The organism is Streptomyces sp. SA15 (assembly GCF_002291145.1).
GTDB lineage: Bacteria > Actinomycetota > Actinomycetes > Streptomycetales > Streptomycetaceae > Streptomyces.
Genome location: NZ_NTGE01000094.1, coordinates 1 through 57340, shown reverse-complemented (window position 1 = coordinate 57340; position 57340 = coordinate 1). Strand labels below are relative to the sequence as shown.

Annotated in this window: 50 protein-coding genes and 7 pseudogenes (1 of these 57 cut by a window edge); 19 read left to right on the top strand and 38 right to left on the bottom strand. The window is 70.5% G+C overall.

The features are described 5' to 3' along the window. Positions 1-323: the 3' end of an Ig-like domain-containing protein gene (locus tag CLM62_RS18305; RefSeq protein ID WP_095750950.1), read on the top strand. 895 nt of this gene lie to the left of the window's left edge; only the last 323 of its 1218 coding nucleotides appear in the window; its start codon lies off the left edge, out of view; it ends in the stop codon at positions 321-323. Positions 324-509: 186 nt separating this feature from the next. Next, positions 510-1256, top strand: coding sequence for a DUF6227 family protein (locus CLM62_RS18300; RefSeq protein ID WP_095750949.1), 747 nt, complete (start codon positions 510-512; stop codon positions 1254-1256). 94 nt (positions 1257-1350) lie between these two features. On the opposite strand, the gene CLM62_RS18295 is transcribed toward CLM62_RS18300, so the two are convergent. The 5 genes from CLM62_RS18295 to CLM62_RS18275 all read right to left on the bottom strand — a co-directional run bounded on the left by CLM62_RS18295 (position 1351) and on the right by CLM62_RS18275 (position 7499). Beyond that, complete coding sequence (locus CLM62_RS18295) at positions 1351-1605, bottom strand: hypothetical protein (protein ID WP_095750948.1); 255 nt, start codon at positions 1603-1605, stop codon at positions 1351-1353. Positions 1606-1724: 119 nt separating this feature from the next. Further along, positions 1725-3791, bottom strand: coding sequence for a fructose-specific PTS transporter subunit EIIC (locus tag CLM62_RS18290; RefSeq protein WP_095750947.1), 2067 nt, complete (start codon positions 3789-3791; stop codon positions 1725-1727). Positions 3792-4095: 304 nt separating this feature from the next. Further along, positions 4096-5043 carry a 1-phosphofructokinase gene (pfkB, locus tag CLM62_RS18285; protein ID WP_095750946.1) on the bottom strand — a complete coding sequence of 316 codons (948 nt, stop codon included), beginning with the start codon at positions 5041-5043 and terminating at the stop codon, positions 4096-4098. Continuing rightward, complete coding sequence (locus tag CLM62_RS18280; protein ID WP_095750945.1) at positions 5040-5801, bottom strand: DeoR/GlpR family DNA-binding transcription regulator; 762 nt, start codon at positions 5799-5801, stop codon at positions 5040-5042. The genes pfkB and CLM62_RS18280 overlap by 4 nt, the downstream gene beginning before the upstream one ends. A gap of 174 nt (positions 5802-5975) precedes the next feature. Further along, entirely contained in the window at positions 5976-7499 is a 1524-nt protein-coding gene (locus CLM62_RS18275) for an MFS transporter (protein WP_095750944.1), read from the bottom strand. A gap of 63 nt (positions 7500-7562) precedes the next feature. Between CLM62_RS18275 and CLM62_RS18270 the strand changes: the two genes are divergently transcribed. Further along, positions 7563-8528, top strand: coding sequence for a YafY family protein (locus CLM62_RS18270; RefSeq protein WP_095750996.1), 966 nt, complete (start codon positions 7563-7565; stop codon positions 8526-8528). Between the two features lie 438 nt (positions 8529-8966). Here the strand turns inward: CLM62_RS18270 and CLM62_RS18265 are convergent, their stop codons facing one another. Beyond that, positions 8967-9968, bottom strand: a complete 1002-nt coding sequence (locus tag CLM62_RS18265) for an RNA polymerase sigma factor RpoD/SigA (protein WP_095750943.1) — start codon at positions 9966-9968, stop codon at positions 8967-8969. 172 nt (positions 9969-10140) lie between these two features. Here CLM62_RS18265 and CLM62_RS18260 point away from each other — a divergent pair, with 172 nt between their 5' ends. Beyond that, positions 10141-10659 carry a GNAT family N-acetyltransferase gene (locus CLM62_RS18260; RefSeq protein WP_095750942.1) on the top strand — a complete coding sequence of 173 codons (519 nt, stop codon included), beginning with the start codon at positions 10141-10143 and terminating at the stop codon, positions 10657-10659. 32 nt (positions 10660-10691) lie between these two features. Here CLM62_RS18260 and CLM62_RS18255 read toward each other — a convergent pair whose 3' ends face one another. After that, complete coding sequence (locus CLM62_RS18255) at positions 10692-11480, bottom strand: dioxygenase (protein ID WP_095750941.1); 789 nt, start codon at positions 11478-11480, stop codon at positions 10692-10694. A gap of 155 nt (positions 11481-11635) precedes the next feature. On the opposite strand from CLM62_RS18255, the gene CLM62_RS18250 reads away from it, so the two are divergent. After that, a complete protein-coding gene (locus CLM62_RS18250; RefSeq protein ID WP_179382136.1) occupies positions 11636-12160 on the top strand; it encodes a MarR family transcriptional regulator in 525 nt (174 codons plus the stop codon). A gap of 123 nt (positions 12161-12283) precedes the next feature. Here the strand turns inward: CLM62_RS18250 and CLM62_RS18245 are convergent, their stop codons facing one another. Together CLM62_RS18245 and CLM62_RS18240 are read right to left on the bottom strand one after the other, a co-directional pair. Continuing rightward, positions 12284-13825, bottom strand: a complete 1542-nt coding sequence (locus tag CLM62_RS18245; RefSeq protein ID WP_095750994.1) for an MFS transporter — start codon at positions 13823-13825, stop codon at positions 12284-12286. A 172-nt stretch (positions 13826-13997) separates the two neighbouring features. Further along, positions 13998-14651 carry a TetR/AcrR family transcriptional regulator gene (locus CLM62_RS18240; RefSeq protein ID WP_373559157.1) on the bottom strand — a complete coding sequence of 218 codons (654 nt, stop codon included), beginning with the start codon at positions 14649-14651 and terminating at the stop codon, positions 13998-14000. 282 nt (positions 14652-14933) lie between these two features. Between CLM62_RS18240 and CLM62_RS18235 the strand changes: the two genes are divergently transcribed. From CLM62_RS18235 to CLM62_RS51590, 3 genes are all read left to right on the top strand, one after another. Beyond that, positions 14934-16232, top strand: coding sequence for a M6 family metalloprotease domain-containing protein (locus CLM62_RS18235; RefSeq protein WP_095750940.1), 1299 nt, complete (start codon positions 14934-14936; stop codon positions 16230-16232). A 196-nt stretch (positions 16233-16428) separates the two neighbouring features. Then, positions 16429-18045 (top strand): IclR family transcriptional regulator C-terminal domain-containing protein, encoded by a 1617-nt coding sequence (locus CLM62_RS18230; RefSeq protein WP_095750939.1) that lies wholly within the window; start codon positions 16429-16431, stop codon positions 18043-18045. A gap of 47 nt (positions 18046-18092) precedes the next feature. Continuing rightward, positions 18093-18272 (top strand): hypothetical protein, encoded by a 180-nt coding sequence (locus CLM62_RS51590; protein ID WP_095750938.1) that lies wholly within the window; start codon positions 18093-18095, stop codon positions 18270-18272. A 7-nt stretch (positions 18273-18279) separates the two neighbouring features. Here CLM62_RS51590 and CLM62_RS18220 read toward each other — a convergent pair whose 3' ends face one another. Then, positions 18280-19155, bottom strand: coding sequence for an LLM class F420-dependent oxidoreductase (locus tag CLM62_RS18220; RefSeq protein ID WP_095750937.1), 876 nt, complete (start codon positions 19153-19155; stop codon positions 18280-18282). Positions 19156-19213: 58 nt separating this feature from the next. Beyond that, positions 19214-19789 carry a TetR/AcrR family transcriptional regulator gene (locus CLM62_RS18215; protein WP_095750936.1) on the bottom strand — a complete coding sequence of 192 codons (576 nt, stop codon included), beginning with the start codon at positions 19787-19789 and terminating at the stop codon, positions 19214-19216. Between the two features lie 98 nt (positions 19790-19887). Here CLM62_RS18215 and CLM62_RS51585 point away from each other — a divergent pair. Then, a pseudogene (locus CLM62_RS51585) lies at positions 19888-20004 on the top strand (oxidoreductase); the annotation flags it as partial. Here the strand turns inward: CLM62_RS51585 and CLM62_RS18205 are convergent. From CLM62_RS18205 to CLM62_RS18180, 5 genes and pseudogenes are all read right to left on the bottom strand, one after another. Then, positions 20005-20289 carry a hypothetical protein gene (locus CLM62_RS18205; protein WP_218835606.1) on the bottom strand — a complete coding sequence of 95 codons (285 nt, stop codon included), beginning with the start codon at positions 20287-20289 and terminating at the stop codon, positions 20005-20007. 268 nt (positions 20290-20557) lie between these two features. Beyond that, positions 20558-21998: pseudogene (locus CLM62_RS18200) on the bottom strand (DHA2 family efflux MFS transporter permease subunit). Between the two features lie 288 nt (positions 21999-22286). Beyond that, positions 22287-23101 (bottom strand): annotated as a pseudogene (locus CLM62_RS18195) (oxidoreductase). Between the two features lie 271 nt (positions 23102-23372). Beyond that, entirely contained in the window at positions 23373-26375 is a 3003-nt protein-coding gene (locus CLM62_RS18185; protein ID WP_257003907.1) for an amidohydrolase family protein, read from the bottom strand. Between the two features lie 944 nt (positions 26376-27319). Continuing rightward, positions 27320-27481 (bottom strand): annotated as a pseudogene (locus tag CLM62_RS18180) (TetR family transcriptional regulator); the annotation flags it as partial. A 570-nt stretch (positions 27482-28051) separates the two neighbouring features. On the opposite strand from CLM62_RS18180, the gene CLM62_RS18175 reads away from it, so the two are divergent. Both CLM62_RS18175 and CLM62_RS18170 read left to right on the top strand, forming a co-directional pair. Next, on the top strand, positions 28052-28438 hold the full coding sequence (locus CLM62_RS18175) for an ester cyclase (protein ID WP_179382135.1): 387 nt from the start codon (positions 28052-28054) through the stop codon (positions 28436-28438). Between the two features lie 488 nt (positions 28439-28926). Continuing rightward, the gene (locus tag CLM62_RS18170) at positions 28927-29745 is read left to right on the top strand and encodes an oxidoreductase (protein ID WP_095750933.1); all 819 of its coding nucleotides are present in this window, start codon (positions 28927-28929) and stop codon (positions 29743-29745) included. A gap of 51 nt (positions 29746-29796) precedes the next feature. Here CLM62_RS18170 and CLM62_RS53090 read toward each other — a convergent pair. Continuing rightward, positions 29797-29989, bottom strand: a pseudogene (locus tag CLM62_RS53090) (integrase core domain-containing protein); the annotation flags it as partial. Positions 29990-30511: 522 nt separating this feature from the next. Here CLM62_RS53090 and CLM62_RS18165 point away from each other — a divergent pair. The 3 genes from CLM62_RS18165 to CLM62_RS18160 all read left to right on the top strand — a co-directional run bounded on the left by CLM62_RS18165 (position 30512) and on the right by CLM62_RS18160 (position 32273). Beyond that, entirely contained in the window at positions 30512-30697 is a 186-nt protein-coding gene (locus CLM62_RS18165; protein WP_143659113.1) for a hypothetical protein, read from the top strand. A 440-nt stretch (positions 30698-31137) separates the two neighbouring features. Next, a complete protein-coding gene (locus tag CLM62_RS50070) occupies positions 31138-31311 on the top strand; it encodes a hypothetical protein (RefSeq protein ID WP_179382134.1) in 174 nt (57 codons plus the stop codon). 215 nt (positions 31312-31526) lie between these two features. Further along, the gene (locus CLM62_RS18160; protein WP_095750931.1) at positions 31527-32273 is read left to right on the top strand and encodes a response regulator transcription factor; all 747 of its coding nucleotides are present in this window, start codon (positions 31527-31529) and stop codon (positions 32271-32273) included. Between the two features lie 447 nt (positions 32274-32720). Here CLM62_RS18160 and CLM62_RS18155 read toward each other — a convergent pair whose 3' ends face one another. From CLM62_RS18155 to CLM62_RS18145, 3 genes are all read right to left on the bottom strand, one after another. Next, positions 32721-33305: a GtrA family protein gene (locus tag CLM62_RS18155; protein ID WP_257003906.1), complete on the bottom strand. Its 585-nt coding sequence runs from the start codon at positions 33303-33305 to the stop codon at positions 32721-32723. Between the two features lie 518 nt (positions 33306-33823). Then, positions 33824-34015 (bottom strand): hypothetical protein, encoded by a 192-nt coding sequence (locus CLM62_RS18150; protein WP_095750930.1) that lies wholly within the window; start codon positions 34013-34015, stop codon positions 33824-33826. A 45-nt stretch (positions 34016-34060) separates the two neighbouring features. Then, positions 34061-34651: a TetR/AcrR family transcriptional regulator gene (locus CLM62_RS18145; protein ID WP_095750929.1), complete on the bottom strand. Its 591-nt coding sequence runs from the start codon at positions 34649-34651 to the stop codon at positions 34061-34063. A gap of 512 nt (positions 34652-35163) precedes the next feature. Between CLM62_RS18145 and CLM62_RS51580 the strand changes: the two genes are divergently transcribed. Further along, positions 35164-35418, top strand: a complete 255-nt coding sequence (locus CLM62_RS51580; RefSeq protein WP_257003905.1) for a hypothetical protein — start codon at positions 35164-35166, stop codon at positions 35416-35418. A gap of 80 nt (positions 35419-35498) precedes the next feature. On the opposite strand, the pseudogene CLM62_RS53085 reads toward CLM62_RS51580, so the two are convergent. The 11 genes and pseudogenes from CLM62_RS53085 to CLM62_RS18090 form a co-directional block, all read right to left on the bottom strand. Beyond that, positions 35499-35921: pseudogene (locus CLM62_RS53085) on the bottom strand (transposase); the annotation flags it as partial. Next, a complete protein-coding gene (locus CLM62_RS49360) occupies positions 35810-36943 on the bottom strand; it encodes a hypothetical protein (protein WP_143659112.1) in 1134 nt (377 codons plus the stop codon). The pseudogene CLM62_RS53085 and the gene CLM62_RS49360, both read right to left, overlap by 112 nt. A 277-nt stretch (positions 36944-37220) precedes the next feature. Then, a pseudogene (locus CLM62_RS18130) lies at positions 37221-37534 on the bottom strand (ATP-dependent helicase); the annotation flags it as partial. Between the two features lie 237 nt (positions 37535-37771). Beyond that, complete coding sequence (locus CLM62_RS18125; RefSeq protein WP_095750926.1) at positions 37772-38944, bottom strand: exo-alpha-sialidase; 1173 nt, start codon at positions 38942-38944, stop codon at positions 37772-37774. Beyond that, positions 38941-39720, bottom strand: coding sequence for an HpcH/HpaI aldolase/citrate lyase family protein (locus CLM62_RS18120; RefSeq protein WP_095750925.1), 780 nt, complete (start codon positions 39718-39720; stop codon positions 38941-38943). Before CLM62_RS18120 ends, CLM62_RS18125 begins: the two co-directional genes overlap by 4 nt. 83 nt (positions 39721-39803) lie before the next feature. Continuing rightward, positions 39804-40784: an aldo/keto reductase gene (locus tag CLM62_RS18115; protein WP_095750924.1), complete on the bottom strand. Its 981-nt coding sequence runs from the start codon at positions 40782-40784 to the stop codon at positions 39804-39806. After that, complete coding sequence (locus tag CLM62_RS18110) at positions 40781-41716, bottom strand: ABC transporter ATP-binding protein (RefSeq protein WP_095750923.1); 936 nt, start codon at positions 41714-41716, stop codon at positions 40781-40783. Before CLM62_RS18110 ends, CLM62_RS18115 begins: the two co-directional genes overlap by 4 nt. Further along, the gene (locus tag CLM62_RS18105) at positions 41713-42612 is read right to left on the bottom strand and encodes an ABC transporter ATP-binding protein (RefSeq protein ID WP_095750922.1); all 900 of its coding nucleotides are present in this window, start codon (positions 42610-42612) and stop codon (positions 41713-41715) included. Before CLM62_RS18105 ends, CLM62_RS18110 begins: the two co-directional genes overlap by 4 nt. 3 nt (positions 42613-42615) lie before the next feature. After that, complete coding sequence (locus CLM62_RS18100) at positions 42616-43530, bottom strand: ABC transporter permease (protein WP_095750921.1); 915 nt, start codon at positions 43528-43530, stop codon at positions 42616-42618. Between the two features lie 2 nt (positions 43531-43532). Further along, the gene (locus CLM62_RS18095) at positions 43533-44462 is read right to left on the bottom strand and encodes an ABC transporter permease (protein ID WP_095750920.1); all 930 of its coding nucleotides are present in this window, start codon (positions 44460-44462) and stop codon (positions 43533-43535) included. 3 nt (positions 44463-44465) lie between these two features. Continuing rightward, entirely contained in the window at positions 44466-46040 is a 1575-nt protein-coding gene (locus CLM62_RS18090; protein WP_095750919.1) for an ABC transporter substrate-binding protein, read from the bottom strand. Positions 46041-46258: 218 nt separating this feature from the next. On the opposite strand from CLM62_RS18090, the gene pdxA reads away from it, so the two are divergent. The 3 genes from pdxA to CLM62_RS18075 are packed head-to-tail and all read left to right on the top strand — an operon-like array spanning position 46259 to position 50159. Then, positions 46259-48565, top strand: coding sequence for a 4-hydroxythreonine-4-phosphate dehydrogenase PdxA (pdxA, locus tag CLM62_RS51575; protein ID WP_095750918.1), 2307 nt, complete (start codon positions 46259-46261; stop codon positions 48563-48565). A 49-nt stretch (positions 48566-48614) separates the two neighbouring features. Next, on the top strand, positions 48615-49427 hold the full coding sequence (locus CLM62_RS18080) for a DeoR/GlpR family DNA-binding transcription regulator (RefSeq protein ID WP_095750917.1): 813 nt from the start codon (positions 48615-48617) through the stop codon (positions 49425-49427). Between the two features lie 51 nt (positions 49428-49478). Further along, complete coding sequence (locus tag CLM62_RS18075; RefSeq protein ID WP_095750916.1) at positions 49479-50159, top strand: SDR family NAD(P)-dependent oxidoreductase; 681 nt, start codon at positions 49479-49481, stop codon at positions 50157-50159. On the opposite strand, the gene CLM62_RS53080 is transcribed toward CLM62_RS18075, so the two are convergent. The 7 genes from CLM62_RS53080 to CLM62_RS18040 all read right to left on the bottom strand — a co-directional run bounded on the left by CLM62_RS53080 (position 50116) and on the right by CLM62_RS18040 (position 56099). Next, positions 50116-50559, bottom strand: coding sequence for a transposase (locus CLM62_RS53080; protein WP_373559158.1), 444 nt, complete (start codon positions 50557-50559; stop codon positions 50116-50118). The two genes, CLM62_RS18075 and CLM62_RS53080, sit on opposite strands and share 44 nt — an antisense overlap. Positions 50560-50606: 47 nt before the next feature. Continuing rightward, entirely contained in the window at positions 50607-51032 is a 426-nt protein-coding gene (locus tag CLM62_RS18065; protein ID WP_095750915.1) for a DoxX family protein, read from the bottom strand. Positions 51033-51254: 222 nt separating this feature from the next. Beyond that, a complete protein-coding gene (locus CLM62_RS18060; protein ID WP_095750914.1) occupies positions 51255-51728 on the bottom strand; it encodes a carboxylesterase family protein in 474 nt (157 codons plus the stop codon). A 93-nt stretch (positions 51729-51821) separates the two neighbouring features. Beyond that, the gene (locus CLM62_RS18055; RefSeq protein WP_095750991.1) at positions 51822-52412 is read right to left on the bottom strand and encodes a TetR/AcrR family transcriptional regulator; all 591 of its coding nucleotides are present in this window, start codon (positions 52410-52412) and stop codon (positions 51822-51824) included. A gap of 55 nt (positions 52413-52467) precedes the next feature. Next, positions 52468-53559, bottom strand: a complete 1092-nt coding sequence (locus CLM62_RS18050) for an SMP-30/gluconolactonase/LRE family protein (protein ID WP_257003904.1) — start codon at positions 53557-53559, stop codon at positions 52468-52470. Between the two features lie 176 nt (positions 53560-53735). After that, complete coding sequence (locus CLM62_RS18045; protein WP_095750913.1) at positions 53736-54551, bottom strand: oxidoreductase; 816 nt, start codon at positions 54549-54551, stop codon at positions 53736-53738. Between the two features lie 714 nt (positions 54552-55265). Next, positions 55266-56099, bottom strand: a complete 834-nt coding sequence (locus tag CLM62_RS18040; RefSeq protein ID WP_095750912.1) for an enoyl-CoA hydratase/isomerase family protein — start codon at positions 56097-56099, stop codon at positions 55266-55268. A 231-nt stretch (positions 56100-56330) separates the two neighbouring features. Between CLM62_RS18040 and CLM62_RS18035 the strand changes: the two genes are divergently transcribed. After that, positions 56331-57340 (top strand): ATP-binding protein (locus tag CLM62_RS18035; protein WP_179382133.1); only part of this gene is annotated, 1010 nt, incomplete at its 3' end.

The window sequence follows — 57340 nt, the reverse complement described above, 5'->3', positions numbered from 1 at the left end:
TCGGCTTCGGCGGCGAGTACGACATCCCGGACGTGCCGCACGCGATGCGTCTGACCACGTCGGGGACCTTCATCCACGGCAACTACTGGTACAGCAGGGGCAATCCGCCCTTCGGCCGTCAGGGCACCAGCCACGGCTGTGTCGGGCTCGCGGACGTACAGGGTGCGCGGGGTGCCACGCCCGCCAAGTGGTTCTACGACAACTCGCTCATCGGGGACCTCGTGATCGTGAAGAACTCCCCCGACAGGACCGTGGCCCCGGACAACGGGCTGAACGGCTGGAACATGGCGTGGAGCGAGTGGATCGCGGGAAGCGCCGCCTGAGTGCACCCGCACGCCGGAAGGGCGTCTGACCGGCGGTTTTTGACGGATCATCGGGCCGCGTGGGAACTTTCCCCGCGGCCCGGACGTTTTCCGGGCGTACGTTTTCTCGGTTCCCGGACATGATGTCCGACCGAGGGGCTACGGTATGCACCCACAAGGTGACATGCAGCAACGCCGGGAGAAACCTTGAGCGTTCCGTACGAGACAGCAGCGTACGAACCACCCGAGTCGCCCGAGTCTCCGGAGGAGCACCTCGCGCGGCTCCTCGGCCGTGCCCTGAACTCCTTCGAGTTGCCCGACGAGACGATACGGCGTCTGGACTGCGCGCTGGCGCACGACAGTTCGCTGCACTCCGCGCACCACAGCGCGGGGCTGCACCGCGAGACGTACCGGCACACCTGGCTGCTCGCGGACGGCTCGGCGCTCACCCTGTGGGAGCTCGTCCACAACACCGCCCCGGGCAGCGTCCCGCAGCACGAGGTGTACGTGGACGAGGAGGAGCTGCGCACCGCCACCGCGCGGCTGCCGCTGCCGCCGGACGCGCCGGACTTCGAGCTGCCGGTGACGGTGCAGCTGTCGCCGGTTCCGGCGCCGCGCCACGCGTATCTGCCGGGCGACTCGGCGGACCACGCGCGCCGGGTGCTGCGCCGGGCGGAGAACCCGGACCGGCCGGGTGCGGAGACGGCCGCGCTGCTGGCCACGGCGTGCGCGTACCAGATCACGCAGGCTTTCGGGCGCCCCTGCCGGGCGGGCCGTGCCGGGCTGTGCTTCTCGCTCTACGAGCACGCCTTCCTGCTGCGTGACGGCGAGGAGGTCTCCCTCTGGGAGGTCGAGCACACGGTGACGCCCGACGGGCGGCACATGTGCGAGGTGTACGGGAGCGAGGACGCGGCCAGGGACGCGATGGAGCGGCGGGCTGCGCAGCTCTCCTGAGCGGGCGGCGCGTGCAGCGGGCTCGTGGCGCGTGCAGCGGGCTCGTGGCGCGTGCAGCGGGCTCGGTGCGCGTTCGGCGGGCGCGGGGAGCGGCTCAGCGGTCGGCGCTGAGCCGTCGTACCAGACCCTCGAACGCGTCTTCCTCCGCCGGGGTCAGTTCGACGGACTCACGCGGGGGGCCGGTCTGCCGCTGGTGCGCAAGCGTGGGCCGGGTGTGGGCGGCCCGCCACAGGGCCGCCTCGCCGCGGCCGTGGCGCAGCATGAGGGCCAGGCCGAACCCCCAGGCGACGGTCACCAGGACGAGGAAGGTCATCCCCAGCAGCTGGTAGACGGAGACGTGCTCAGGCATGCGCTCCAGTAGACACCACGGTCCGGGACCTGAGTCCCGGACCGTGACGTATCTCGCAGGCCGGCCTCCATGCCTACGCGCGGCTCTCGCCGATGCCTACGCGCGGCCCTCGCAGATGCCTACGCGGCGACCGGCTGCTTCCGATCGGCCGTCGCCGCGGCCGTCTCCGTCGCCTCGGGGGCCGGGCCGCCCGGTGCCGGCTTGCGCATGCTCTTCAGGACGACGACCAGCGCCGTCGTGACGCCCACGCCCGCCGCGATGGCGATCAGGTAGAGGAAGGGGTTGCCGATCAGCGGGACGACGAAAATGCCGCCGTGCGGGGCGCGCAGAGTGGCGTCGAAGGCCATCGACAGGGCGCCGGTGACCGCGCCGCCCACCATCGAGGACGGGATGACGCGCAGCGGGTCGGCCGCGGCGAACGGGATCGCGCCCTCGGAGATGAAGGAGGCGCCCAGGACCCAGGCGGCCTTGCCGTTCTCGCGCTCGGTCTGGGTGAACAGCTTGCCGCGGATCGTCGTGGCCAGGGCCATGGCGAGCGGCGGGACCATGCCGGCCGCCATCACCGCGGCCATGATCTTCATCGCGGAGTCGCTGGGGTTCGCGACCGCGATACCGGCGGTGGCGAAGGTGTACGCGACCTTGTTGACCGGGCCGCCGAGGTCGAAGCACATCATCAGGCCGAGCAGGGCGCCGAGCAGGATGGCGTTGCTGCCGGACAGACCGTTCAGCCAGTCGGTCATGCCCTTCTGCGCCTCGGCGATGGGTTTGCCGATCACGACGAACATCAGGAAGCCGACGATCGCCGAGGAGATCAGCGGGATCACCACCACCGGCATGATGCCGCGCAGCGCCGCCGGGATGTTGACCTTCTGGATCGCCATCACCACGCCACCGGCGATCAGACCGGCCGCGAGGCCGCCGAGGAAGCCCGCGTTGATGTTGAACGCGATCATGCCGCCGACGAACCCGGGGACGATACCGGGCCGGTCCGCCATGCCGTAGGCGATGTAGCCCGCCAGGACCGGGACCAGGAACCCGAAGGCCACGCCGCCGATCTGGAAGAGCAGGGCCGCCCAGCTGTCGGTCTGGGTCCACACGAAGTGCTCCATCACCGACGGCGCCTTGTCGACCTTCCAGCCGCCGATCGCGAAGCCCAGGGCGATGAGCAGACCGCCCGCGGCGACGAAGGGGACCATGTAGCTGACGCCGGACATCAGCCACTTGCGCAGCTTGGTGCCGTAGCCCTCGCCGGAGTCGCCGGAGCGTTCGACGGGCGTCGCGCCCGGGGAACCGGCGGTGACCTCGCCGCGTGCCGCCTTGCCCTGGACCTCGGTGATCAGCTCGGCGGGCCGGTTGATGCCGGCCTTGACGCCGACGTCGACGGTGGGCTTGCCGGCGAAGCGGTCCTTGTCGCGTACGGGCACGTCGTGGGCGAAGATCACGCCGTCGGCGGCCGCGATGACAGCCGGGTCGAGCCGGGTGAAACCGGCCGAGCCCTGCGTCTCGACGACGAGTTCGACGCCCGCCTCACGGCCCGCGTTCTCCAGGGACTCGGCCGCCATGTAGGTGTGGGCGATGCCGGTGGGGCAGGAGGTGACGGCGACGATACGGAAGGGGCGCTCCTCGCGCTCCTCGCGCGCTTCGGAAGCCCCGCCCTCGTCGGTACCCGCTGCGGCGTCGGCGGAGGCCGCCGCCGACGCCGCAGCGGAGTCTTCGGAACCGGCCGTCTTCTCGACCGTCGGCGCCTCGTCCCCGCGGATCAGCGCCGCCGCGGCCGCCGCGTCCCCCGCCGACCGCAGCGCGTCGGTGAACTCGGCGTTCATCAGCTGCCGGGCCAGCGAGGACAGGATCGTCAGGTGGGCGTCGTCGGCGCCGGCGGGCGCGGCGATCAGGAAGATCAGGTCGGCGGGGCCGTCCGCGGCACCGAAGTCGATCCCGGCGGCGCTGCGCCCGAAGGCGAGCGTCGGCTCGGTGACGTGCTCGCTGCGGCAGTGCGGGATGCCGATGCCGCCGTCGAGGCCGGTCGGCATCTGTGCCTCGCGGGCGGCCACGTCGGCGAGGAAGCCCTCCAGGTCGGTCACCCGGCCCAGGGTGACCATGCGCTCGGCGAGGGCACGCGCCGCAGCTTCCTTGGTGTCGGCGGACAGGTCGAGATCGACCAGGTCCGCGGTGATCATGTCGCTCATCGCGGGCTCCTTCGCACGCGTATCGCCCGTGGAGAGGTGTGGGCGGAAAGGGGGACGGGGATGCGGTGGGGGGTTGTGGGGGTGGGGGCGGGGCAGGGGAGGCCCCGCCCCCACTGGGCGGCAGGGCGGCTCAGGTGCCCCTGCCGTCCGTCGGCCGCGGCGAGTAAGGGGGAGCCTCGCCGCTTCCGGGCCGGTCCACTCAGCTCGGTCGGGGCCGACCCGCACGGCACGTTCGGCATGTTCGGGGCCGGTCCACACAGTACGTGCGGCATGTTCAGGGCCGGTCCACACAGTACGTACGACGTCATGACACCGGCTCCTTCAGTACGCGGTCCGCCGGTACCTCGGCCGTGACGGTCACCGCCGCCGGGTCCAGGTCGCCCGGCGTCGGCATCTCGCTGCCTGGCAGTTGTACGGCCGCCGCGCCGTGCGCGACCGCGGAGGCCAGTGCCTCCGGGCCGCTGCCGCCGGCGATCAGGAAGCCGGCGAGCGAGGAGTCGCCGGCGCCCACATTGCTGCGTACGACGTCCACGCGCGCGCTGCCGAACCAGGCGCCCGCGTCGTCCACGAGCAGCTGCCCGTCGGCGCCCAGGCTCGCGAGGACGGCGCGCGCGCCCATCTCGCGCAACTCCTCGGCCGCCTTCACGGCGTCGCCCACGGTGAACAGGGGGCGTCCGACGGCCTCCGCGAGTTCCTCGGCATTGGGTTTCACCACGTCGGGCCGCTCGCGCAGGGCCGCGAGGAGCGCGGGTCCGGAGGTGTCGAGCGCGATGCGCGCGCCGGCGGCGTGCGCCCGCGCGACCAGTTCGGCGTACCACGACGGTGTGAGCCCGCGGGGCAGGCTTCCGCAGCACGCGATCCAGGCGGCGTCGCGCGACTGTACGCGCATCGTCTCCAGGAGGAGTTCCTGCTCGGCGGCGGACAGCTCGGGCCCCGGCGCGTTGATCTTCGTCAGGACCCCGTCCGACTCCGCGAGGGCGATGTTGGAGCGGGTGGCTCCGGCGACCGGCACCGGCGCGACCTCGATTCCCTGCGCGTCGAGCAGATCGGCGACGAGTGCGCCCGGCGCACCACCCAGGGGCAGGACCGCGACCGTGCGCTGTCCGGCGGCCGAGACGGCGCGCGAGACGTTCACGCCCTTGCCGCCGGGGTCCATGCGCTCGCCGGTGGCGCGGATGACCTCTCCGCGCTCCAGCGAGGGGACCTCGTACGTGCGGTCCAGGGAGGGGTTGGGGGTGACGGTGAGGATCATGCGCGCACTACTTCCGTGCCGCCGCGCTCGATCGCGGTGGCGTCTTCGGGGCTCAGCCGGCTGTCGGTGATCAGCAGGTCCACGTCGCTCAGGTCGCCGAAGCGGGCGAAGTGCTCCTGGCCGTGCTTGGAGGAGTCGGCGAGCAGCACCACGCGGCGGGCGGCGGCCAGTGCCGCGCGCTTCACGGCGGCCTCGGCGAGGTCGGGTGTGGTCAGGCCGTGCTCGGCGGAGAAGCCGTTGGCCGCCACGAACAGCACATCGGCTCGGATCTCGCCGTATGCCCGCAGCGCCCAGGCGTCCACGGCGGCGCGCGTACGGTGCCGTACGCGCCCCCCGACGAGGTGGAGCTGGATGCCGGGGTGGTCGGCGAGGCGGGCGGCGATCGGCAGGCTGTGCGTGACGACGGTGAGCGAGGCCTCCAGGGGGATGGCGGCGGCCAGGCGGGCGACCGTCGTCCCGGCGTCGAGGACCATCGTGCCCTCGGTCGGCAGTTCCGCGAGGGCCGCCTTGGCGATGTGGTCCTTCTCGTCGGCCGCCGTCGTCTCGCGCTCGGCGAGGTCCGGCTCGAAGTCGAGGCGGCCGGCCGGGATGGCGCCGCCGTGCACCCGGCGGACGAGGCCGGCGCGGTCGAGGGCCTTCAGGTCCCGGCGGATCGTCTCCGCCGTGACCTGGAACTCCTCGGCCAGCGACACCACGTCCACCCGCCCGCCGTCACGGGCGAGCCGGAGGATCTCCTGCTGCCGCTCCGGTGCGTACATGTCCGTTCGCCTCCGACCTGTGCCCGAACTTGTTGTTTCGGTGGGAGGCTACGCCCGGATTTCCGGAAAGTAAACAGGGTCGGACGTGATTCGGGCATGAACGGACTTACGTGTGGGTCCGGGCGTAACGCGAAGGGCCCGGCACGGAGGTGCCGGGCCCTTCCGCCGTACAGCTCACGACACGAACTCGGGCTCCTTCTCCGCCTCCGCCCCGAGCTCCGGATCGGCCCCTGCCCCACGCAGCGCCGGCCGCTTCGGCAGGGCGAACATCAGCAGGAAGATGGCCGTCATGAGCGCCGCGACCCAGCCCAGGGCGTACTGGAAGGCGTCGGTGAAGGCCGGGCCCACCTGGCTGGGGCGCAGGTTGTCGTCGATGACGCCGAAGAAGACCACCGAGACCAGACCGAGGCCGAGCGCGTTGCCCATCTGCAGCACCGTGTTGAGGAGGCCCGAGGCCGAGCCCGAGTGTTCGCGCGGCACCTCGGAGAGGATGGCGTCCGTCAGCGGGGCGACGATCAGGCCCATGCCGAGGCCCATCACGGCCAGCGGCAGCGCCATCTGCCAAGGGGCGATGCCGAGGCCGTACCGCTCGGCCTCCCAGAGGTAGAGCAGGATGCCGACCGCCATCACCAGCGCGCCCGCCTGGAGCACCTTGCGGCCGAAGCGCGGGACGAGCTGTTGCACCGACAGCCCGGCCGCCAGCGACACGGCGATCGAGAAGGGCACGCCGGTCAGCCCGGCCCGCAGCGGCCGCCAGCCCAGGCCGACCTGCAGGTACAGGGTCCACACCAGGAAGAAGATGCCCAGCACGACACCGAAGGCCGTCTGTACGGCGATACCGGCCGCGAAGCTCTTCACCTTGAACAGGGACAGTTCGATCAGCGGGGAGCCGTCGCGTGCCGCCTTGCGCCGCTCGTACGCCACCAGCGCGGCGAACACGACGAGCGAGCCGGCCATCGAGACGTACCCCCACAGCGGCCAGTCCAGCTCGCGGCCGCGCGTGAGCGGGTAGAGCAGCATCAGCAGGGCGACGACGACCAGGGCGACCCCGACGAGGTCCAGCTTCAGTGCCTTCGGCGCCTTGGACTCGGTGATGAAGCGGCTGCCCAGGATCAGTCCCAGGATGCCGACCGGCAGGTTGATCAGAAAGATGGGCCGCCACTCCAGGCCGAACAGGTTCCACTCGGTCAGCAGCGCGCCGAGCAGCGGACCGGAGACGGCCCCCAGCCCCACGACCGCGCCGAAGAGGCCGAACACCTTGCCCCGCTCGTGGGCCGGGAAGGTGGCGTGCACGATCGACAGGACCTGCGGCACCATCAGCGCCGCCATGGCGCCCTGCAGGATGCGCGAGGCGACCAGCATCTCCGGGTTCGCGGCGAAGCCGCACAGTGCGGAGGCGACGGTGAAGCCGCCGATGCCGATCAGGAACAGCCGCTTGCGGCCGTGGATGTCGCCGAGACGTCCGCCGGTGATCAGGCCGGCGGCGAAGGCTAGCGCGTAGCCGGCGGTGATCCACTGGATCTGGCTGTCGGAGGCGCCCGCGTTCAGCTGGAGCGACGGGATGGCGATATTGACGATCGTGACGTCGACCAGGTCCATGAAGGCCGCGGTCATCACGATGGCGAGGGCGAACCAGCGGCGGCGGTCGCCTGCGGTGGGCTGCTGAGGCTCACTGGAGGTGGGCTCGGTGGAGGTCATGTTCCCCAAGCTATGGGCTCACTAGGTCAGATCCTGGCCTATTACTGCGGCATCCTCGGATTCATGACGACGGACACTCCGGCACGGCTCCTCCAGCTCCTCTCCCTCCTCCAGACGCCCCGCGAATGGCCCGGCGGCGAGCTCTCCGAGCGACTCGGGGTCTCGCGCCGTACGGTCCGGCGGGACATAGACCGGCTGCGTGAGCTGGGCTATCCCGTACAGGCGACGAAGGGGGCGGAGGGCGGGTACCGGCTGGTCGCGGGCAAGGCGATGCCGCCGCTCGTGCTCGACGACGAGGAGGCGGTGGCGATCGCGGTCGGGCTGCGGGCCGGGGCCGGGCACGCGCTTGAGGGCGTGGACGAGGCGTCGGTGCGGGCGCTGGCCAAGCTGGAACAGGTGCTGCCGTCCCGGCTGCGACACCGCGTGGCCACGCTGCAGGCCGCGACGACACCGCTGACCAGCGGAGACGGGGCGAGTATCGCGCCCGAGACGCTGACCGTGATGGCCTCGACGGTGGCCGGGCGGGAGCGGTTGCGGTTCGCCTACCGGGCCAGGGACGGGGCCGAGTCGCGGCGCGTGGTCGAGCCGTATCGGCTCGTGTCGACCGGGCGGCGGTGGTATCTCGTCGCGTACGACCTCGATCGGGGCGACTGGCGCACGTTCCGGGTCGACCGGGTGAACGAGCCGTTCGCGACCGGGGCGCGGTTCGCTCCGCGGGAGTTGCCGACGGGGAGCGCGGCCGAGTATCTGCGGCAGTCGATGCGCGGGAAGCAGGAGACGTACGGGTTCACAGTGACGTTCGATGCGGCTGCGGAGGCGGTCGCGGCTCGGGTGCCGGCGTGGATGGGGGTGCCGGAAGCGGTCGACGGCGGGGGGTGTGTGCTGCGCGGAGTCGTCGGGGACTCCGTGGAGTGGCTCGCGGTCCGCTTGGCGATGCTCGGGTTCGACTTCACGGTGCGGGAGCCCGAGGAACTGGCGCGAAGCGTACGGGAGTTGGGTGGGCGGTTGGCCCGGGCGGGGGCTGGGTGACATGCGGCGCCCCGTGCGTCGGCCGATCGGCGACGCTGTGACGATGTGACAGAATCACCCCTTCGGCGGGCCACCCCGGGGTTCAGGTTCGGGGTGTCCCGCCTTTCTGCGTGCTGTCCCGCCCTTCTGCGTGCCCGCACGACAGGGCCTGGGCAGAGGCGAGCCGGACCCCGGCACCCGGGGGGAAGGGCGCCGAAGTCCGGCTCGGGGAGAGTCCCGGCGCCGGGGGGAGTGCGTCGGGACTTGGCTCAGTGGTCAGGGGGCTGGGATCAAGGTCTGGGATCAGGGTCCGGGATCGGAGATCCGGGATGCTCTCCCGGCCCGAACTCCCGGCCCCTGAAGTCTTGTTCCCTGGCCCCGTCGGTTGAAGCGGCGTGTCATCGCCATGTTTGCGCTGTCTTTCGCCACCCGGCGTACGCCGCCCACTAAGGGGAGGCGTCACGCCGCCGCGTCGAAGCCGGTCTGGCGGGCCAGCTTCTTCAGCTCCAGCAGCGCGTGCTTCTCGATCTGGCGGATGCGCTCGCGCGTCAGGCCGTGCTCCTTGCCGACCTCGGTCAGCGTGCGCTCCCGGCCGTCCTCGATGCCGTACCGCATCTTGATGATGGAGGCCGTGCGCTGGTCGAGGCGGCCGATCAGGTCGTCCAGCTCCTCGCTGCGCAGGAGGGTCAGGACGGACTGCTCCGGCGAGACAGCGGAGGTGTCCTCGAGCAGGTCGCCGAACTGGGTCTCGCCCTCGTCGTCCACCGACATGTTCAGGGAGACCGGGTCGCGGGCCCAGTCCAGGACGTCCACCACGCGCTCCGGGTTCGAGCCGAGCTCCGCGGCGATCTCCGCGGGCTCCGGGTCCCGGCCGTGCTCACGGTTGAACTCGCGCTGCACGCGTCGGATCCGGCCCAGCTCCTCCACCAGGTGGACGGGCAGGCGGATCGTGCGCGACTGGTCCGCTATCGAGCGGGTGATCGCCTGGCGGATCCACCAGGTCGCGTACGTCGAGAACTTGAAGCCCTTGCGGTAGTCGAACTTCTCGACCGCGCGCACCAGACCGGCGTTGCCCTCCTGGATCAGGTCGAGGAGCGGAAGGCCACTACGGGGGTAGCGGCGGGCGACCGCGACGACCAGGCGGAGGTTGGAGCGGATGAAGATGTCCTTGGCCCGCTCGCCTTCGGCGACCAGGGCCTCGAGCTCCTCGCGGGTGGCGTCCGCCTTGGGCTCCTCGTATCCGTCGAGGATCTGTCGTGCGAACACACCCGCCTCGATGATCTGGGACAGCTCGACCTCCTTGGCGGCGTCGAGCAGTGGTGTGCGCGCGATCTCGTCGAGGTACATGCCGACCAGGTCACGATCGGCGATCTCTCCGGCGTGGGCGCGAACACTGCGTGCCGCGTCGACCGTCTCGCCGGTGGTGGCGGACTGACGACGGGCGACGGCACGGGTTGCCATGCGTGCTCCCTTGCGATGGTGAGGTCAGCGGGTGGTCCTTAAGACGCTTGGCACTCTCCTCGGGTGCCCGGCATCTGATGGAAACAACGACTGGAATCAGGACAGAATTCCCAACCCACCCCACTATTTTTCTGATCATGCAGTACCCTGTGCCGCCACACGAGGAGGCGTGATGTCGTCGGAGCGTACAGAGGTGCAGGTCAGGCCGGGAGTCGAGAGTGACCTCGAAGCCCTCACCGACCTCTACAACCACTACGTACGTGAGACGCCCATCACATTCGATACCGCCGTCTTCACTCCGGAAGAGCGCCGCCCGTGGCTGCTCTCCCACCCTGAAGACGGCCCGTACCGCCTGATGGTTGCCATGGACACGGACTCTCAGCGGATTCTTGGCTACGTCACATCCAGCCCTTACCGCGCGAAGCCCGCGTACGTGACCTCGGTGGAGACCACGGTCTACGTCGCCCCGCACGCCGGCCGCCGCGGCATCGGCACGCTCCTCTACAAGGCGCTCTTCGAGGCCCTGGCCGACGAGGATCTGCACCGCGCCTACGCGGGCATCGCGCAGCCGAACGAGGCGTCCACGCGGCTGCACGAGCGCTTCGGCTTCCGGTACGTGGGGACATACCGGGAGGTCGGCCGGAAGTTCGGCCGCTACTGGGACGTGGCCTGGTACGAGAAGGAGCTCTAGCGCCAACAGACCCCAGCGGCCGATCGAGCCCGTCAGCCGAACTGCACCGACCGCTTGGCCATCCCGAACCAGAACCCGTCGATCACCGACTTCTGTTCCCCCAGCTCGCCGGCAACGTCCGCCGCGCCCAGCGTCACGAACAGGGGCGCGAAGTGCTCGGTGCGCGGGTGGGCGAGCCGGCCCGCCGGGGACTTGCGGAGGAAGTCGAGCAGCGCGTCCACGTCGGCGGACTCCAGCGCGCGCCGGCCCCAGTCGTCGAACTCGGCCGACCAGCCCGGCACCCCTCCCTCGTGCCGCAGGGCGGCCAGGTTGTGGGTGAAGAAGCCGGAGCCGACGATCAGCACGCCCTCGTCGCGCAGCGGCGCCAGCTTGCGGCCGATCTCCATGAGGCGCACCGGGTCGAGGGTCGGCATGGAGATCTGCAGGACCGGAATGTCGGCTTCGGGGAACATCTCGACCAGCGGGACGTAGGCTCCGTGGTCGAGGCCACGGTCCGGGACGTTCTGCACCGGCGTGCCCGGAGTGCGCAGCAACTTCCGTACGGACTCGGCGAGTTCGGGGGCGCCAGGGGCCGCGTACGTGACCTTGTAGTAGTGCTCGGGGAAGCCCCAGAAGTCGTAGACGAGAGGGACCGTCTCGATGGCACCGATGGCGAGCGGGGCCTCCTCCCAGTGGGCGGAGACCATGAGGATCGCCTTGGGGCGTGGCAGGCCGGCCGACCAGGCGGCGAGTTCGCCGGGCCAGATCGGGTCGTCCGCCAGCGGTGGGGCGCCGTGGCTGAGGTAGAGCGCCGGCATGCGCTCCTGGGCGACTGCTGACATGGCGGCGGCTCCTTCCGGCCAAAACTCGCTTGAAGCCTCAAGCTACTGGCGCGTAGATCTAAGCTACTGACGCGTAGACAAAAGGCTGCTGACGCGTGTAAACCTTACGGCACATTGGTTTAAGATTCAAGGAGTGCTCTCGTACAGTGGAGTACATGAAGGCATCCACATCCGCACCCGCAGAGAAAATCCGTGAGGAGCCCCGCTGGCTCACCGCCGAGGAACAGCGCATCTGGCGCTCGTACATCCATGCCTCCCTCCTGCTGGAGGACCACATGGACCGCCAGCTCCAACGGGACGCGGGCATGCCGCACATCTACTACGGCCTCCTCGTCAAGCTGGCCGACTCCCCGCTGCGGCGGCTGCGCATGACCGAGCTGGCCATGCACGCGAAGATCACCCGCTCCCGCCTCTCGCACGCCGTCGCCCGCCTGGAGAAGAACGGCTGGGTACGGCGCGAGGACTGCCCCTCCGACAAGCGGGGCCAGTTCGCGGTGCTGACGGACGCGGGCTTCGAAGTGCTGAAGCGGGCCGCGCCGGGCCATGTGGCGGCCGTACGGAACGCGGTGTTCGACCGGCTCACCCCCGAACAGCAGAAGTCCCTCGGCGAGATCATGGAGATCATCGCCGAGGGACTCCAGCCGAACGAAGCAGGTGCGGACCTGCCCTGGCTCCGCTGAGCCGCTCGGTCAGCAGAGCCGGGGCAGGTCCTGGGGTCGTACGTACGGAGCGTCCCCATCCCCGTACGTACGGATGGCCCGAAGGGGGTACGTCCGGACGGTCGTCGTCAAGCCCGGTGAGGCTCAGTGGGCGACGACCGGCACCGCCAGTTCATCCTCGGCCGACTCGCCGGAGCCCGCCACCGGGCTGGTGTCCGGACGGCCGGCGTTGATGAAGGTCAGGGCGATGGCCGCGGCCACGACCAGGATGCCGACGGCGAACCAGATCGCGCTGGTGTAGCCCTGCACCTGGCCCTCCAGCTGGACCAGCTGCTGCTGGGACCGGCTGGTGGCGGAGCCGATGTTGTCCGCGATGTACGACGTGGTGGCCGACGCGGCGATCGTGTTCAGCAGCGCCGTGCCGATCGCGCCGCCCACCTGCTGTGAGGTGTTGACCATCGCCGAGGCGACACCGGAGTCCCGCGGCTCGACGCCCTGCGTGGCCAGGGACATGGCCGGCATGAACGCCGTACCCATGCCGAGGCCGAGCAGCAGCATCCCCGGCAGCAGCAGGGCCGCGTACGAGGAATCGATCTCCATCTGGGTCAGCAGCAGCATGCCGAGAGCGGCGACCAGGAAGCCGGGGCCCATCAGCAGGCGCGGCGCGACCCGGGTCATCAGGCGGGTGCCGATCTGGGTGGAGCCCGTGATCATGCCGACGATCATCGGCATGAAGGCGAAGCCGGTCTTGACCGGCGAGTAGCCCTTCACGATCTGCAGGTAGTAGGTCAGGAAGAGGAACAGGCCGAACATCGCGATGATAGCGAGGCCCAGGGAGAGGTAGACGCCGCCGCGGTTGCGCTCGGTGATCACGCGCAGCGGCAGCAGCGGGGCCTTGACCCTCGCCTCGACGAGCACGAAGGCGATCAGCAGCACGGCCGAGGCGACGAACATGCCGATGGTCAGGGAGTCGCTCCAGCCGTCGGACTCGGCGCGGGTGAAGCCGTACACCAGCGCGACCAGACCGAGGGTGGACAGCAGGACGCCGGGGATGTCGAGCGGGTTGCGGTTGCGGCCGCCCTCCGGCTCACGGATGACGAGGTAGGCGCCGGCCGCGGCCACGATGGCGAACGGGATGTTCACGAAGAACGTCCAGCGCCAGTCCAGGTACTCGGTGAGGAAGCCGCCGAGGATCAGACCGACGGCGCCGCCGCCACCGGCGATCGCGCCGTAGATGCCGAACGCCTTGGCGCGCTCCTTGGCGTCCGTGAACATCACGGCGAGCAGGGAGAGCGCGGCCGGGGCGAGCAGGGCACCGAAGACGCCCTGCAGGGCACGGGAGCCGAACATCATCGCCTCGTTGGTGGCCGCGCCGCCCAGCGCGGAGGCGGCGGCGAAGCCGCCGAGGCCGAGGACGAAGGTGCGCTTACGGCCCCACAGGTCGGCGATCCGGCCGCCGAAGAGGAGGAGACCGCCGAAGGCCAGGGCGTAGGCCGTGACGACCCACTGCCGGTTGCCGTCGGATATCCCCAGGTCCTGCTGGGCGGACGGGAGGGCGATGTTCACGATGGTCGCGTCGAGCACGACCATCAGCTGGGCCAGCGCGATGAAGACGAGCGCTTTCCAGCGGTTGGCGTCGGGGGCCTTGCCCGCGACGCCAGGAGCCTTTGCGGCTGTTTCAGACATGGAGATACCCACTTCGGGACTTCGTGACGGAAAAAGCGTGTGTGAAGGGGACGGCTCGTCGTCGGTGACGGCCGAGAAGCTGATGTGGTGACTTTGGTGGAGCGCTGAACTAATCGGTCAGGGCTGATCTGTCAGGACTGGTCTGTCAGGGCTGGTCTGTCAGAGCTGATGGTCAGGCCTGGCGCAGCTCCTTCATGGTCGTGGCCGTGCCCGGCAGGGTGGAGCGGGCCGGGGCCCGCAGTCCGTCGATGAACAGTTGCAGGTGTCGGTGCAGGAAGCGGTCGGCGCTGAGGCAGGCGGTGCCCGCCGGGGGCCGGCTGAGCTGGGCCACGGCGACCATCAGGTCGCCGACGCCCACGTCGGGGCGGAGCTGTCCGGCCGCCCGGGCGCGCTCCATGATCTTCTCGACGGTCTGCTCAAGGCGTTCGCGTGCGTCCTCCAGGTCCGGGTGGTTCTTGTCGAACGTGCTCTGGACCATCGGGCACATCGCGGTGACCCGCTCGTCGGCTGACGCGTGCACGAACCGCTCCAGCGCCTCGAAGGCGTCCCCGGTCTCCATGAGCGCCGTCTCGGCCGCGCGGGCCGTACGGTCCATGACCGAGCAGACGACCTCGCGCACCAGCGCGTCACGGTCGGGGAAGTTGCGGTACACCGTGGCGTTGCCGACGCCGGCCCGGCGGGCGATCTCGTCGAGCGGCACGTCCGGGCCCAGCTCGACGAACATCTCCCGGGCGGCGGTGACGATCCGCTCCCGGTTGCGCAGGGCGTCGGCGCGCGGCCGGGACACCTTGGGCTGCACGGGCTTCGGAGACGTCACGGTCTGCACGGTGTACCTCCTCGAAGCGACGAAGCGATGTGGATTCGATCCGATGTCCGAGTTCGATCCGGGGAAGCAGTCCCCGTTTCGCTCGGACACATGGCTAAACGGGGAAACGATCCCCGGTTATTTCCCGCCCTTCCGAGAATCTCTTGTGACCTGAGTCACAAGTCCTCGGGCGGGAAACCCACGTTCGGCCCATCCAACGCGCGCCCGCGCACCCCCCGACACAGGGTGAGCGCAAGGGTGCAGCCGGAGACCGGCGGCTGCCGTGGACGGAAAGGCCCCCGCATGCAGCCGCTCCGCCATCGAATACGCCCGCGCCGCGCGGCCGCCCTGACCTCCGTGACCGCGCTGACCTTCGCGGTGAGCACCTCGGCCGGCACCGGAGCCCTCTCGCCGGGCCCCACTCCGGCCGGGGCGGGGCCGATCGCCGTCGCCCGTTCCCCGTCCCACGCCCCGTGCATGATCAGCGGCGCCCCGACGGTCCAGCTGTCGGAGGGCGTGCCCACCCCGGCCGGCTACTCCCGTTCCACGGGCACCGTCCGCGCCCTCACCCTGATGGTCGACTTCTCCGACGCGCCCGGTCCGGGAGACGCGCAGAGCCGGTTCCGGGAGTTCTTCCCGCAGACCCAGCAGTGGTTCCGCACCAGTTCCTACGGCCGTCTCGACTACCGGCCCGAGACCCCACTGCCCGACTGGCTGCGGATGCCCAAGCCGTTCAAGGCGTACGGCATAGAGCGCGGCGCCCCCTTCGACCCCGGCTACCGGCAGTTGGTCCAGGACATCGTGGCCGCGGCCGATCCCGAGGTGGACTTCCGGTCGTACGACTTCGTGAACGTGCTGATGACGCCGAACGCCGGGCCGTCCGCGCTGGACACGGTCCTGTCGGTGACGTTCGCCGGCAACGCGGAAGCCCCGGTCGCCGACGGCGTCCCCGTCGCCAACGCCTCCTTCGTCTACTCCCGCCAGGACGACGGCTCCGGCTCCTACGCGCGGACCGGCTACCGCGTCCTTCCCCACGAGAACGGCCATGTCTTCGGCCTGCCCGACCTCTACACGCAGGAGGGCGGGGGCGCGGTCGGCCACTGGGACATCATGAGCGAGGACTGGGGGGCCAACAACGACCTGCTCGGCTGGCACAAGTGGAAGCTGGGCTGGCTGGACACCACACAGGTGAGCTGTGTGACGGCGCGGGGGACGACGGAGTACACGCTGACGCCGCTGGCCCGGGCGGGCGGCCCGAAGCTGGTCTTCGTGCCCGTCGACCCGCACAGCGGATACGCCGTCGAACTGCGCACCGGCGAGGGCAACGACGAGAACGTGTGCCGGCCGGGCGTGCTGATCTACCAGGTCGACGCGGAGGTGGACACCGGCCGGGGGCCGGTGACGGTGTACGACTCCCGGCGGGACAGCGGGGGCTGCACCCGCAGCCCGAACGTCCACGCGGAACTCTCCGACGCGACGTTCGCCCCCGGCGAGGAGTTCCGGGATCTGCGGCGCGGCATCCGGATCGTGGTGGCGGGGGCGGACACGGGCCTCGGGGGCGAGGGCGACCATCGGGTGCGGGTGCGGGTGACGTGGCGGTAGGGGTTGATACGGGTGACGCGGCGGTAGGTAGGGGTTGGTGCTGGTGACACGGCGGTAGGGGTGGTGCGGGTGACGCGGCGGTAGGGGTGGTGCGGGATGTCCGGGGCGTTCGGGGCCTGCTGCCCGGTCGCGCGGCCGAAAGGTGGCCGCTTCCGGATTACCGTAGGGCTGCCCCGACCGCCGTACCGGAGATCCGATGCCCGCTGAGACGACCCTGGACGCACCGGAGTCGGCCGACTCCCCCGCCGTACCGGCGGAGGCGGTCGCGCCGTTGATCCGTGGGGTCACCGTGCTGCGGCGGCTGACCGAGGCCGGCGGGACGCTGAGCGCGAGCGGGCTGGAACGGGCCACCGGCCTCGCCCGCTCCACGGTCGACCGGATCGCCTCCACCCTCGCGCGCATGGAGTACGTCCGTCTCGAGGGCCGGGATGTGGTGCTGGCCCCGCGTCTGATGGAACTGGGCAACGCCTACCTGGCCGCACTCCGCCTCCCCGCGCTGCTGGACGCGCGCGCGGACGCGCTCGCCGACGAACTCGACGAGTCGGTGTCGCTGGCGGTCGGCGACCGCGACGGCATCCGCTTCATCCACCAGGCCACCCGCCGCCGCGCGATGTCCCTCAGCTTCCGCATCGGCGATCTGCTGCCGGCCGAACGCACCGCACCGGGCCCGTTGTTCGCGTCGGAGTGGACACCGGAGGACTGGCGGGGGTGGCGGGCGCGCCGGACGGCGGATCCGGAGGACCGGGGCTTTCCCGCCGTACCGCCACGCGAACACACCGAGAGCGACGAGGAGTTCGGGCGGCGGGCGGCGCGGGCGCGGGAGGACGGCTGGGCGTTGGACGACCAGTTGATCGAACCGGGGCTGGTCGCGGTCTCTGTGCCCGTACGTGATCCCGGTACCGGCCGGATCGCCTGTGTGGCGAGCGTGGTGAGCCACACGAGCCGGCACACGGCGGCGGATCTGCGCGACACACTGCTGCCGCGGCTGCGGGCGGCGGTGACGGACATGGAGCGCGAGCTGCGCGAGGCGCCGGACGCGGAGGCGGGGGCGGCGCCCTCGGGCCTGGCGGCCTGGACGGGGGCGTCGAAGCAGGAGCTGGGCCGGGAGTTCGTCGAGTCCCTCGCCCGTGGGCTGACCGTGCTGACCGCGTTCGGGGAGGGCCGGGCGGAGCTGACGCTCACGGAGGTGGCGCAGGCGACGGGGCTGGCACGGGCGACGGCGCGCAGGGCGTTGCTCACGTACGAGCACCTGGGGCTGGTGGCGCCGGGTGCGCGGCGCACGTTCGTCCTCACCCCGCGGGTGCTGTCGCTGGGCTTTCCGCCCCTGTCCCGCACCTCCCTCCCCCGGATCGCGGGCCCGCACCTGGCCGATCTGGCCGCCCGGGTGCAGGAGTCGGCGTCGCTGGCGGTGCTGACCGCCTCGGGCGAGGAGGTCCAGGTCACGGCCCGGGCGGCCGCGAGCCGGGTGATGAGCGTGGACATCACGGTCGGCACGCGGCTGCCGGCCGCCGCGACGTCACTGGGCCGCGTGCTGCTGGCGGACGCCGGGGATGCGGGCGCGCCGGCGGAGGTGCGGGCGCGCGGCTACGCCCTGGTCGACGAGGAGTGGGAGGAAGGCCTGCGCTCGATCGCGGTCCCGGTCCGCGACCGTACGGGCCGGGTGGTGGCCGCCGCGAACGTGGCCCTGCACGCGGCCCGCCGCACGGCCGAGGAGTGCGTCCGGGACGTCCTGCCGGAGCTGACGGCGACGGCCGCCCGGATCGAGGCGGACCTGGGGGTTGCGGGGCGGTTCACGCGGGTGCCGCTGGTCTGAGCGGGGTCTGCGGGAGGCCGGGCCGTAAGTCGGATGGGGTGCCGAGGGTGTCACGAGCAGGTCTTCCTGCCGCAGACCTTCCTGTCGCAGGTCTTCCTGCCGCGGACCTTCCTGTCACCTTCCTGTCGCAGGTCTTCCTGTCGCAGGTCTTCCTGCCGCAGGTCTTCCTGCCGCAGGTCTTCCTGCCGCAGGTCTTCCTGCCGACCTCGGCGAAACTCACCTGGTGAGGCGCCGTCAGCCCAGCTCGGCCAGCGCGCGTGCCGCGGGGGCGGCATGGCGTTCGATCCACTGAGCGGGGGCGCCGTCCGGGGGCGCGACGATGGCCTCGTCGATGCCCAGCGCGGCGTATTCGGCCATGGCCGCGGGGAAGCCGTCGAGACTGCCGCTGGGGTCCATGTAGAGGACGGTCTTGCGGATGGTTCCGTAGTCGCGGCCGACGTCCTCGCAGTGGTCGCGCAGCACCTCCAGCTTGTGCGCGATCTCCTCCGGGCTGGAGACGAAGAGGTTGCAGGCGTCCGCGTACTGGGCGACGAACCGCAGGGTCTTCTTCTCCCCGCTGCCCCCGATCATGATCTCGGGGTGCGGTGAGCTGATCGCGGGCGGTATGCACAGCGTCTCGGCCAGCTGGTAGTGCTTGCCCTCGAAGGGGCCGTTGTCCTGCGGGTCCCACATCTGCTTGCAGACGCGCAGTGTCTCCTCCAGCCGCTCGAAGCGCTCGGCGACCGGGGGGAACGGCACGCCCAGACCCGCGTGCTCACGCTCGTACCAGGCGGCGCCGATCCCGAGGAAGGCCCTGCCGCCGGAGAGTACGTCGAGAGAGGTGACGATCTTGGCCAGCAGGCCGGGATGACGGTAGGTCACTCCGGTGACCAGGAGGCCCAGTCGTGTCGTCGAGGTGTGTGCCGCGAGGTAGCCGAGGGTGGTGTAGCCCTCCAGCATGGACTCCGTCGCGCCGAGTCCGTGGAACTCCATCTGGAAGTAGTGGTCCATGACGGAGAGCCGACTGACGCCTGCCGCCTCCGCCGCAGCGCCCGCGGCGGCCAGTTCGGGGCCGACGGCGGCCGGGCCGTCGGGGTGGTTGAAACGGGTGATGTGCACGCCCAGGTGCATGGTGTTCTCCTGTTCGTCGTTCGTACAGGTCTCCCGCGGTCCGGTCGCGGGACTCGCTTCATCCGGCGCCGTAGCGGAGCCCGTCGAGCAGCAGGTCGAGCATGCGGCCGGCCCGGTCGCGCAGCCCTTTGTCGCTGGTGATCAGCAGGACGCCGCCGAGGGCGAATCCGACGTCGAGGGGGTCCACGTCCGAGCGCAGGACGCCCGCTTCGGCTCCGGCATCCAGCAGGGTGCTGATGGCCGTGCTGATCCGGTCCAGGCTCTCGGCGAACGGATCCGCGTCGTCGGAGGCGATGACGGCCCGCAGCGCGTCCGCCATGCCCTGTTTGGTGGTCAGGTAGTCGATGAACCGGTCCATCCACAGCCGCATCGCCTTGTCGGGCGGGAACTCGGCGAGCAACTCCGTTGCGCTGTCGCAGACCCGGGCGACTTCGTTGCGGTAGACGGCCTCGACCAGCGCCTCACGGGTGGGGAAGTGCCGGTAGAGCGTGCCGATACCCACACCCGCCTCTTTGGCGATGGCTTCGAGCGACGCGTCCGCACCCCGCCCGGAGAAGGCGCCTACGGCGGCGTCGAGCAGGCGTTGCCGGTTGCGCCGCGCGTCGGCACGCAGTCCGCGCGTGTTGCCGGTCACAGCATTCCTTCCTCCCGGGCGACCGGAGGACCCTCCGAGTCCGAAGCAATTCGGAGGAACCTCCGGTTTGGAGCGTAGCAAACGGGAGCACCGCGAGAATGACCACGAGCACACGTATCACCACGTCGTTCACGGCCCGGTCCACGGCCGCCGAAGTCGTCGCGGGCATCGAATCCACCGGCCGCCGCGCGGTCGTCACCGGCGGCGCCTCCGGCTCATGGTTTCGCCAGTTCGGCGCGGATCTTGGGGAGCACTTTCGTGCCGAGGAGTTCGATGGCGTGCAGGAAGTCGCGCTGGGGCATGCCGCCGACGTCCATCTGGAGGATCTGGCGGGTGTGTCCGAGCAGTCCGTGCAGGTGGAGGATGCGGTCGGCGATCTCGTCGGGGCTGCCGACGAAGACCATGCCGTCGGGGCCGTGTTGCGCGGCGCGGTCGGCGAGGGAGGGGGCGGGGCGGCCCGGTTCGGCCAGGCCCTCGGCCATCGTGCGGTGCTCGTACACGCCTTCACCGTCGACACCACCACCGGGGAGATGCGCAGGCACCGAGTCGACCCCGCGGCCCGCCTCTACTACGAGAACGGCGAGAAGGAGAAGCGTCTCGCGCGCGGCACGAAGTGGTTCTTCGCCTCGGCCCGTGACGACGGCTACTGGCAACGCGTCATCCTCGGGGCCATCGCCAGCCGGTGCAGCAGGGGATGGCCCCGGCGAAGGTCGGGTTTTTACAGGGCGTTCAGCACGAAAGTTTCCTCAAGTCAGGGGTGTGCGGGGTTCAGATGGCGGCCGGGGCGGCGGTCGAGAGGTCGGCGGCCGGGCCGTCGGCCTTGGACTGGCGGGGCATCAGCAACGCGAGTGCCGCGGCCAGGGCGACCGCACCGGCGCCGACCCACAGCGCAGGGACCAGACCGTCGACGAACTGTGAGGCGGACCCGTAGCCGCCCTGGGCGGAGAAGACGGCTGCCAGTGATGCGACGCCGATGGCGCCGCCGACCTCACGGATCGCGTTGTTGGCGCCGGAGGCGATGCCCTGTTCCTCCGGGCGGACCGTGCTCATGACGAGGTTCGCGCTGGGGGCGAAGAACATCCCCATGCCGATTCCGCAGACGATCAGCGCCGGCAGCAGAGAGGTGTACGACACCTGCGGCTCGACCGCCAGTGCCCAGAGCCCGAGACCCACCGCGTTCAGGGCCATGCCCACCGTGACGACAGGAGCGCCGCCGATGCGGTCGGACAGGGCCCCGGCCAGCGGCCCGACGATCATGGGCATGGCGGTCCAGGGCAGCATGCGCACGCCGGCTTCCATCGGCGAGTAGCCACCGACGGTCTGCAGGTACTGGCTGAGGAGGAAGATCGCCCCGAACATGCCGAGGAGCATCAGCAGGCTGGCGGCGTTGATGGCGCTGAAGGAGCGATGACGGAAGAGGCGCATCGGCAGCATCGGGTGCTTGGCGCGCTGTTCCCACAGGACGAAGGCGACCAGCAGGGCCGTACCGGCGAAGAAACCACCCAGCACCGGGGTGCTGGTCCAGCCGTCGGCGTTGCCGCGCACCAGGGCGTAGACGATGCCGAACAGGCCGCCGCTGGCCAGCACGGTGCCAGGCAGGTCCAGGCTCGGGTTCGGGCCGTGACTCTCGGTCAACCGGAGCCGGGCGAGGGGAATCAGTATCAGCCCGATCGGGACGTTCACCCAGAAGATCCACTGCCAGGAGAATTGTTCGGTGAGCGTGCCGCCGATCAAAGGTCCGGTGGCGACGGCGATTCCGCTGGTCGCGCCCCAGATGCCGAAGGGCCACGCCACGCCGCTCGGCCGGGACGGCGGCCGAGAGCAGGGTGAGTGTCAGGGGCGTCACGATGGCGGCCCCGACGCCCTGCACCGCTCGGGCGGCGATGAGTTCGTTCATCCCCGGTGCGAGCGCGGCCGCGGCGGAGGCGGCGGTGAAGATGCCGAGCCCGAGGACGAACAGCCGTCGCCGTCCGAACCGGTCACCCAGCGAGGCGCCGAACATCAGCAGGACCGCGAAGGTGAGGGTGTAGGCGCTCACCGTCCATTCGAGGTCCTCAAGTCCGCCACCGAGGTCCTCACGGATCGAAGGCAGGGCGGTCGTGACGATCAGGTTGTCCAGCGCGGTGATGAATCCGGCCATGCTGGTGATGGCCACGACCCATATGGTGGTGCCGCTCCGGGCGGGCCGCTGGTGTTGCTGCTGTGACATGACTGTCCTTTGTCAGACGGAACGAGTGACTGATCAATAGAGGGCAGACCAGGGGCCTGAGCCGGATGTGAATGCGGTGCCGGTGAATGCGGTGCTCGGGGCGGGCGGCGAGCACCACGGCCGCCCATGGGTCCACCGTGCTGACGCCTCCGCCGGTCGGGCAGGCGCGCGCGGCCCCCGGCGATCGGGGAGGTCGTCCGGGTCAGCCTGCCGATGACGATGGGGAAGGGTAGGTCCGTGCTGCACCCGCTCGTCGCGCGCAGTCAGGTCGATGTGCGGGGGGCGGTGTCAGCCGGGCAGCTGGTTGAGTTTGCGGATCTGCTGGTCGAAGACGCGGGCGGGGACGAGGCGGCGGGCTTTGCTGACGCGTGAGGCCACGGGGCCGGCGGTGTAGCGCAGGTTCGGCTTCTTGTCGGTGGCTGCCTCGACGATCACCTTGGCGACGACGGCGGGGTCGTCGCCCTTCTCTATCCCCGCCACATGCCCTCGTCGAAGACGCGCCGCCGCTCCGCGTACAGAGGCAGCGGGGTGTCGGGCCGCGCGGCGTTGGCATCGAAGTCCGTCTTGGTGAGGGCGGGCTGGACGAGGAGGACTCGGACGCCGTGCTCGCGGACCTCGTGATCCAGCGACTCGGAGTAGCCCTCGATCGCGTGCTTCGTCGCGACGTAGAGGGCCATGAAGGGCTGGGGGGTGATCCCGAGGACGGACGAGATGTTGATGATGCGTCCGCTTCCCTGGGCGCGCATGTGCGGCAGGACGGCCTTCGTCATACGGATGACGCCGAAGACATTGACGTTGAAGATGCTCTGGGCCTGGGCGAGGGAGTTCTCCTCGACGGCACCGGCTGAACCCATACCGGCGTTGTTGACGAGGACGTCGATCCGCCCGAACTGTTCGATCACCTCTCCGACCGCGGCGGTGGCCGAGTCGTCACTGGCCACGTCGAGATCGAGGTACGTCACACCGGCGGGCGGGGTGAGTCCGGAGGTCTTGCGGCCGGTGCCGATCACCTCGAAACCCGCCGTGACGAAGGCGCGGGCCGTCTCCTTGCCGATCCCCGATGAGGCACCTGTCACGAGCGCCACCGGCCGAGTTGCCGCCATCACGAACTCCTTGATTATTAGATTACGATCGCTCATCTTACGGTCGTAAGATTATGAGGAGAGGGCGGCGAATGGCAAGTGGTCGACCTGATCCGCCGGACAGCCCCTAGGGGGTGTTTTGAAAGCCCCGCACAGCACCCGCGGCGCCCGGCACGCACCCTCGCCGCACCGGCCAAAGGCCCAAGTAGCTCCGCAACGAGGGCCTTCGTCCGGCACGCCGAGGGCACGCACCGAACACCGCGGGCACCGCACAGGACTTTCAAAACACCCCCTAGACGTCGAAGGCGTGCCGGGAACAACAGGGTTCGCGGCGCAGCTCTCGGCTGACGGTGAGCCAGTCGGTGTGGTCTGCGGTGCGTTGTTCAGCCGACTTGGTGGCGAACGCGCCGACCAGGTCGTCCTGGCGGTGCACAACGCCGTCGCGCATGACCCACGAGGTACGGATCAGGTCATCGAAGTGCTGGAAGGGGTTGCCGTCGATCGCCACGAGATCGGCGAGCTTTCCCGGTTCCAGGGTTCCGAGGTCGTCACTGACCCCGAAGAGTTCCGCGGGGACGGAGGTGGCCGTGCGCAGCGCTTGTGCGGCGGACAGGCCGACGGAGTCGTGCAGGGCGCGGAGGCCGAGATGGAGGTGGAGACCGATGGGGGTCAGGGGGGCGTCGGTGCCCAGGGCGAGTGTGCCGCCGTCGGCGACGATCTTCCGGAAGACGGCCGCGTCCTGCTGGAGGGCGTGGGTGGCGGCATCGCTGAGCGGGGTCGCCGCGATTCGCTGGACGAAGGCCTTGTCCCAAGGAGGCATGAGCGTGGTGACGCGTGGGTCCTTGGCCGGCGAGGGGTCTGCCATGAGCAGCGCCAGAGCGATGAACGGCGTGACAATGATCTTGAAGTCGCCGCCCGCGTACATCTCGTGGACGTCCTGGTAGGCGTGCCCGGTCGGGGAGAGGGAGTGTCCGTATTCGGCACGCTCGGTGGCCTGCAGATGAGAGGTGAGGTCCTGGCCGACGGCTGCGCCTGGCGACAGGAAGTGGCTTCCGGTGAGGACCCCGAGTTCCTCGTGAGCGGTTCGCACGGCCTCCCGCATGATCCAGGTAGGGGCGCGTACGTAGGTCTTGACGAAGTCGTAGTCGAGGTCGACCGCCCGTTCCAGTGATCGCCTGACGCCGTCCTGGGTCCGGTGCGCCCTGCCCATGCTGTAGGCCACCCGGCTGCCGTCGATCAGCTCACCGGTGGCGAACAGGCGCGGTCCGTTCATGCTGCCTGCGGCCACGGACTCGCGGATGCGCACCGCCTCGTGGGCGAAACCGCCCAGCGAGACGTTGCTCGTGATGCCGTAGGCGAGCATGAGGCTGTTCTGCCGGCCGCCGTAGGTGTACTGCCACGGGTGCGTGTGGGAGTCCCACAGTCCCGGGATGACGGTGGAGCCGGACGCGTCGATCAGCTTCTCGCCCGCCACTGCCCGTGCGCGGTGCGGTTCCACGGCGGCGATGCGGTTGCCGCGGACGACGATGTCGACATCCTCTCGGACCGTCTCGCCGGTCCCGTCCCACAGGCGTCCGACGTGCACTCTGGTGACGTCGGAACGGGAGGGCAGGCAGCGGCGGTACCGCAGCGGCACTGGGACGGTGCGTCGGCCGGAGCCGTCGCGTGCGATGAGCCTGAGCCGACCGCTCGACTCGTAGAGCAAGCTGCCGGAGTCGCCCGACCATGAGGGGTGGTCGGCCGCCTCGTCGGTGAGGCGCACAGGATCACCGGCGGGTGTGCCGTTGGGGTGCACCGGCATCACCCACAGCGCGGACTCCATGATGAACGCCATCGCCGAGCCGTCCGGCGACCACACCGGGCCGCCATGACCACGGTCGGACAGGGAGGCGTGCGGTGCGGGCTGATGGGCGGTCCACTGCCCGGTAGCGGTGTCGGCGACGCGGATGACGTTGTATCCCTCGCGGAACCGGAGGTTGAGCCGGTTGCGGTCGCAGAACGCGATGTACTTGCCGTCGGGCGACCAACTCGGCGGACCGGGCAGGCCGTTGGCACCGAGCGGCGCGACGAGCGCCTTCTCGCTTCCCGTGGCCAGGTCACGGATGAGGAGGTTGCCCGTGGAGTCGTGGCAGGCGAGTCGGGAGCCGTCGGGGGAGAGCACGGGGTGCAGGCGGCCTCCGGTTGCCAGCACATCGGCGCGATCGCTGCCCAGCCAGTGACGGTGGACGCTGATCAGGCTGCCGTCCGCGTCTCCTTCACAGGAGAACAGGACGCTCTCTCCGTCCGGTGCCCAGGACGGCATCTGCACATAGGCGGACGCGTGCGCCTGCACAATCTTCCGGGGACGACCGCCGATCGGCATCACCCACAGGGCATTGAGTGCGGCGAAGGCAACCGATTTCCCGTCGGGAGAGAGCACCGGAAGGTGGATTCCCCGCACCTCACGGTCGACCAACGAGTCGAAGTCGTAGCGCTTTTGGCGGTACTCCGGCCGGGAGAGGCTCAGTGACGCTGTGAAGGGGATCTGTTCCGGCGCGGACTGTGCGGTGCCCGGACGCCGGACCTTCACCTGCCCGTCGGCGACATAGAAGAGCTCACCGTCCGGGGTCCAGCAGGGCGGGAACGGAGAGACGTCCTCACCGTCGGTCACGGCCGCGCCGTCCACCATGAGGACGGAACTCGCCGCATTGAAGGGCGCGGCGAAATCGCCCACGTGGACGTAGGCCACCCGGCCGTCCGTGGCGACCGCCGGACCGACCAGCGTGCCCGCGTCCACCGTACGTTCCACCGACACCTCCCCGCCCCCGGCCGGGACAGAGGCCAGGGTCCGTCCGCCCTTGGCTCCGGCTCGGACGAACACCAGCCGGGTGCCGTCCGGGTGCCAGGCCGGGTCGTAATCCTCCGCATCGGCATCGTCGGTGAGCTGCGCCAACTCGCCCGACCGCACATCCACCGTCCAGATGCCGTAGGAACTTCCGGCTACCGGATCCCCGCCACGCTCGGACGAGAACGCGATCCGCGAACCGTCGGGCGACCAGGACACACCCCGGTCGTCCCAGGGGCCGGATGTCAGCTGACGTAGACCGGAACCGTCCGCTGCCATCGTCCACACATGGAACCCGCCCCCCTGATACGCGCAGACGGCGATCCGCGAACCGTCGGGCGACCAGGCCACACGGGCCGGTTCCAGATCCGCCGAGGTCAGCGCCGCCGCCGTCCCGCCCGCACGCGGAACCGACCACAACGCACCCTGCACTACGGCGATCAGCCGATCGCCGACGGGCGAAGCGGACACAAACGCATTGGTGCCGGCGGTGAACTCATAAGTCCTGGCCGGTGCGGAAAGGGCAGCCGCGTTGGCGGAGGAGGAAACAGAAGAGGGGGAAACAGAAGATGCCGAGGCTTGTCCTGAAGGCAGCGAAACTGCTGCGCCGGCCAGCCCGCCCAACCCGGCCCTCAGAGCGCCTCGACGAGACAATTCATCGTGCTGATCCATCAATCCTCGCAAGTAATCAGTGTGTCGGCAGTGGCCCGGCAGCAGACGGGATCGGGCGTGGCTGACCACTCTTTCTCCGCCGGCCAGACACCTGCCGACACCTCTTCTTTCTGTGGAAGTACCGTGCGGTGACCGGGCCCGGTGGTCGCTCCTGGGACAGGGAATCGGCCGCCGGGCCCGTCCCGCGCGCCAATCCCCGTTCCCACGGGTCGGCACGCGGCGGGGCCGTCCTCCTCCGCTCTGGGATACGGCCCCTGTCTTTTCGCGATGACTGGCGCTGGTATGCCGAGCTACCGGTATGCGCATCGCATTCCGTTGACACGGGTCATCGGCGCGGCCCTCGCCGAATTGGGAGGCGGCCAGAGCGGCGCCGACCGGGTCGGCGCCGCTGAACTTGCCGCGCGGACGGCGTCGTTGAGGAGCGTGGCCACTGTCCGGCCGGCACTCCCGGCCTCGGTGATCGCAATCGCCACGTCATCCTCCTGCGGTGGGGCGCGAGTGGACTGATCACGTCCGAACCTACGGAGGGAGGCCTGGAAGCGGATCCGTCACCGTATCCGTCAGCACGTCACCGGTTGGGGACGAAATGAGGAATCGCGAGTGGCTCCGGCGGCAGCAGACCTTTGAGCTTTCAGCTCGCTCCCCCGCGAAAGCGGCCCCTCGATGTCGGGGCGGCGCACGAGGTCACGTCACCTGGGCGCACCGACTGCCCGCCGGGGTCGATCACGGGCGAGCCGGAGACCGCGCTGCGGGTCCTGGAGCAGTGAGATCTCGGTGGCCGCGTGGCCCAGGGCGGTGCTGGCCGACTGGGCTGGGCTCCTGAGGAGGCGGGCCTGTACGCGCTCGCTGATCCGCTCGCTGATGTGCCCGAGAGCGAACACGAGCATCTCTTCCTTGGTGCGAAATCACCGCTGAACTGCGGGCGTTGGGATCGAGTCGGAGTCTGCGAACCTCGACGCAACTGAAGCGGCCCGACCACGACGGCAGCGCGATGACGGACACGGTGACGGATCCGCTTTCATTCCTTCATCCGTAGGGTCGGGCGTGATCGGCGTGCGCCATATCGGGGGCGCCATAAGTCCCCAATGAGGAGAGGTCCATCGGTGAATGTGAGTGCCTGTTTCTGAACCCCTGCCTGGTCGGCGGGTTGCTCGTTCGACGGCGTCGAGGCAAGCCGGCTCGAAGTACTCGGTGACGCGCGACCGCCAAGGGCAAGCCGGCCTGCTCCACGGTCCGGCCACCACAGATGGTGCCGATGGCTTCAACCCAGCCTCTGCCTCAGATGTTGCAGTTTTCAGCAATATGTCGACACGGTCGCACTCGCGCAGGCCGGAAACGCGCCAGACCCTGCTCGTCCAACCCGCCTGTTCGACCCGATTCCACTGTCCATCACCGGGGCGGAGCGGCTCCGTCCACCCACATTGGAGAAGCACATGTCTTCCTCGAACGTCGAAACCCAAACGTCCACTACCGACTTGCACCAGTTCGCCGATGAGTTCATCAGGCTACTCAACCTGCAGGACACCGACGGTGTGTTCGCCCTGTTCGCGCCGGACTTCCGCAACCACGCCGCCGACGGCACCACCACCGGCGTCGAGGAGAACCGCGCGGTGGTGGCGTCGGTCTACGACGCGTTCCCCGACGTCACCTTCACGACGGTCCGTGTCGTCGCCGAGGACGATTGGTTCGCGATCAGCTTCATCATGGCCGGCACGAGCACCCGGCCCTTCAACGGCACTCCCCCCACTGGCCGATTGACCAAGGTGCTGGAGTTCCGCATGTTCAAGGTCGTCGACGGCAAGTTCACCGAGGGCTGGGCCCTCGTCGACCTGGCGTCGCTCTTCGCTCAGTTGCAGTCCTGAGAGGATTACTACCGTCTTCCGGGGCGTGGAGCTGACGGTGTCTCCTCCACGCGGTGTGCCGCCCATAGATGTGCGGTCCCCTTGCGGTGCGCGGGAGACCCGACGCCTTCGGCGGACAACTGGCGCCGGCGCTTCTCTTCTGGTGGGTGTCGTCAGGTCCCTCGCCCCAAGCTGCCGCTCCGTCCCCGGTAACGAACACCTGCAACGCCCCACGCACCGAGGTCCAGCGCCGTGCCCGCGGGGACGGAAGTGCCTTCCAGGGTGTCGGACGGCTCCACCGGGGCCTCCACAGTGAGGGACTCCGGGGAGTCGCAGATGAGCGCGGAGCGACCAGCCCGGCCGAAGGTCCGTCGGTCAGCCCCGCGGCTGCCATGAGCCTGAAGATCCGCCAGCCGCCAGTGCCGCACCTCACTACCGAAGACCACTTGCCAACCACCCCGCCCCACGTTTAGATTATGAACATAATCTAATGGGCTCTGGAGGCCACAATGACTACAACAACCCGACCGGTGGCACTCGTGACAGGCGCGTCCACCGGAATCGGAAAGGCGGCCGCCCTCGCGCTCGCCGCAGCGGGTTTCGAGACGGTGGGAACGAGCCGGAAGACGTCGGGAGCCGACCGTCGCGAAGGCGTGACGTTCCTCGCCCTCGACGTGGGCAGCGACGATTCGGTCGCTGCCGCGGTCGAGCAGGTGATCGAGCGGTTCGGGCGGATCGACGTTCTCGTCAACAACGCGGGCATCGGCTCCTCGGGCGCCGCCGAGGAAAACTCTCTCGCGCAGGCCCAGCGCCTCTTCAACATCAACGTCTTCGGTGTGATGCGCATGACCAAGGCCGTTCTCCCGCACATGCGCGCCCAAGGAAGCGGGCGCATCATCAACATCTCATCCGTCCTCGGGTTCCTCCCCGCGCCCTACATGGCCACCTACTCGGCGTCCAAGCACGCGCTCGAGGGGTACACCGAGTCCCTGGACCACGAGATCCGCGAACACGGGGTCCGGGCCCTTATCGTCCAGCCGGGCGGCACCAAATCCTCGTTCGAGGCGAACACCGTCGAGCCCGACATGCCCATGCAAATCTACGCGGAGCAGCGGCGCATCGCCGACAAGCTGGCGTTGGCGGTCAACGAGGAGGGCGACGACCCCGCCGTCGTCGCCAAGGCGATCGTCGCGGCCGCCACCGACTCCAAGCCGAAGGTGCGGTACACCGCCGGCCGGAGCGCCCGGCTCCTCAGCACGGCGCACCGCATCCTTCCCGCCGGGGTCTTCGACGGACAGGTCCGCAAGAGCAACAAGCTCCCCGGCTGAGATTTGCAGACAATGAACCGCCCGGGATCGGTGGAGGCTCTGTACGTTGACTCCAGCCGCCGGTTGGGGCTGGTGTTGAGCGTAGTAGGTGGTCTCCGTGCTCGTGGGGCGGGATGCCTCCGATCGGCGTGTGGAGGCGCTGGTTGTTGAACCAGTCGACCCATTCCGCGGTGGCGAGTTCGACGTCGGCCAGGCCGTGCCAGTGCTTGCGAGGCTTGATCAACTCCGCCTTGTCGAGGCCGCTCTGACCCGGCAGCTGTAGTTCTTGGTCGTCATGGTGGTGTCATGGGGCCGCGTGGCGGTGATGTTGTTCCAGCGCCGGTGGCAGGCTTGCGCGATGGCTTGGTAACGGCGTCGCCAAGCGGACCCGTGCAGGACGTGGCCGATGTCGTGGCGGAGCGGGGGCAGGGCGGTTGCCCGCAGGATGGTCAGCAACTCGCGTGCGCTGGCCGGGATGAGGCCGACGGCAAAGGTGGTGGTCGCGGTGCGGGCGCGGGTGACGGCCAGGACGGCTGTGGCCAGGGTGCCCCTTGGCCAGCTGGAAGTCCTCTTCGACCCGCCATCTGGTGCAGACGATGTGTACGAGGCAGGCGAGTGTGACGGGTCGGGTGGAGTGGCAGCGGTAGAAGGAGAGTCCGCCGGTGAAGCTGTGTCGGCGTACGACCAGGATGGATGTCCCGTCGCCCTCGGTGCCCTCGGGGTCGGGGGCGTCGTCGCTCTGGATGTCGGTCCAGGCCCAGTCGTAGTGGCGGTCGCCCCTCAGGCCGTGACCGGTGAGCATCCGCATCCACGCCCGCCGGGGCAGCCGTGCGGCCAGGGTGGTCGCCGTGAAGCGGCCACCGGGGGTGGCGACCTGGTGACCGGCGCGGACCGACAGGGCGTAGTCGAAGCCGAGCCGGCGGGCACTGCGGCGCAGTTCGCGACCGAGGTGGCCAACTTCCTCGCCGCCTGAGTCGAGCGGCGGGCCTCCGAGGGTCGGCTACGTGGCTCCCGTCACGACCTGCGCACCGACCGGCCCCCATCCCGCCCAAGCACGCCCGGTGCAGATCCAGGACGGAAGCGTGCACGTTCGCACGCGCGACATCACGGAGCTACCTGCCCCTGGCGCCGTCCGTACAGGTCCATTTACTTGAAAGGCTTAAGGGGCTGCTGTCGCCCGAGCCACTCCCGGTACCCGCGTTCACCAGATTTGGCAGTTCCATGACCGATACGGCGACGGATCCGCTGCCACCCCTTCATCAGTAGCGTCGAAAACGTGATCAGCGCATTCGCGAAACCGCGCTACGCCGCCGGCCCGACCACCGGAGGCATCAGCCAGCTCCGCCATGTCGTTCCCGCCCGGGACTTCGACAGGCAACTCCGCACACTCAACCGGCCGGCCGACTGTCGACCGTGAAGCAGCCACCAAGCTCTCAAAGCAACGGCACCAAGGAGAAGTACGCCGCTGACGCCGTCATCCGCGACGACGATGAGAAGCCGGACGACACCCCGTACACCGAGGGCGACGCGGCAGGCCTCACCCAGGGCTCCGGCTCGCCGTCCACCGCATCATCCAGGAAGTCCTGACCAACATCGTCAAGTACGCCGCCCCCGTGCACCGTCCCACGGGGGGACGGCCATGACGGCGGCGACCTGAGGCCGGTCGGCATACGCGAGCGGGCCGCCCTCTGCCAAGGAGAGGCCACCGCGGGGCCCAACTCCCGCGGCGACTGGACCGTCCCTGCCCCTTCTCGTCCCCACCACCGCCACCCCCACCACCACCGCCCACACGGAGACTTGGCATGACCACCGTTCTCATCGTCGACGACCACGCCCTGCAGCGCTTCGGCTTCCGGATGCTTCTGGAACAGCACCCCGATCTGACCGTGGTGGGCGAGGCCGCCCACGGCGCCGAAGCGATCCGCATGACAGCCGAACTGCGCCCCGACGTCGTGCTCATGGACGTACGGATGCCTGGCATGGACGGTATCGAGGCCACCCGCCGCATCGTCGAGTCCGGAGGCCGCTCCCACGTCCTGGTCCTGACCACTCTCGACATCGACGAGCACGCGTACGACGCCCTGCGCGCCGGTGCCAGGGGGTTTCTGCTGAAGGAAGCACTGCCCGACGAACTCATCGCCGGTATCCGGGCCGTGGCCGCCGGGGACGTGGTCATCGCCCTCGGTCCGACCCGCGAGCTCATCGACGTCTTCTCCGACCGGCTGCCGGGCCGCACCCCCGGCCAGAACCGGCAGCTCGCATTCCTGACCCAGCGCCGACACGAATCCCTGACCCAGCGCGAGCGCGAAGTACTGACCGCCATTGCCTCCGGCTGGAGCAACCTCGAGATCGGCGAACGGCTGTCGCTGGCCGAATCCACCGTGAAAACCCACGTCAGCCACATCCTCGGCAAGATCGGCGCCCGCGACCGCGTGCAGGCCGTGATCTTCGCCTACGACACCGGACTGGTCAGACCCGCACGACCAGCACCGCCGCACGCAGTCGGCGCCGACCGCAGAGGTCCCGCCGCTCTGCCCGCAGCCGGCTGAGGCCCGGTCACGCGGGGATCCGCGCTCAGCCTGCCGTCGACGGGCTCGGCTTCACGCTGAGCACCGGCAGCGTCGTCCAAATGATCAAGATCACCTGCTGGTGGCAGTAGCCCTCCGGCCCGAGACGTCGGCCCGCGCCTCGGAGCGCGGGCCGACGCGATCCCCGACCTGCTGTTCACCGGTGTGCCGGCCAGTAGGTGTCCCAAGGCCCGCAGCAGATGCTGCGGGCCTTGGGACACCTCCCACGTCACACCTCCAGCGGACCTCACCAGCTGTTCGGCCGCGACATCGCCCCGCAGCGATGGACGCCCTGGTTCCCCGACTCGGCGCCCACCTCGCCTTACTGGTAAAGAACGTTCGGCTGCGGGCCCTCCGGGCCTCACTGGAGTCGGCGGTCATCGGCGAGTCGGCGGTCATCGGCGAGGGAGACACGATCGGACCGTTTGCTCACAGCGCCGGTGCCGCGAAAAGCAGGGACACCTTGGCGCCCGTTTCCCGCGCCGGCGCCGGGCTCATGGCCCGCACCGTGGTCCGGGTCCGGCCAGCGGCGAATACGAACACACGCAGCACCAGGAAACGCCCGACACCGGCGAGCCCAGCGGCGGTGAGGTAGACGACCTGCTCGTAGAGCACTCCGGCCGACGGCTGCACGAGGTGCAGGACAAGCACCGCGGTGGAGGTCACCACGTAGGCGGCCGTGGCCGACCCCGCGGACTGCCAGTGCTGGCGCCATCCGGCATGCCCTGCCCCGAAGGTGAAGCGTGCGTGGAGCTCCGTACTGAGGAGAGTCGAGGCGACGGTGATCAGAGCATTCGCCACAGCCCAGGGCATCAGTCCGGCGAGCCCGACCACGGCAGTACTGGACGCGACCCCGACACCGCCGCCGAACAGGACGAACCGGGCGAAGGAGGCGAGTGGACCGGGAGCGCCCGGGTTCTGTCGCGCCGCGGCCGCATCGGTGTCCGTCAGTTCCGCACCCCGCGCCTCGTCCGCCGCCCCCGGCGTCGTCTTCGGCAAGACCAGCGACTTCATGGGAAGTCCCTTTCGACTGAGATGCGTCCGCACGCTCATTGGACTTTTACATTACGACCGTACGACAATAAGCAGGGAGTCGACCTGTAGGCAAGGGCCTGACCGAGCTTGGGATTATGACCGTACTCACATGAGTGACGGGGGGCGGATTCACCACGGCACACGCGCCCGACGCGACGACCGCTCCGCTGCTACATGGCCACCGGCCCGGGCAGCATCCTTCCCGGGCTTCTCCGCCGGTGCGTCTGCACGCGCAACCTGCAACGGCACGGGAACAGGGCTGCCGCCGAACCGGGGAGTCTCCGCCACCGACCGCTGCACACAGCCGCCCGCGTCATGCTCACAAATCCGCCGGCAGCCGCCCGGTCGCGCAGGTGGGTCTGCCCCGGCGGTGCACGGTGATCGGCCAGCTGGGCCAGGTGCGGTCCGCAGAGACGGTGTCCGCAGGACGTCAGAGGCGACGTCCAAGGCAAGAGCCCTGTTCTGAGGCCGCCGCACGATGGCTCCGTACGGGCCTCCTACCTGCTCCCGGGCAGCACCTCGGACTCGGTCACGGCAACCCGGTCCGCCGCCGCTTGGGCGGCATGGTGCTGTGCCACCTGGGTGTGCCGCAGGCCGAACCAGACGACCAGCACTATCAGCGCGAAGGCCGCCCCGGCGAGGACGTGGCGTCGGCTGAGTACCCAGCTGGAGGGAGCTGCCAGCGTCAAACTGTTCCCCCGAGAGCCACAGCTTGGGGCCAGGGATGTGGTGCGTCAGACGCGCTGCCCGGCGTCCAGCAGGGCGAGGGCGTTGTCGATCCCCTGATCGAGGAGCTCCTTGGCGAGTTGGCTGTCGGTCAAGGCGCGGGAAAGCTGCAGCGTCCCGGCCATCAGGCCGAGGAGGCTGAGCGCCTTCACGCGTGCGGAGGACGGGTCCTCGGGCGCCATGCGGGCGGCAATGCCGTCGATGAGGACCAGCACGCCGTCGGTGTACGCCTGCCTGGTCATGTCGGTGCAGCGCCCGATCTCGTCGAGCAGAGCGGCGTTGGGGCAGCCGTCGCCAAGGCTGTCGCGGTGCTGGGGCGACAGGTAGCCGCGCACAATCTGCTCGAGTCCGGCACGGCCGGGTGCGGCCTGCGCGACGACACTCTCGGCCTGCGCCTTCAACTGGTCGGCGATTGCCGTGGTGACGAGGTCGTCTTTGGATTCGAAGTGGGCGTAGAAGGCCCCATTGGTCAGCCCCGCGTCCTTCATGAGCGTCGAGACCCCGGAGCCGTCGATACCGTCTTGCTTGAACCGGCGGCCCGCCGTCTCGATGATCCGCCGCCTCGTCTCCGCCTTGTGCTCTTTTCCGTACCGCACCACAGCACACGCTCCTTCGCGGGCCGGAAGGACCGGTTGCCCTTCACCGACCCACCAGTCTATGGTATTGCGAACGTAATCCAAAAAATCGCCGGCCCGGCCCTGCCACATCAGCGACCCCGGGGGGTCCGACTCCTGGCAGTGAGCGTGCCGCAGTGCTGGGCGAGTGATTACGCGGGCGCGCTGTCGGAGCGTCTCTAGAACTCTGTGTGTGCCTGTGGTTTCCAGGCTTTTCGGGCGCGGCGTGGCCGTGTGCGGTTGCCGTCCGGCGGTCCGAACCTCGGGGTGAGGGGGTGGACCTCGGTGGCGTGCAGTGGTGGAAGCCGGTCCGCTGGGCGGCGCGGGTGTGCCGCCGACAGGTTCTGCGTGAGGGCCGCACTCGGTCGGATCGAAGAGGGTCTTCTTCGGGCCGGTGGGGTGCGGGTACTCCATGACCTGGCACCGGCCCGGATGTGGCGGCTGGTGTCTGGGTGTCATGCCCCGCCGGACGCTGGACTGCCCCCGTGGTGGGGGTGGTGGCGGGGACCGTACGCACGTCGGGCATACGGCGGGAAGTCTTCGACCGGCGGGCCGGGGAGGGCCGGGCCGGTGTGGGGCGGGTCTTGCCCCGGGTGGTCTTCGGGCCGGGCGGCCGGGGCGGGGCGCTGTCTGCGCGGCGGGCGCGGCGCAGGCGGCGGGTGGTCTTCTTCGGCCGGCGCACCAGGGCCACAGTGCCCTCGATGGTGGTGCGGATGGTCCGGGTGCCGGTGGCACGGTCGGTGATGGTCTGATTCTGGGCGAGCAGTCCGCGGGAGACGATCCGGCGGGCGGCGGCCAGGTCGCGGTCCATGGACAGCCCGCACCCGGTGCAGTGGGCCCAGGTCCAGCCGCGCTCGGCCAGCCGGTCGGGGGCGGGATGATGGCCCAGCGGACTGAGGCAGCCGGGACACAGGGCGGAGGTGCCCCGGGCGGGGACGGTGACCACCGCGATGCCCGCCTTCGCGGCCAGGTGCCGGATCGCCTCGGCGACCGTGCCGCGCACCTGCCCCGACAGCCGGGCGTTACCGCGTCTGCGGCCGCGCGCCTCCAGGGTGGCGAGGTCTTCGAGGTAGATGACGGTGGCGCCGAGCGCGGTGGTCTGGTCGACGGCCCAGCGGGCCGCCGCCCACGCCAGCGCGTCGTTCAGCTTCCGGATGCGGGCGCACACCCGCTCGTGCTCGGTCTGCAGCACCGCGGCCTTGTCCAGGAGTCCGGCCCAGGCCAGGTGGGGGGAGCCGAGCCCGTCGGCCAGCATGCGGTAGTGGTCGCGTTTGGCGGCGAGGTGTTCACGGTGGCCGCGCAGCCGGTGCAGTTTCGCACTGATGGCGGTGGCGTCGAACAGCAGGGGCGGCCGTCGGTGAGCACCCGCGCAGTCTCGCCCCGCCCGGCCAGGCGGCCGATTGTGCCGGTGAGGAGGGTGTTGACCCCCCAGTCGAAACCGAGCGCCACCCGGTGCCCGGACGCCCTGGCGGCCGTCACCGGCGTCGAGTGCGGCAGGTCCACCGCGATCCGCCCGGCCCCGGTGGGGCGCAGGGTGGGGGTGTGCAGGACCGCGTCCGCCTCGACGGTGTCCGGCAGGCGGACATCGAGGACATGCCAGGCCCAGTCCCGGCCCGAGGCCGGGGCCTGGCACAGCGGGAGTTTCACCCGCAGCCGGGCCGTGGTCCCGTCCGCCCGCTCCAGGGTGACCTGCTGGCGGTCCATCGCGGCCAGCAGTACCTGTGCCGCGGCCTGGGGCGGTTCCTCCAGCTCGCACAGCCCGGCGGGCAGTTTCCCGTGTTCGGCCAGATACGCGCGCACCTGCCGGGTGCGGTTGCGGATCTCCGCACCGCTCACCCCGGCGGGCAGCAGCGCCCGCAGCGCGGTCCACTCCGCTTCGGTGCGCCGGTGGGGGTCGGCGGGCCAGGTGGCCAGGACCGCCGCCACCAGGGTGCGCCGGTGCAGCGCAAGACGCAGTATGCGCGCCGCGTATTCCTCAGCCGCCCGGCGCACCCGGTCCGAGACGTAGACCCCCTCGGCGGGCGTGGCGGCCCCCGCCCAGTGAAGGCGGCGCATCGCCATCCAGCCCTTGGATGGCAGTTTCTCGCCCTGCCCGTCGACACCGGCGGCCAACGCATCCAGCGAGGCATCGTCCCACCGGGTGGCCACCAGGGCCCGGGTCAGCTCCTGGCACAAGGAGGCAAGGAAGGACACCCGCTGGTACAGCAGCCGCTGACCGATCCGCTCGCCACTGCCCTCGACCACACCGCGGAAGGCGGTACACGTGGCCGTCGCCACCAACCGGCCCACACCCACCCCCTGCCATGGTCCCGAACCGGGCACACTCACCCATCCGTTCGACCTAACGACCGACCACCGCACAAAGACACGCACCCTCTGCGACAACGCCCGACTCATGCGAAAACGCAGCAAAACCGCCAACAGTTGAAGAGCCTGAGCGGGCCTGACCGGCTCTTATCGAGTGACAGAGGGCTCGGCGCGCGCGGGTTGGCACCGTGATCGCTCCCTGCTGTCAGAGCTGACGGCGCATCACGTCGATACAGGTGGCCCGGGCCGTCAGCACGTCCTCTTGGTTGCGCCGCAGGTAGACCGGGGCCACGGCCTTGCGGGAGGCGACCGATCCGGCCAGCGGGTCCCGTTCGCCCAGGGAGTCCGCGACGTCGCCATCGAGCATCCGGACCAGGTCGCGGAACTCCACAATCCGGGGTCTCCATCGGGGTTCCGGTCAGGAAAGGGCGCGCCCGCAACGCTCTGGCCATAGGGCGACCGCTTGGGCCGCTTGGCCTACGGGGTCTTCACGAAGTGCGCTTCGTCGACCACAAGCAGTCCGACCTCCCCGCCGCCCGGGGCAGGAAAACGGCGCAGCGCAACGGTGCGGTACACGTTCCAGAGCGACCGTCATCCCATGGCTGTCCAGCTTGGGCAAACATGCCCAGCGGCAGGCCGTGCGGCCCGGCCGCGGTGCTCGAAGGGGCAGGCTGCGATGACCGGCTCGATCAACGCCCAGCGGACATCGGCGTCTTGAGATGAGACAGGCGCGAACCGCATCCCGCCTTGGCCTCCACCTCACTCGGACATCGAGGCCCGAGTTGCCCGAGCGGTCGCTCACCTCGCGCTCTGCGGGGTGAGCCTGATGTGGCGGATGACCTTTCGGTGGTGTGTGTAGGCGATGTGGAGGGCGCCGTCCGGTGTCTGCGCTATCGAGGGGTAGGACAGTTCGCGGTTGAGGCCGTCGCGGGAGTTGTTGGTGAGGCAGTGGCCGTCGCCGGTCACGAGGTCGGCGCGCAGCGGCCAGGTCAGGCCGCCGTCGGATGAGAGGGCGAGGCTGAGCGGCGCGCGCGGGGCGCCCCAGAACGCGGTCGAGGGGGTCTGCCGTACCGCCGTTGTCAGCGAGCCGTCCGGGGCCGTGCCGTCGGCGAGTGAGCCCGTGTCGTCGATCTCGTCGTAGAGGGAGACTCGGCGGGCGGTGGCGTCGGCGGCGCTGCTGTGGTTGTAGACGAGGGCCAGGCGGCCGTCGGCCAACGGGATGTACTGGATCGAGGAGTTGTTGTTCGGCAGGTCCAGCGGCTGCGGCTCGCTCCAGGTGTCGCCGTCGTCCAGCGACACGGACCGGTGCACGGCGTCGGCGCGCCGGCTGCGGTAGAGGGCGAGCAGGGAGCCGTCCGGCAGCCGGTGGACGTTCATGTGGACCAGGCCCGTGGAGCCGGGCACGGGCTGCTCGGACCAGGTTTCGCCGTCGTCGTCGCTGATCATGACGGCGCTGGTGTCGAGGTCGCCCGACCACTTCTCGCCGGGGGCGGTGCGGCAGCGGAAGACGGGCAGCAGCAGGCGGCCGGTGGGCAGGACGACGGGTGGCTGGCGGACGAAGACGCCGCCGACGCCCGGGGTCGCGGGGAACAGGGTGCGGGTCGCCTCCCAGGTCGTGCCGTGGTCGTGGCTGACGCGCAGCCGTACCTCGGCGGTGTCCTGGTCTCCGCCTCGCTGGGCGGTGTGCAGCAGCCACAGGGCGCCCGAGGGCATGGGGAAGAGCACGGGGTTCTGCTCGGAGCGTGCCGGGTCGTCCGAGAGGCGGACGGGCTCCGTCCAGGTCGTGGTGCCGGGCGCGAGCCTCGAGAACCACACGCTGATGTCCGCCATGCCCTCCTGCGTGCCGCCGAACCAGACGCAGCCGAGGTCTCCGCCGGGCAGCACGGTGAGGTTGGCGGCGTGGCTCTGCACGGTCGGTGCGGGCAGCGTGGTGTCGGTGCGGTCGAAGCCGTCGAGGAGTCGGTTCGTCACAGTGCCTCTCCAGGGGTCCGGGCAGCGGCCAGGTGTCGGCGCGCGGTCTGTTCCAGGTGCACCAGATCGCAGGCGACGGTCGCGAAGGTGAAGCCCTCGGCGAGGCGCTTGGCGGCGCTCGCCCCGTCCGGGTTGTGGATGCCCGCGGCGATTCCGGCGGCCGCCGCTGCCTCGCGTACGGTGCCGAGCGCGGCCTCGAAGGCGTCGGCCAGGTTCGGGTCCGTGGACGAGGCGCCGCCGAGGGCGATGCGCAGGTCGGAGGGGCCGACGTAGACGCCGTCGAGGCCGGGCGTCGCGCAGATCGCCTCGACGTCGGCGAGTCCTTCGGCCGTCTCGATCATGGCGAGGACGACCGTGGTGTCGTGCGTGTCGGCCGGGTCGGGGCCGATCCTCAGGGCCGAGCGCATCGGGCCGTAGGAGCGTCGGCCGAGGGGCGGGTAGCGGACCGCGGCCACGGCCTCGGCGGCCTGCGCGGCCGTGTCGACCAGCGGCACGATCACTCCGGTCGCGCCCGCGTCGAGGGCACGGCCGATCGGGGCGGGGTCGTTGGCCTCGACGCGGACCAGGCCGACGGCCGTGGAGCCCCGGCTGTCGATCGCGAGAAGGTTGTTGAGCATGCCGGAGTAGCCGAAGAGGCCGTGCTGGGCGTCCAGGGCGACGTAGTCGTAACCGAGGCGGGCGATGCGTTCGGTGGCCACGGGCGCGTCCATCAGGCACCAGTAGCCGAGCAGTTGCTCGCGGGCGCGCAGGGCGGCGGTGAACTCTGCGGGGGTCATGGGCAGGTGTTCCTTCGCAGGGGACGGAGGCGGGGGCGTCGAAGTCGCGTACGGGGCTCAGCGGTTGTAGATCGCGTACGGGCTCAGCGGTTGTAGGCGGGCATGGGGCCGCGCAGGCCGGCGCCGACCTCGTCGCAGGCGGCGGTCACGTCGGGGGGCAGCGGTCCGGCCTGCGCGGCGGTGAGGTTGGCGCGCAGGTGCCCGGTCCGGGAACCGCCGAGCAGCAGGGCGTCGGTCGAGGCCCGGTCGAGGAGCCAGCGCAGGGCCAGTTCGGCGAGCGGGATGCCGGAGCCCTCGGCGATACGGGTCAGTTCGGCGACGGCGGCGAACAGGCGCGGATCCCAGTAGCGCTGCCGGTACATGTCCGCGAGGCGGGAGTCGGCGAACCGTCCGGCCTCGGGGGCCTTCTCGTAGCGGTGCCGTCCGGTGAGGAGGCCGCCGCCGAGCGGGTTGTAGACCATGGTGCGCATACCGGTGACGGCGGCGTACTCGACGTACTCCTCCTCGATCCGGCGGGCGAGCAGATTGTGCAGCTGCTGGGCGACGACCGGGCGTGGGGCACCCACCTCGTCGGCGACGCGCACCAGTTCGGCGATCTGCCAGGCGGCGTAGTTGGACACGCCGAGCGCGAGGACCTTCCCCTCGGCGACGAACTCGGCGACGGTGGCGAGGGTCTCGGCGAGGGGGGTGGCCCGGTCGGGCTGGTGCAGATAGAACAGGTCGACGCGGTCGGTGCCGAGCCGTTTGAGGCTGCCTTCCAGGGCGGCCCGCAGGCCGGGGGCGGACAGCGGGGCGTGCTCCGCCTGGTCGGGGTGCGGCATGCCGGCCTTGGTGGCGAGCACGATCCGGTCGCGGTGGGCGGGGAGCAGCTCGGCGAGGATGCGTTCGCTCTCGCCGCCTGCGTAGCCGTTCGCGGTGTCCACACCGGTGATGCCGGCCTCCAGCGCCGTCGCGAGCATGTCCGCGGCGCCGGCCCGGTCGACGGTGTCGCCGAACGTCATGGTGCCGAGGACGAGCCGGGACAGGGGCACGGGTACGTTCGGCAGTTCGATGCCGGTGGTCACTTGCCGGTTCCTTCCGGTGAGGCGGTCAGGGGGGTGTGGGGAGTCCGGGGCGTGTGCGGCTCCGGTGCGGCGGTGGCCAGGGTCGAGGCCGCCCGGGTGCGGGGCTTGAGTCCCCGTATCGCCGTGGGGTCGAGGGCGGCGCGGCGCAGTGCGCGGGTGTAGGGCTCGGCGGGGGCGGCGAGGACGTCGGCGGTACGGCCGCGTTCGACGACCCGTCCCGCCTTCAGGACGACGACGTCGGTGCTGATCTCGCGCACCACGCCGAGGTGGTGGGCGATGACGATGTACGTGATGCCGGTCTCCTCCCGCAGTTCGCGCAGCAGGTCGAGGACCTGGGCCTGCACGGACACGTCGAGGGCCGAGGTGGCCTCGTCGCACACCAGCAGGTCGGGCTCCGAGGCCAGGGCGCGGGCGATGCCGATGCGCTGGCGCTGTCCGCCGGAGAACTCGGCGGGCCGTCGTTCGAGTGCCGTGGCCGGCAGTCCTACGCGGTCGAGCAGTGCGGTGGCGCGGCGGCGCCGTTCGGTCTTGTCCCTCACGCCCGCGACGCGCAGCGGTTCGGCCACGATCTCCAGGGCGGTCAGGTGCGGGGCGAGGGATCCGTAGGGATCCTGGAAGACCATCTGGACGCGGCGCCGCAGCGGCCTCAGGCGCCGCTCGGGCAGCGTGGCGAGGTCGGTGCCGTCCAGCACGATCCGCCCCGAGGCGGGCTTGAGCAGCCGTACGATCGCGCAGGCGATGGTCGACTTGCCGCTGCCCGACTCGCCGACGACGGCGAGTGAGCCGCCGCGGGGCACGCTGAAGCTGACGTGGTCGACGGCGCGCACGGGGCCGGCCGGCGTGGGGTAGTCGACGACGAGGTCCTCGACGGCGAGAAACGCCGACGCGTCGGCGGCGTCGGCCGCGTCCGGTGTCACTGCTGCCTGGCTCATCGGGCGGCCCTGCCTTCCTGCTCGGGCTGGGCGGTGTGGTCGTCGAGTCCGTCCTCGTCCCAGGGCCCGAGGCTCGGGACGGCCGCGAGCAGTTTCCCGGTGTACGGGTGTGCGGGCCGCTCGACGATCTGCTGCGCCGGCCCCGACTCGACGAACCGGCCCTCCTTCATGACGTGGATGCGGTCGGACACCAGCCGGGCGACGCCGAGGTCGTGGGTGATCATCAACATGCCCACGCCGGTGCGTTCCTGAAGGTCCATCAGCAGGTCGAGGACGCTCGCCTGGACGGTGGCGTCCAGGGCGGAGGTGGGTTCGTCGGCGACCAGCAGCCGTGGTTCGGCGGCCAGCGCGACGGCGATGAGGATGCGCTGGAGCATGCCGCCGGAGAACTGGTGCGGGTACGCCTTCCAGCGCGTTTCGGGCCTGCTGATCCGTACCTGGTCCAGCAGGTGTGTGCCGCGCTCGCGGGCCTCGGCCCGGGACAGGCCGGGGTGACGCAGCCGGAGGGCCTCGCCGAGCTGCCGCCCGACGGTGTGGACGGGGCTGAGCGCGGTCATCGGGTCCTGGGGGATGAGGGACACGGTACGGCCGCGCGCCCGCCGGGCCGCCCCGGGGTCGGTGACGACGTCCTCGCCGTCGATGCGGGCGGTGCCGGACAGCACGGCGAGTCCTTCGGGCAGCAGTCGCAGCACGCCCATCGCCGTGGTGGACTTGCCGGAGCCGGACTCCCCGATGAGCGTGACGGTCTCGCCGCGTTGGACGGTGAAACTCACGCCGTCGACGGCGCGGACCACGCCTCGATGGGTGACCAGTTCGATCTGCAGGTCCTCGACCTCCAGCAGGGCGCCGGAGGCCGTCAGCCGGGGGCCGGAGGCCGGCGAGGTGTCGCTGGTCATGGCTCAGGCTCCCTTCGCGGGCTTCGTCGTACGGATGCGGTCGCGCAGGCCGTCGCCGATGAGGTTGACGCCGACCACGAGGAGGGCGATGACCAGGCCGGGGAGCGTGACCAGCCACCAGGAGGTGGTGATGTAGTCCTGGCCGTCGGAGATGATGCGGCCCCAGGTGGCGAACGGCCGCTGGGGTCCGGCGCCCAGGAAGCTGAGGGCGCTCTCCAGGAGCACGGCCTGGGCGAGCAGCAGCAGCACCACCAGGCTCGCGGGGCGCAGGACGTTGGGGATGATGTGCCGTCCCAGGACGGCCCAGCTGCGCATACCGAGCAGCCGGGCGGCCGCCACATACGGTTTCTCGCGTTCGACCAGGACCAGGGAACGGGTCAGCCGGGCCACTTCCGGCCACTGGGCGATCGCGATCACGCAGGTGATGACGGTGACCGACGGGCCGAAGAGGGCGACGACGAGCAGCAGCATCATCAGCAGGGGCAGCGCCATCTGGGCTTCGAGGAGCCGGCTGACGACCGTGTCGATCCAGCCCCCGAAGTAGCCGGCCGCCGAGCCCGCGGCGATCCCGATGAGCCCGGAGACGACGACGGCGAGGATGCCGACGGTCAGCGACACCTGGCCGCCGTGCAGGACGCGGGAGAGCAGATCGCGTCCGAGCTGGTCGGTGCCGAACAGGTGCCCGTCGGTGAGCGGCGGCACCCGGCGCCCCGCGAGGTTCTGGGCGTCCGGGTCCGGCAGCGGCAGCAGGCTCGCGAGGGCCACCGGCAGGGCGACCAGCGCGGTGCACAGGGCTCCCGCCCACAGCTTGAAGCGGGCGCTGCGCCGCTGCCTGGTGGCGGTGGCGCGGGCCAGGTGCCGGGCGGTGACGGCACTGGTCCGGGCGCTGCCGGCGGACGGTGTGAGCGTGGCGGACATGGTCAGGCCGCCTTTCCGAGTCGGACCCGCGGGTCGAGGAGCGGGTAGGCGAGGTCGACGAGGAGCTGGACGAGGATGGCGAGGGTGGCCGTGACCAGGACGGTTGCCTGGATGAGCGGGTAGTCGCGGGTCTCCAGGGCGCGGACGACGAGGGAACCGACGCCGGGCCAGCCGAAGACGACCTCGACCAGCACGACGCCGTTGAGCAGTGCCGCGAAGCGGGTGCCGACCGCGGTGACCAGCGGGACGGACGAGTTGGCGAGGGCGTACCGCCAGGTGAGTGCCCGTTCGGAGACACCGCGCGAGCGGGCCACGGTGATGTACGGCGAGGCGAGTGCCGTGGTCATCTCGCGGCGTACGAGCCGTGAGACGAGGGCGAGTTGGAGGGTCGCGATGGTGACGGTCGGCAGGACGAGGCCGCTCCAGGAGGTGAAGCCGGAGGCGGGCAGCACCGGCAGCAGCACGGCGAAGACGGTCAGCAGCATCACGCCGGTCCAGAAGTCCGGCATGGACTGTCCGGTGATGGTCAGGACGTTGGCGCCGAGTTCGCGGGAGGTGTCGGCGTGGCGGGCCATCCACACCCCCAGCGGGACCGCGACGGCCACGGTGACGGCGATCGCCGCGAGGGAGAGCGTGATCGTGTACGGCATGCGGTCCAGGACCACGCTGAGGGCGGAGTCGTGGAAGGAGTAGCTGGTGCCGAGGTCGCCGCTCAGCAGGTCGCGCAGGAAGATCCCGTACTGGGTGATCAAGGGCTTGTCGAGGCCGAACTGGGCGCGGATCCGCTCCAGGTCGGCGGTGGTGGCGCTCGGCGGCGCGTAGGCGGCGGCGGGGTCTCCGGGGGCGAGGCGGACCAGCACGAAGACCGTGGAGAGGGTCAGGAAGACGGTCAGCAGGCTTTGGCCGAGACGGCGGGCGAGGTACTTGGTCACGGCTCAGCCCTCCAGCCGTACGGCGGTCAGGTCGTAGGAGTTGATCGGCAGCAGCCGGATGCCGTCGACGCGGGCGCGGCGGGCGAGCACGGTCTTCGGCACGAAGGCCCACATGGCCGGCCAGGTGTCCCAGACGGCGTGCTGGGCGGCGGCCAGTTTGCGGTCACGGGTGGCGGGGTCGGTCTCGGTGGCCGCGTCGGACAGCTGTCGGGCGATGCCGGGGATGACGTAGCCCATGAACGCGTCACCGGTGCGCTCGTCCTCGGCCGTGCCCGCGTACATCGCCTGGAGCATGGTGGTGGCCTGGCCGGTGGTGCCGGGGAAGCCGTTGCCGATGACGTCCCAGTCGCCTCCCTTGCCTTGGCGCCACTTGAGGATGTCGCCGCCGGGCTCGAACTGCTGCAGGCCGGCGCGCACACCGACCTCCTTCAGCATCTCCGCGACGGCCTCCATCACGGAGGCGTCCGCGGCGAACTCGCCCGACTCCCAGATGATTTTGATCCGCAGTCCGTCGGCGCCCAGGGACCTGAGCAGTTGCCGTGCCCGTGCGGGGTCGTGGAGGTAGCGGCCGGTGGGTTCGGCGCCCTGGAGACTGAGCGGGACGACTCCCCGGGCCTGTTCGGCCGAGTCGGTGAGCACGTCCCGGACGAGGGACTCGCCGTCGATGGCGTACGTCAGCGCTCGGCGCACCCGGGCGTCGGCCAGCGGATGCCCGCGCGGCTTGCGGAAGTTGTAGAAGAGCTGGCAGATCCGCACCCCGGAGGTCTGCTCCAGGTGCACGCCGGGCAGGCCGGTGAGCTGTTCGGCGGAGTCGGGGGTGATGGTGTCGATGACGTCCAGTTCGCCGCTGCGCAGGGCGACGACCCGGCTCGACTCCTCCGGTACGAAGCGAACCCGGACCCGTTCGACGGGCGGCCGCCCGCCCCAGTAGTCCGGAACGCGGGCCAGGGTGTACTCACCCGCGCCGCTGTTGGCGCCGACCACCCGGTAGGGGCCGGTGCCGACGCCGGAGCGCAGTTCCTCGGGCCGGTTGTCCTTCGCCGGGGTGATGAGGATGTTGGCCATCAGCCGGTCCAGGACGGGCACCGGCTTGCGGGTGTGGAGCAGGAAGGTGCGTTCGCCGGTCGCCTCGACGTCGGGGAGTTCGGGGAACAGGCCGAGGATGAACGAGCCGGCGACCTCTCCGTACATCCGCACCGCGGTGGCCACGTCGTCGACGGTCACGGGCCGGCCGTCCGAGTAGCGGATCCCGTCGCGCAGGCGGACGCTCCAGGTGGTCGGCGCGGTCATCTCGAACCGGTCGGCGAGGACCCGTGAGAGTCGCATGTCCGGACCGATGGCCGTGAGGGCCTGACGCACGGCCCGCTGCACGGTCACCGCGGCGTCGAACTGGTTGAGCTTGTTGTCCAGGCTGACCAGCGAGCGGTTCAGCCCGAGCGTGAGGGTGCCGGGGCCGGGGGCGCCGGTGGGTCCGGCGCAGGCGGCCAGCGGGGAGAGAGCGAGACCGGCGCCGCCCGCGGCGCCCCAGCGCAGCAGGGTGCGACGGCTGGGCGTCTCACTCGGAGGAGTTCGGGTCATCGTCGACCTCTCGGGTTTTTTGTGCGGCGACCGGCTGGGGGCGGCGTCCGGTCCCGCAGGACGCCGTCGGTCGCCGTCGGTTTCTGTCGCGCCGGAAACCGTTCCACGGTTGCGCGGATCACGCAATAGATCTCGCGCACATCGCGCAGACTGTGCCATCATCGAGCGCCGAGGCCGCCCCGCGTGTCTCTCTTCGACCACCGGCCCAGGAGGATGATGTGCCCTTCCCCTCCCCCGCCCCCTGCCGAGACGAGCGGGTAGCCCGACGTGTCCTCGCCCTCGCCGACGACCTGTCCGGGGCGGCGGAGACCGCGGTGGCGCTCGGCGTGCCGGGCCGGATCGTGCTCGGTCCGGCGTCCTTGGACCCGCACGCGTACGGCGAGGCCGTCGTGGTCGACCTCGACTGCCGGTGCCTGCCCGCGGCCGACGCGGCCCGGCGCGTACGCGAGGCATTGCGAGCCGTCCCCTCGGACGTTCTGGTGCTGAAGAAGGCCGACTCGCTGCTGCGGGGCAACCTCGCCGCCGAGACGGCCGCCTGCGCCGAAGGCACCGAGGGCGTCGTCGTCGCCACCGCCCTGCCCGCCCTCGGCCGCACGGTCCGCGGCGGTGTCGTCCATCTCGACGGCGTCCCGCTGCACACCACGGACGCCTGGCGGGCGGAGAGCACCGCGCCCCCGCCGTCGATCTCCGCCGCGCTCGGGGATGCCCGTACGACGCTCGTCCCGCTGGAGGCGGTACGGGGCGACGCGTTGCCCGCCGTGCTGCGCGCGGCGGTCAGCGCCGGACACCTTCCGGTGTGCGACGCCGAGACGGACGCCGACCTGGACCTGATCGCCGAGGCGGCGCTCGCATGCGGGCCCGGCGTCCGCCTGACGGGCACGAGCGGCCTCGCCGCCGCGGTCGGCCGCCTGCTGAGGCGCACCTACGGGACGTCGGCCGCAACCACGGCGGGACAAGCGGCTCCGGCTCGGGCTGCTGCTCCGGCTCCGGCCGGGGGACGCCGGCAACGGCCCCTCCTGGTCGTCGTCGGCACCTCCGATCCCTCCGCGCCTGCGCAGATCGCGCAACTCACGGAGCGCGGCGCCCGCCATGTATCCGTGAACCCCGATGTCGTGGACTCCGACGTTCTGTCACCCCCGGGCGCACCGCATTCAGACGACGTCACCGTCCTCAGCATCGACAGCGGCCTGGGCATCAGACCCGGTTCGGCACGCCGTCTGGTGTCCGCACTGGCTCGCCTCGCCGCCGACCGCGCGGGCGATGCCGACCTCGTCCTGACGGGTGGTGAGACCGCCCGCCGCGTCCTCGACGCGCTCGGCGTCGCGCACCTGGCGCCGCTCGGCCAGATCCACCACGGCGCCGTCCACGCACTCACGCCCGACGGACGTCATGTCGTCACCCGGCCCGGCAGCTTCGGCGACACCGATTCCCTGCTGCGGATCGCCACGGCGCTCCGGCCGGACCTCCCCCACCTCCCACCGCAAGGAGACTTCCCGGTGAACGCCCTCCCGACCGCCGACCACCACCGTTCGCTGCCGCTCATCGCGGTGACCATGGGAGACGGCGCGGGCATCGGCCCCGAGGTGATCGTCCCGGCGCTGCTGCACCCGGACACCCTCGCCCGCTGCCGACCCATCGTCATCGGTGATGCCGGGCGGCTGCGGCAGGCCGCCGCGATCCTGGGAGTCGACTGCGACATCGTCTCCGTGACCGCCCCGGGCGAGGCCGAGTTCCCGCCGGGCCGCGTCAACGTCGTGGACCTGGACCTGCTCCCCGCCGACCTGCCCTGGGGCGAACTGTCCGCCCTCGCGGGCGAGGCCGCCTACCAGTACGTACGGGTGGCCGCGGACCTCGCGATGAAGGGCGCCGTGCACGGCATCTGTACCGCGCCGCTCAACAAGGAGGCCCTGCACTCCGCCGGGCATCTCTACCCGGGCCACACCGAGTTGCTGGCCCACCTCACCGGCGTGGACGAGGTGTCGATGATGCTGTCGACACCCCGGGTGAAGGTCATTCACGTCACCACCCACATCGGCCTGATCGACGCCGTTCGGCGCATCGAGCCGGGCCTGGTCGAGCGCACGGTGCGCCGCGGGCACGACGCGATGGTGCGGGCCGGCGTCGCGAAGCCGGTGATCGGCGTCTGCGGCATCAACCCGCACGCGGGCGAGAACGGACTCTTCGGCTACGGCGAGGAGGAGGAAAAGATCGTCCCCGCCCTCGACGTGCTGCGCACGGACGGCATCGACGCCCGCGGCCCCCTCCCGGCCGACACGGCCTTCTTCCTCGCCGGGCGCGGCGACTACGACCTGATCGTCGCGATGTACCACGACCAGGGGCACGGCCCGGTGAAGGTGCTGGGCATCGAGGCGGGCGTCAACCTGACCGTGGGACTGCCCGTCATCCGCACCTCGGTGGACCATGGAACGGCCTTCGACATCGCGGGCAAGGGCGTGGCCGAGGCCGGTAGCATGGTCGAGGCCGTGCGCCAGGCAGCCGAGATGTCGTCCGTAGCGGTCCGCTGAGACCGCCGCCCGCAGTCCGCAGTCCGCGCAGAGAAGGACTCCACGACAGATGTCTCCCCTCGGATCCAAGGCCCGGCGCGAACGGATCCTGTACGTGGCCACCACGACCGGCCTCACCAGCGTCGAGGAGTTGTCGCAGCGCTTCGGTGTCACGCCCTCCACGATCCGCCGCGACCTCGCCAAGCTGACCGCCGACGGCCGGCTGGCTCGCACCTACGGCGGCGCCATGGCGCTGACCGCCCATCCCGAGGCGTCGCTCCGGCAGCGTACGGGCGAGGCGTTCGAGGAGAAGCGGGCCATCGCGCGCCGCGCCGCCATCGAGGTGCGCGCCGGTGAGACGGTGCTGCTGGACGCCGGATCGACCGTGGGCGCCCTCGCCCACGAACTGCGCTCCGCGAAGGAACTGACGGTCGCGACCACGGGGCTGACGGCCCTTCAGGAACTCTCCGACGTCGACACGGTGCACGTCGAGTGTCTCGGCGGCACTCTGCGGCCGCTGAGCCAGGGCTTCGTCGGTCCGCTGACCGAGGCCGCACTGGAACGGATGACCTTCGACCGGGTCTTCCTCGGTACCGACGGCATCTCGCCCGAGCACGGCATCTGCGAGGCCGACCTGCGCCAGACGCGGCTGAAGGAACTGATGGCCCGCCGCGCCGACCATGTGTACGTCCTCGCGCACGCGGCGAAGCTCGGCCGCCGCCCCTTCCACGCCTGGGCGAAGCTCCCGGCCGACTGGACCCTCGTCACCGACGACGGCGCCGACCCGTCGATCGTGGCCGAGTTGCGCGGGCGCGGCGTGGAGGTCGTACTGACCGAGGTGGCGCCGTCCACCGAGCCGGAGCACCGGACGTCGCCCTCATGACCTTGGCGGAGAGCGCCGAGCACGCCGGGACCCGGGCCGCCCGGGTGTGCCATGACTGAGACACGGCACGCCCTGGTCACCGGCGTCAGCTCGGGAATCGGCGAGGCGATCAGTGGTCGCCTGCTGCGGGAGGGATGGCAGGTCACCGGGATCAGCCGCCGCCGTCCGGTCCCCGCGCCGGGGCTGACCTGGCTCCCGGCGGATCTGGCCGAGCCCACCGCGCTGGTCCGGATCCTCGACGGCGTACCCGCCCCCGACGCCATCGTGCACGCCGCCGGACTCCAGCGCTCGGCACGGCTGGGCGAACTGTCCGCCGACGACGGCGAGTTGATGTGGCGGGTGCACGTCCAGGCCGCCACGATCCTCGTCGACACGCTCGCCGACCGGCTGCCCGACGGGGCCCGCGTGGTCCTCGTCGGCAGCCGCACCGCCACCGGCGTACCCGGCAAGAGCCAGTACGCCGCGACCAAGGCCGCCCTGCCCGCGCTCGCGCGCTCCTGGGCCGCGGAGCTGGCCGTCCGTGGCATCACCGTCAACGTGATCGCCCCCGGCCCGACCGACACTCCGATGCTGTCCGACCCCGGCCGCGCCCGCACGCCCCCGGCACACCCGCCCCTCGGCCGGTTCGTCTCCCCCGACGAGGTCGCCGGCCTGACCGCGTTCCTCCTCGGCCCGGACGGCGGAGCGATCACCGGGCAGCAACTCGTCCAGTGCGCCGGGGCCTCACTTTGACATCCGCGCGCCGGGATGTTGCTGCCGGGCGACCGGAACGTCGGCGCCGACCTGCTGAACCGTTTTGCTGCCACCACCGGCGCCAGGCCGAAGCGCCCGGTTCCATGCCGAGCCGGAAGGCTGCGGTGTCTCCGTAGCCGCCGTCGGCCACGGCGAGGGGGACTTCGACGCCCCGTGACCAGGTCTCGTCGATCATGTCCAGGGCCAGTTGCCACTTCTCGACATGGCCCACGTCCAGCGGGATGCCGCACCGTTCACGGCGGGCCGTCTTGGCGGGATCGGCCTGCGGCAAGGTCGGATCCCAGCTCTTGGGGAGGAACAAGCCCTCGGTCGATCGCCGCCGAGGCGGTGTCCGAGGCCATGCAAGCCCAGCAGGGCCTTCGCCGCTCAACGCGGTCACGTCCAGCTGGTCATGGTCGGCGACTCCCCAGGCTGCTGCCGGCACGATCAGACGGTCGCGAACCCCAGCACCAGCGGCGCCACGGCAAGGAGCAGGATGGCGGCCGGGATGCCGATTCCCTTCGTGTCGCCTCCACGGACGTGCGTGATCACGGCGCCCAGGAAGTACAGGACGACACCGATCGCCGCCGCGATGCCGAACGGTCGGTAGGCGATGCCGGCGAGCAGCCCCAGAGCGCCCGCGATCTTGACCAGGCCAAGCGGCAAGAACCAGCTGTCGGGCACCCCGAGCGCCTTGAGCCCCTCTGTGATCTTCGGGTCGCGGGTGATGTCGGGAACGGCAGAGAAGACCAGCACCAGGGACAGCACGACAGCGAGGACGACATAGGCGATGAACACGGGGAACTCCGGAGGGAGAAGGGGACCGTCGATCGGTCCGGGAATAAAGGGCGGCAGGCGATGACCCGCGGTCATGTGACTGCCTCGTGTCCGGGGCACTGTTGCGGGCACGGGGCGAGGTGATCCTGGTGATGCCGAGTCAGAGCGGCCGCAGCCGTTCCCACCGGTTCAGAATCGGACGTTGTGGCGGTGGCGGTATCACCGGCAGGGCGAACGGTCCCCGCGCCGGAACCTTGGCGGAGCGCCGCCGGCGGAAGGGCCCAGCCGGCCGGGCCTCGCTCTTCCGTCGGCGGATGGTCAGGACGGGCGTTGTGGAAGGGGGTTGAAGGTGCGGTCCGCCCAAACGCGGCGGGTGGTGTCGGCCGGGTAGGGCGTGACGACGGGTTCGGTGTCGATGAGCTGGGTGAGGCGCTGTTCGGTGTCGTACTCGGGCCAGCCGGGAGTGCCGGTGGTGGCGAAGGCCGCCCACGCGGATTGCATCCACTGCGACAGGAGCACCGCGTCGGCGGGGGGCTGCTCACCGATCAAGAGCGCGCCGAGACCTGCGCCCAGGGTGCCGAAAACCAGTCCGACGTCCAGCCCGTGGCAGGCGCCGAACGCGCCACCCATGGCCGGGGCCGGCCAGGTCAGCTGGTAGAGGTAGGACCGGCCGCCGGCGGTGGTGTGCGCTTCGGCCAGGTGCAGGCTGGGCATGTCGAACAGCCAGTCGGAGTAAATCCGCTCGTACAGCTCGCCGGCCGCGTAGCCGCGTGCCCGGTACGCCGACTCCACCCCGGGTGACGGCGCAAGACCCCGCAGGACAGCCGTCGCCTGCTCGTCGGTGATCCGGCCGAGCTGTCCGGCCTGGGCGATGAACAGCCGGTATCAGTTGTGCCGCTCGGCATCCAGCAGTACCAGGGCGTTGCGGATGCCCTGTTCGAGGAGTTGGTCGGCGAGCTGCCGGTCGGTCAGGGCACGGGAGAGCTGCAGGGTCCCGGCCATCATGCCGAGGAGGCCAAGTGCCTTCAGACGCGCCGACGGCGGATCGTGGGGTGCCAGGCGGGCGGCGAAGTCGTCGATGAGGATCAGCGCGCCGTCGGTGTAGGCCTGCCTGGTGGGATCCGTGGAGCGTGCGATCTCGTCGAGGAGGGCGGCGTTGGGGCAGCCGTCGTCGATGCTGTCGCGCTGCTCGGGGGAGAAGTACCAGCGCACGATCTGTTCGAGTCCGGCGCGGCCGGGTGCCGCGTGCGCGACGATGTTCTCGTGCTGTGCGCGCATCTGGTCGGCGACCGCGGTGGTGACGAGTTCGTCCTTGGACGTGAAGTAGGCGTAGAGGGTGCCGTTGGTCAGGCCCGCGTCCTTCATGAGCGTCGCGACTCCGGAGCCGTCGATGCCGTCCCGCTTGAGCCGGCGGCCGGCCGTCGCGATGATCCGCTGCTTTGTCTGTTGTTTGTGTTCTTTCGTGTACCGCACGATGTGTTCCTCCATCGCGGCAGCCGGGGCCTGCGCCCCGGCTGCTGCCCTGGTCAGGTCAGTGTGCCGCGTGGGTAAGGAGGGCGGCGAAGTTGATCCTCCCGGTCTGCACCTTCGCGTCGTGGGGCTCGGGGAGCCCGCCGTCGGTGATGTACAGCTGGTTGCCGCGGACCGCGGTCGCGGTGGGCGAGGCGAGACCGTCCGCGCTGGTCAGGACGGGCTTGTAGGTGCCGTCGGGGTAGATGGCCAGGATCCTGTCCGGGCCGTTCTGCGAGGAGGAGCCGTTCTGGGCCGCGATCAGCACGTCGGACCAGGGGGTCGGGAAGCTGAAGTCGTCGAGGTTGGGCAGGCCGTCCGTGACACGCTGGATGGGGCCGGGCGCGCCGGTGGCGGTGACCCGTACCCGCAGCAGTGTTCCCTGGTTGAAGTTGCTGATCCACAGGGCGCCGTTGTGGTACTTGAGCCCGTTGGCGCCGAGCTGTACCGCTTCGGTCGGTACCCGCTCGAGAGCGGCACCGGTCAGCCACGGGGTTGCCGTTCCGCCCGAGACGGGAATGGAGTAGATGATGCCCTGGAGGCTGTCGGCGAGGTAGAGGGTGCGTCCGGTCGGGTCGAGGGCCAGCCCGTTGGGGCCCGCGTCGCCGGGCAGAGCGGCGATACGCTGAGAGGTACCGTCCTCAAGCAGCTTGTACACACCGTTCCTTTCCGTGTCGCCCCGGGCCCACACGCTGTAGTAGACGGTGCCGTCATCGCCAACGGTGTTGCCGCTGATCGCCTCGCCCGCCTGCCCGGTGGCGAGCACCGTGCGCTCTCCAGACGCGGAGACCTGCATCAGCAGCGGCTTCTTGGTGCGCTCGCATCCCACGCAACTGCCGAGCATGGAAACGATCATTGTGCCGTTGCGGGTGACGGAGAGGTTCTCGGGGATCTCGCCGGCGTCGAAGTCGAACGACGCCGCGGTCCGTACGTCGGTGACAACCGACTTGCTGTACGAGGGTCCCGAGTGTCCCGTCCCTGCGGACGCGGACGGCGCCGACACCAGGACGGCCGCCGTCGCGGTGACCGCCAGCGCGATGCCGGCGTTCCTCTTCAGAAAACGCCTCCCGCTCGGTGCACTGCGCCGGGCCGTGTGCTGGCGTTGCTGCTGCATGACTCTCCTCGGTGAATCAACGAGTGACTGATCAAACGAGTGACTGATCAATGGACCTTTGGCGACATCCGAGATACCGGACACATCGGAGGTACTGGGCACATCGGAGCCATTCGGGGGGTATCGGCGCCCGTAAAGCCGGATGCGGAGGTCCGGGATGTCACCGGACCGGAACATCAGCCAGGCAGGTGGTTGTTCTTGCGGATCTGCTTGTCGAACGTTCCGGCGGGGACGAGGCGGCGCGCCGTGGTGACGCGTGAGGCCAGCGGGCCGGCGGTGTAGCGCAGCTTCGGCTTCTTGTCGGTGGCCGCGGTGACGATCGCCTTGGCGACGACGGCGGGGTCGTCGCCCTTTTCCATCGCCTCCGCGATCATCGCGTCGAAGTCGCGCCGTCGCTCCGCGTACAGAGGCAGGGGGGTGTCGGGCTGCGCGGCGTTGGTGTCGAAGCTGGTCTTGGTATAGGCGGGCTGGACGATCAGGACCCTCACGCCGTGCTCGCGGACCTCGTGGTCCAGCGACTCGGAGTAGCCCTCGATGGCGTGCTTCGACGCGACGTAGAGGGCCATGAAGGGCTGGGGGGCGACCCCGAGGACGGACGAGATGTTGATGACGCGTCCGCCACCCTGGGAGCGCATGTGCGGCAGGACGGCCTTCGTCATACGGATGACGCCGAGGACGTTGATGTTCAGGACGCTCTGGGCCTGGGCGACGGAGTTCTCCTCCACGGCACCCGCCGAGCCGATACCCGCGTTGTTGACCAGGACGTCGATGCGTCCGAACCGGTCGATCACCTTTGCGACCGCGGCGGTTGCCGAGTCGTCGCTGCCGACGTCGAGATCGAGGTACGTCACACCGGTGGGCGGGGTGAGTCCGGAGGTCTTGCGGCCGGTTCCGATCACCTCGTAACCCGCCGCGGCGAAGGCGCGGGCCGTTTCCTTGCCGATCCCCGATGAGGCACCTGTCACGAGCGCCACCGGCCGAGTTGCTGCCATCACTAACTCCCTTGATTTGAATTACGTTCGTATGTCTTACGTTCGTACGACCATACGGGGGTCGTCGGTCGATGGCAAGTGGTCACGTCCGGCGATCCGAAAAAAGATCCGGGAAACGCGGGGTGGGTTACGGGAAGGACGGCGGCCCCGGTGCTGTCCTCACGCACCGCTTCGGACTTGGACACCTCAGTGCGGCAGGCCGACCGAGCCCTGTTTGCGGGGATGGCCCCGGTGGTGGAAGGTGGCCACCCCACTGGTCTTTGCAGGCAGGCCGTTGTCGGGCCTCGCATGAGTTCTTGTGCCGGGTGCTCGTGCGGTGTCGCGGTCCGAAGCTGACACCGCTGGTCACGGGCGGTGGGTGAGGGCGGGCGGGCTGTGCTGGAGCGCTGGTCTCGGCCGGTGAACCGCGCCCAGGCGCTGGGGGTGCGCGGTGTGCCGGCGTGTTCGGGTCGGCGCTTTGATGTTCCCGTCCATCGTCGAGGTCACCAGGCACCTCCACATTTCGCGAACACGGTCCGTACTTGGCTACGGGTCTTGCTGAGCGGCTGGACGATCCGGTCGACGAGCCTCGACGAGCCTCGACAACCGGCCGCCCGCCGGTCGTCGGTGTCGAACAGGTGGAGGCCGTTGTGACCGTGGAGCTGGAGGTGATCCCTGAGCCGTCATCCGCTGGTCGCGAACGGGTCTTCGCAGTCGGTGTTCACCGGGCGGTGTTCACCGACTCTCCTGACGTGCGATGCCGAGGTAGTGGCCCAAGCGGAGTTCCAGCTCTTCGGGACCCTTTTCGGCAGCGAGCTTCTCGAACTGGGCCTGGAATGCCTGGGGACCTGGCCAGGTCATGGAGGTCAGGAATTGCGTGTAGGCCGCTCGCAGGTCGGCATCGGGCGGGAGCGTCGCCCGGTTGACCTGAGCCTTGGCGGCTGCCAGCGCCGCCTTGTCGAAAGACGCCAGCCGGGTTGCCATACCGTCCACGAAGCCGTCCAGCTCGGCGTCGGCGACGGTGCGGGTCACCCATCCGTAGCGTTCTGCCGTGTCGGCGTCGTAGTCGTTGCTGCTGAGGATGGCTTCGATTGCCCGATCCCGTCCGATGAGTCGGGGCAGGTGTTCTGTGCCCCCGCCGCCGGGAAGAATCCCGCCGGCGACCTCGGGCTGGCCGAACACCGCGTGCTCGCGGCTGGCGTAGCGCAGATCGCAGGCCAGGGTCAGTTCGTCCCCGCCGCCCCTGGTCCGTCCGCGGATGGACGCGATGCTGATGAACGGAGCTGTGGACAGCCGTATCACCAGATCGATCCACGCCGGCGTCGCCTCCGGATCGGACGGTATGAAGTCGGTAGCCCGGCCGAGATCGAAGTGGTTGAAGAAGTAGCCGGGTGTACTGCTGGTGAAGACGGCGACGTGAACCTGCGGGTCCTCGCTCAGCTCCGTGACGACCTCAAGCAGTCGGGACACGGTCTCCCCGACGATGAGATTCACCGGTGGATTCGAGAATGTGATCTTGCGGATTTCTGGTGTCAGCCGCTCCACGCTGATCGTGCTGGGTTGCGTCATCGTTCGCTCCAAGGGTGACCCTGACGGTTCGTCAGGGAGGTGTGTTCGTCGGGGCGCCCTGAACCGGCAGAGGCGACGCCCAGAACCAGGTCTGGCAGACGCGCCCGACGCTACGAAGGAAGCGAGGAAAACGGATCCGTCACTGTATCCGTCAAGGTTTGGCCTGTTGTCGTTGAACTCGGGTTGCCGGCAGTGGCTCCGGCGACAGCAGCCCTTTAAGCTTTCAAGCAAATGGACCTGTACGGACGGCGCCATGAGCAGGCGACCCTTGATGAAATCCTTGACGCTGCCCGTCAAGGCGACGCGGAAGTCCTGATGCTGTGGGGTGAACCCGGCATCGGTAAGACCCGCTTGCTCGAATACGTGGCCGAGTCAGCCGCCGCGGACTTCACCGTCTTGAGATGTCGCGGTACTCGTCTTGAGTCGGAGCTGGCCTTCGCCGCGCTGCAGGAACTGCTGTGGCCGGTGACGGAGCGGATCAGTACGCTCCCGCAGCCGCAGGCCAACGCCTTGAACGGGGCGCTCGGGATGAGCGGTTACGGGGCGGACCGGTTTCTGATCGGCGTGGCCGTACTGACGCTCGTCGGCGAGCTGGCCAAGGAACGGCCGGTGCTCATCATCGCCGACGACGCCCAATGGCTCGACGAGCCATCCGCACAGTGCCTGGCCTTCGCCGCACGCCGACTGCGCGACGAGCCCGTGGTCGTGCTCCTCACCGGACACGACGACCCCGTCGACGGCCCCTGGGAGAAACTGGCGGCCATGGAGGTCCGGGAGCTGGGCGACGAAGACGCCCGGCTCCTCGCCCGTTCCGTCGCTCCCCACGCGGACGAGTCAGTGATCCGCCGCACGATCCGCGCGGCAGCCGGAAATCCCCTCGCCCTCCAGGAGCTGACCACGTCCGTGGCGGCCGGCGACATCTCGACGCACCCTCTTGCCGGGGAGCGGATCGCCGTCGGGCCCCGGCTGCGCCGTGCCTTCCGCGCCCGGATCGAGAGGCTGACCGCACCCGCCCGTACCGCGCTCCTCCTCGCCGCCGCCGAGGACCGTAGTGATCGCAACACCCTGTGGCAGGCCGGTGAAGTGCTCGGCCTCGACGCGGTCGCGTGGGACCAGGCGCTGCACTCGGGCCTGCTCACCGAGCGCTCGGACGGGCGGATCCGCTTCCGCCACCAGCTGATGGCGGCGGTGGTCTACGAGGAGGCGCCGCCCGCGAACCGCCAGGCCGTTCATCATGCGCT

Bases quoted from the DNA above. Each gene is read 5' to 3' on its own strand.
- CLM62_RS18295 (WP_095750948.1), bottom strand. From the start codon at position 1,605: ATGCCTGAGCACGTCTCCGTCTACCAGCTGCTGGGGATGACCTTCCTC.
- CLM62_RS18290 (WP_095750947.1), bottom strand. From the start codon at position 3,791: ATGAGCGACATGATCACCGCGGACCTGGTCGATCTCGACCTGTCCGCC.
- pfkB (WP_095750946.1), bottom strand. From the start codon at position 5,043: ATGATCCTCACCGTCACCCCCAACCCCTCCCTGGACCGCACGTACGAG.
- CLM62_RS18280 (WP_095750945.1), bottom strand. From the start codon at position 5,801: ATGTACGCACCGGAGCGGCAGCAGGAGATCCTCCGGCTCGCCCGTGAC.
- CLM62_RS18275 (WP_095750944.1), bottom strand. From the start codon at position 7,499: ATGACCTCCACCGAGCCCACCTCCAGTGAGCCTCAGCAGCCCACCGCA.
- CLM62_RS18270 (WP_095750996.1), top strand. From the start codon at position 7,563: ATGACGACGGACACTCCGGCACGGCTCCTCCAGCTCCTCTCCCTCCTC.
- CLM62_RS18265 (WP_095750943.1), bottom strand. From the start codon at position 9,968: ATGGCAACCCGTGCCGTCGCCCGTCGTCAGTCCGCCACCACCGGCGAG.
- CLM62_RS18260 (WP_095750942.1), top strand. From the start codon at position 10,141: ATGTCGTCGGAGCGTACAGAGGTGCAGGTCAGGCCGGGAGTCGAGAGT.
- CLM62_RS18255 (WP_095750941.1), bottom strand. From the start codon at position 11,480: ATGTCAGCAGTCGCCCAGGAGCGCATGCCGGCGCTCTACCTCAGCCAC.
- CLM62_RS18250 (WP_179382136.1), top strand. From the start codon at position 11,636: ATGAAGGCATCCACATCCGCACCCGCAGAGAAAATCCGTGAGGAGCCC.
- CLM62_RS18245 (WP_095750994.1), bottom strand. From the start codon at position 13,825: ATGTCTGAAACAGCCGCAAAGGCTCCTGGCGTCGCGGGCAAGGCCCCC.
- CLM62_RS18235 (WP_095750940.1), top strand. From the start codon at position 14,934: ATGCAGCCGCTCCGCCATCGAATACGCCCGCGCCGCGCGGCCGCCCTG.
- CLM62_RS18230 (WP_095750939.1), top strand. From the start codon at position 16,429: ATGCCCGCTGAGACGACCCTGGACGCACCGGAGTCGGCCGACTCCCCC.
- CLM62_RS18220 (WP_095750937.1), bottom strand. From the start codon at position 19,155: ATGCACCTGGGCGTGCACATCACCCGTTTCAACCACCCCGACGGCCCG.
- CLM62_RS18170 (WP_095750933.1), top strand. From the start codon at position 28,927: ATGACTACAACAACCCGACCGGTGGCACTCGTGACAGGCGCGTCCACC.
- CLM62_RS18160 (WP_095750931.1), top strand. From the start codon at position 31,527: ATGACCACCGTTCTCATCGTCGACGACCACGCCCTGCAGCGCTTCGGC.
- CLM62_RS18155 (WP_257003906.1), bottom strand. From the start codon at position 33,305: ATGAAGTCGCTGGTCTTGCCGAAGACGACGCCGGGGGCGGCGGACGAG.
- CLM62_RS18120 (WP_095750925.1), bottom strand. From the start codon at position 39,720: ATGACCCCCGCAGAGTTCACCGCCGCCCTGCGCGCCCGCGAGCAACTG.
- CLM62_RS18110 (WP_095750923.1), bottom strand. From the start codon at position 41,716: ATGAGCCAGGCAGCAGTGACACCGGACGCGGCCGACGCCGCCGACGCG.
- CLM62_RS18105 (WP_095750922.1), bottom strand. From the start codon at position 42,612: ATGACCAGCGACACCTCGCCGGCCTCCGGCCCCCGGCTGACGGCCTCC.
- CLM62_RS18100 (WP_095750921.1), bottom strand. From the start codon at position 43,530: ATGTCCGCCACGCTCACACCGTCCGCCGGCAGCGCCCGGACCAGTGCC.
- CLM62_RS18090 (WP_095750919.1), bottom strand. From the start codon at position 46,040: ATGACCCGAACTCCTCCGAGTGAGACGCCCAGCCGTCGCACCCTGCTG.
- CLM62_RS18080 (WP_095750917.1), top strand. From the start codon at position 48,615: ATGTCTCCCCTCGGATCCAAGGCCCGGCGCGAACGGATCCTGTACGTG.
- CLM62_RS18075 (WP_095750916.1), top strand. From the start codon at position 49,479: ATGACTGAGACACGGCACGCCCTGGTCACCGGCGTCAGCTCGGGAATC.
- CLM62_RS18065 (WP_095750915.1), bottom strand. From the start codon at position 51,032: ATGACCGCGGGTCATCGCCTGCCGCCCTTTATTCCCGGACCGATCGAC.
- CLM62_RS18050 (WP_257003904.1), bottom strand. From the start codon at position 53,559: ATGCAGCAGCAACGCCAGCACACGGCCCGGCGCAGTGCACCGAGCGGG.
- CLM62_RS18045 (WP_095750913.1), bottom strand. From the start codon at position 54,551: ATGGCAGCAACTCGGCCGGTGGCGCTCGTGACAGGTGCCTCATCGGGG.
- CLM62_RS18040 (WP_095750912.1), bottom strand. From the start codon at position 56,099: ATGACGCAACCCAGCACGATCAGCGTGGAGCGGCTGACACCAGAAATC.